The sequence below is a fragment of the Anaerosporobacter sp. genome (assembly GCF_031551385.1).
Lineage (GTDB): Bacteria > Bacillota > Clostridia > Lachnospirales > Lachnospiraceae > Anaerosporobacter.
Genome location: NZ_JAVBNS010000009.1, coordinates 115,038 through 169,050, shown reverse-complemented (window position 1 = coordinate 169,050; position 54,013 = coordinate 115,038). Strand labels below are relative to the sequence as shown.

Annotated in this window: 61 protein-coding genes (1 of these 61 running past the window's edge); 8 read left to right on the top strand and 53 right to left on the bottom strand. The window is 35.5% G+C overall.

The window, feature by feature from the left end; genetic code table 11:
- Together RMR19_RS01980 and RMR19_RS01975 are read right to left on the bottom strand one after the other, a co-directional pair.
- A partial coding sequence (locus tag RMR19_RS01980) for a hypothetical protein (RefSeq protein WP_310601818.1) occupies positions 1-87 on the bottom strand: 87 nt, incomplete at its 3' end.
- Between the two features lie 297 nt (positions 88-384).
- Positions 385-645 (bottom strand): hypothetical protein, encoded by a 261-nt coding sequence (locus tag RMR19_RS01975; RefSeq protein ID WP_310601814.1) that lies wholly within the window; start codon positions 643-645, stop codon positions 385-387.
- Positions 646-942: 297 nt separating this feature from the next.
- On the opposite strand from RMR19_RS01975, the gene RMR19_RS01970 reads away from it, so the two are divergent.
- On the top strand, positions 943-2,184 hold the full coding sequence (locus RMR19_RS01970) for a 6-phosphofructokinase (RefSeq protein WP_310601813.1): 1,242 nt from the start codon (positions 943-945) through the stop codon (positions 2,182-2,184).
- A 127-nt stretch (positions 2,185-2,311) separates the two neighbouring features.
- Here RMR19_RS01970 and dusB read toward each other — a convergent pair whose 3' ends face one another.
- The 12 genes from dusB to RMR19_RS01910 all read right to left on the bottom strand — a co-directional run bounded on the left by dusB (position 2,312) and on the right by RMR19_RS01910 (position 13,209).
- Positions 2,312-3,283 carry a tRNA dihydrouridine synthase DusB gene (gene dusB / locus RMR19_RS01965; RefSeq protein ID WP_310601812.1) on the bottom strand — a complete coding sequence of 324 codons (972 nt, stop codon included), beginning with the start codon at positions 3,281-3,283 and terminating at the stop codon, positions 2,312-2,314.
- A 28-nt stretch (positions 3,284-3,311) separates the two neighbouring features.
- Positions 3,312-4,091 (bottom strand): type III pantothenate kinase, encoded by a 780-nt coding sequence (locus RMR19_RS01960; protein ID WP_310601811.1) that lies wholly within the window; start codon positions 4,089-4,091, stop codon positions 3,312-3,314.
- 14 nt (positions 4,092-4,105) lie between these two features.
- On the bottom strand, positions 4,106-4,411 hold the full coding sequence (locus tag RMR19_RS01955; RefSeq protein WP_310601810.1) for a Dabb family protein: 306 nt from the start codon (positions 4,409-4,411) through the stop codon (positions 4,106-4,108).
- Positions 4,412-4,426: 15 nt separating this feature from the next.
- On the bottom strand, positions 4,427-4,780 hold the full coding sequence (locus RMR19_RS01950) for a DUF6145 family protein (protein WP_310601809.1): 354 nt from the start codon (positions 4,778-4,780) through the stop codon (positions 4,427-4,429).
- Between the two features lie 50 nt (positions 4,781-4,830).
- A complete protein-coding gene (locus RMR19_RS01945; protein ID WP_310601808.1) occupies positions 4,831-5,685 on the bottom strand; it encodes a LiaF transmembrane domain-containing protein in 855 nt (284 codons plus the stop codon).
- 397 nt (positions 5,686-6,082) lie between these two features.
- Entirely contained in the window at positions 6,083-7,063 is a 981-nt protein-coding gene (locus tag RMR19_RS01940) for a biotin--[acetyl-CoA-carboxylase] ligase (protein ID WP_310601807.1), read from the bottom strand.
- Between the two features lie 39 nt (positions 7,064-7,102).
- A complete protein-coding gene (locus RMR19_RS01935) occupies positions 7,103-7,384 on the bottom strand; it encodes a hypothetical protein (RefSeq protein ID WP_310601806.1) in 282 nt (93 codons plus the stop codon).
- 117 nt (positions 7,385-7,501) lie between these two features.
- Positions 7,502-8,893, bottom strand: a complete 1,392-nt coding sequence (locus RMR19_RS01930) for a citrate/2-methylcitrate synthase (RefSeq protein WP_310601805.1) — start codon at positions 8,891-8,893, stop codon at positions 7,502-7,504.
- A 280-nt stretch (positions 8,894-9,173) separates the two neighbouring features.
- Positions 9,174-10,109, bottom strand: a complete 936-nt coding sequence (gene argF / locus RMR19_RS01925) for an ornithine carbamoyltransferase (RefSeq protein ID WP_310601804.1) — start codon at positions 10,107-10,109, stop codon at positions 9,174-9,176.
- A 145-nt stretch (positions 10,110-10,254) separates the two neighbouring features.
- Positions 10,255-11,205 (bottom strand): DUF4097 family beta strand repeat-containing protein, encoded by a 951-nt coding sequence (locus RMR19_RS01920; protein ID WP_310601803.1) that lies wholly within the window; start codon positions 11,203-11,205, stop codon positions 10,255-10,257.
- A 211-nt stretch (positions 11,206-11,416) separates the two neighbouring features.
- Positions 11,417-12,298: a radical SAM protein gene (locus RMR19_RS01915; protein WP_310601802.1), complete on the bottom strand. Its 882-nt coding sequence runs from the start codon at positions 12,296-12,298 to the stop codon at positions 11,417-11,419.
- A gap of 11 nt (positions 12,299-12,309) precedes the next feature.
- Positions 12,310-13,209: a radical SAM protein gene (locus RMR19_RS01910; RefSeq protein ID WP_310601801.1), complete on the bottom strand. Its 900-nt coding sequence runs from the start codon at positions 13,207-13,209 to the stop codon at positions 12,310-12,312.
- A 304-nt stretch (positions 13,210-13,513) separates the two neighbouring features.
- Here RMR19_RS01910 and RMR19_RS01905 point away from each other — a divergent pair, with 304 nt between their 5' ends.
- The gene (locus tag RMR19_RS01905) at positions 13,514-13,825 is read left to right on the top strand and encodes a winged helix-turn-helix transcriptional regulator (protein ID WP_331654603.1); all 312 of its coding nucleotides are present in this window, start codon (positions 13,514-13,516) and stop codon (positions 13,823-13,825) included.
- Positions 13,826-14,067: 242 nt separating this feature from the next.
- On the opposite strand, the gene RMR19_RS01900 is transcribed toward RMR19_RS01905, so the two are convergent.
- Positions 14,068-15,129 (bottom strand): hypothetical protein, encoded by a 1,062-nt coding sequence (locus RMR19_RS01900; protein WP_310601799.1) that lies wholly within the window; start codon positions 15,127-15,129, stop codon positions 14,068-14,070.
- Complete coding sequence (locus RMR19_RS01895) at positions 15,130-15,576, bottom strand: hypothetical protein (protein WP_310601798.1); 447 nt, start codon at positions 15,574-15,576, stop codon at positions 15,130-15,132.
- Positions 15,577-16,156: 580 nt separating this feature from the next.
- On the opposite strand from RMR19_RS01895, the gene RMR19_RS01890 reads away from it, so the two are divergent.
- Positions 16,157-18,331: a sensor domain-containing diguanylate cyclase gene (locus RMR19_RS01890; RefSeq protein WP_310601797.1), complete on the top strand. Its 2,175-nt coding sequence runs from the start codon at positions 16,157-16,159 to the stop codon at positions 18,329-18,331.
- A gap of 101 nt (positions 18,332-18,432) precedes the next feature.
- Here the strand turns inward: RMR19_RS01890 and RMR19_RS01885 are convergent, their stop codons facing one another.
- The 7 genes from RMR19_RS01885 to slmA (RMR19_RS01855) form a co-directional block, all read right to left on the bottom strand.
- On the bottom strand, positions 18,433-18,921 hold the full coding sequence (locus tag RMR19_RS01885) for a hypothetical protein (protein WP_310601796.1): 489 nt from the start codon (positions 18,919-18,921) through the stop codon (positions 18,433-18,435).
- A 77-nt stretch (positions 18,922-18,998) separates the two neighbouring features.
- Positions 18,999-22,109, bottom strand: coding sequence for a type 2 lanthipeptide synthetase LanM (gene lanM, locus RMR19_RS01880; RefSeq protein WP_310601795.1), 3,111 nt, complete (start codon positions 22,107-22,109; stop codon positions 18,999-19,001).
- A 33-nt stretch (positions 22,110-22,142) separates the two neighbouring features.
- Positions 22,143-24,167 (bottom strand): ABC transporter permease, encoded by a 2,025-nt coding sequence (locus RMR19_RS01875; protein WP_310601794.1) that lies wholly within the window; start codon positions 24,165-24,167, stop codon positions 22,143-22,145.
- Positions 24,157-24,924: an ABC transporter ATP-binding protein gene (locus RMR19_RS01870; protein WP_310601793.1), complete on the bottom strand. Its 768-nt coding sequence runs from the start codon at positions 24,922-24,924 to the stop codon at positions 24,157-24,159. Before RMR19_RS01870 ends, RMR19_RS01875 begins: the two co-directional genes overlap by 11 nt.
- A gap of 216 nt (positions 24,925-25,140) precedes the next feature.
- Positions 25,141-25,344: a salivaricin M family lantibiotic gene (slmA, locus tag RMR19_RS01865; protein WP_310601792.1), complete on the bottom strand. Its 204-nt coding sequence runs from the start codon at positions 25,342-25,344 to the stop codon at positions 25,141-25,143.
- A 78-nt stretch (positions 25,345-25,422) separates the two neighbouring features.
- Positions 25,423-25,626 (bottom strand): salivaricin M family lantibiotic, encoded by a 204-nt coding sequence (gene slmA, locus RMR19_RS01860; RefSeq protein ID WP_310601791.1) that lies wholly within the window; start codon positions 25,624-25,626, stop codon positions 25,423-25,425.
- Between the two features lie 72 nt (positions 25,627-25,698).
- On the bottom strand, positions 25,699-25,899 hold the full coding sequence (slmA, locus tag RMR19_RS01855) for a salivaricin M family lantibiotic (protein WP_310601790.1): 201 nt from the start codon (positions 25,897-25,899) through the stop codon (positions 25,699-25,701).
- 375 nt (positions 25,900-26,274) lie between these two features.
- On the opposite strand from slmA (RMR19_RS01855), the gene RMR19_RS01850 reads away from it, so the two are divergent.
- The gene (locus RMR19_RS01850; RefSeq protein WP_310601817.1) at positions 26,275-26,838 is read left to right on the top strand and encodes an accessory gene regulator B family protein; all 564 of its coding nucleotides are present in this window, start codon (positions 26,275-26,277) and stop codon (positions 26,836-26,838) included.
- Positions 26,839-26,849: 11 nt separating this feature from the next.
- Here RMR19_RS01850 and RMR19_RS01845 read toward each other — a convergent pair whose 3' ends face one another.
- Positions 26,850-27,002 carry a hypothetical protein gene (locus RMR19_RS01845; protein WP_310601789.1) on the bottom strand — a complete coding sequence of 51 codons (153 nt, stop codon included), beginning with the start codon at positions 27,000-27,002 and terminating at the stop codon, positions 26,850-26,852.
- Positions 27,003-27,429: 427 nt separating this feature from the next.
- On the opposite strand from RMR19_RS01845, the gene RMR19_RS01840 reads away from it, so the two are divergent.
- Both RMR19_RS01840 and RMR19_RS01835 read left to right on the top strand, forming a co-directional pair.
- Positions 27,430-28,377 (top strand): GHKL domain-containing protein, encoded by a 948-nt coding sequence (locus RMR19_RS01840; RefSeq protein WP_310601788.1) that lies wholly within the window; start codon positions 27,430-27,432, stop codon positions 28,375-28,377.
- A gap of 303 nt (positions 28,378-28,680) precedes the next feature.
- Positions 28,681-29,805 carry a sensor histidine kinase gene (locus tag RMR19_RS01835; RefSeq protein WP_310601787.1) on the top strand — a complete coding sequence of 375 codons (1,125 nt, stop codon included), beginning with the start codon at positions 28,681-28,683 and terminating at the stop codon, positions 29,803-29,805.
- 83 nt (positions 29,806-29,888) lie between these two features.
- On the opposite strand, the gene RMR19_RS01830 is transcribed toward RMR19_RS01835, so the two are convergent.
- From RMR19_RS01830 to dinB, 25 genes are all read right to left on the bottom strand, one after another.
- The gene (locus RMR19_RS01830) at positions 29,889-30,638 is read right to left on the bottom strand and encodes a LytR/AlgR family response regulator transcription factor (protein ID WP_310601786.1); all 750 of its coding nucleotides are present in this window, start codon (positions 30,636-30,638) and stop codon (positions 29,889-29,891) included.
- Positions 30,639-30,732: 94 nt separating this feature from the next.
- On the bottom strand, positions 30,733-32,883 hold the full coding sequence (locus tag RMR19_RS01825; protein ID WP_310601785.1) for a peptidase domain-containing ABC transporter: 2,151 nt from the start codon (positions 32,881-32,883) through the stop codon (positions 30,733-30,735).
- A 12-nt stretch (positions 32,884-32,895) separates the two neighbouring features.
- Positions 32,896-33,072: a hypothetical protein gene (locus RMR19_RS01820; RefSeq protein WP_310601784.1), complete on the bottom strand. Its 177-nt coding sequence runs from the start codon at positions 33,070-33,072 to the stop codon at positions 32,896-32,898.
- A 24-nt stretch (positions 33,073-33,096) separates the two neighbouring features.
- Entirely contained in the window at positions 33,097-35,241 is a 2,145-nt protein-coding gene (locus tag RMR19_RS01815) for a peptidase domain-containing ABC transporter (protein WP_310601783.1), read from the bottom strand.
- A gap of 11 nt (positions 35,242-35,252) precedes the next feature.
- Positions 35,253-35,465 (bottom strand): hypothetical protein, encoded by a 213-nt coding sequence (locus RMR19_RS01810; RefSeq protein WP_310601782.1) that lies wholly within the window; start codon positions 35,463-35,465, stop codon positions 35,253-35,255.
- A 69-nt stretch (positions 35,466-35,534) separates the two neighbouring features.
- Positions 35,535-36,302, bottom strand: a complete 768-nt coding sequence (locus RMR19_RS01805; RefSeq protein WP_310601781.1) for a LytR/AlgR family response regulator transcription factor — start codon at positions 36,300-36,302, stop codon at positions 35,535-35,537.
- A 14-nt stretch (positions 36,303-36,316) separates the two neighbouring features.
- Positions 36,317-36,958, bottom strand: a complete 642-nt coding sequence (locus RMR19_RS01800; RefSeq protein WP_310601780.1) for a DUF4135 domain-containing protein — start codon at positions 36,956-36,958, stop codon at positions 36,317-36,319.
- Positions 36,959-37,101: 143 nt separating this feature from the next.
- Positions 37,102-38,109, bottom strand: a complete 1,008-nt coding sequence (locus RMR19_RS01795) for a DUF1266 domain-containing protein (RefSeq protein ID WP_310601779.1) — start codon at positions 38,107-38,109, stop codon at positions 37,102-37,104.
- Positions 38,110-38,322: 213 nt separating this feature from the next.
- Positions 38,323-38,988 carry a hypothetical protein gene (locus RMR19_RS01790; RefSeq protein ID WP_310601778.1) on the bottom strand — a complete coding sequence of 222 codons (666 nt, stop codon included), beginning with the start codon at positions 38,986-38,988 and terminating at the stop codon, positions 38,323-38,325.
- 46 nt (positions 38,989-39,034) lie between these two features.
- A complete protein-coding gene (locus RMR19_RS01785; RefSeq protein WP_310601777.1) occupies positions 39,035-40,066 on the bottom strand; it encodes a lysozyme inhibitor LprI family protein in 1,032 nt (343 codons plus the stop codon).
- A gap of 165 nt (positions 40,067-40,231) precedes the next feature.
- Entirely contained in the window at positions 40,232-40,936 is a 705-nt protein-coding gene (locus RMR19_RS01780; RefSeq protein WP_310601776.1) for a LytR/AlgR family response regulator transcription factor, read from the bottom strand.
- A complete protein-coding gene (locus RMR19_RS01775; protein WP_310601775.1) occupies positions 40,933-41,997 on the bottom strand; it encodes a sensor histidine kinase in 1,065 nt (354 codons plus the stop codon). The genes RMR19_RS01780 and RMR19_RS01775 overlap by 4 nt, the downstream gene beginning before the upstream one ends.
- Before the next feature lie 764 nt (positions 41,998-42,761).
- Complete coding sequence (locus RMR19_RS01770; RefSeq protein WP_310601774.1) at positions 42,762-43,997, bottom strand: tyrosine-type recombinase/integrase; 1,236 nt, start codon at positions 43,995-43,997, stop codon at positions 42,762-42,764.
- Positions 43,998-44,028: 31 nt separating this feature from the next.
- The gene (locus RMR19_RS01765; protein WP_310601773.1) at positions 44,029-44,205 is read right to left on the bottom strand and encodes a DUF6290 family protein; all 177 of its coding nucleotides are present in this window, start codon (positions 44,203-44,205) and stop codon (positions 44,029-44,031) included.
- A 156-nt stretch (positions 44,206-44,361) separates the two neighbouring features.
- Positions 44,362-44,565 carry a DUF6462 family protein gene (locus RMR19_RS01760; protein WP_073285119.1) on the bottom strand — a complete coding sequence of 68 codons (204 nt, stop codon included), beginning with the start codon at positions 44,563-44,565 and terminating at the stop codon, positions 44,362-44,364.
- Positions 44,543-44,983, bottom strand: a complete 441-nt coding sequence (locus tag RMR19_RS01755; protein ID WP_310601772.1) for a type II toxin-antitoxin system PemK/MazF family toxin — start codon at positions 44,981-44,983, stop codon at positions 44,543-44,545. The genes RMR19_RS01760 and RMR19_RS01755 overlap by 23 nt, the downstream gene beginning before the upstream one ends.
- On the bottom strand, positions 44,955-45,374 hold the full coding sequence (locus tag RMR19_RS01750) for a resolvase (protein ID WP_310601771.1): 420 nt from the start codon (positions 45,372-45,374) through the stop codon (positions 44,955-44,957). The genes RMR19_RS01755 and RMR19_RS01750 overlap by 29 nt, the downstream gene beginning before the upstream one ends.
- Before the next feature lie 11 nt (positions 45,375-45,385).
- A complete protein-coding gene (locus RMR19_RS01745; protein WP_310601770.1) occupies positions 45,386-45,727 on the bottom strand; it encodes a helix-turn-helix domain-containing protein in 342 nt (113 codons plus the stop codon).
- A complete protein-coding gene (locus RMR19_RS01740) occupies positions 45,717-45,923 on the bottom strand; it encodes a hypothetical protein (protein WP_310601769.1) in 207 nt (68 codons plus the stop codon). Before RMR19_RS01740 ends, RMR19_RS01745 begins: the two co-directional genes overlap by 11 nt.
- Positions 45,920-46,348 carry a hypothetical protein gene (locus tag RMR19_RS01735; protein WP_310601768.1) on the bottom strand — a complete coding sequence of 143 codons (429 nt, stop codon included), beginning with the start codon at positions 46,346-46,348 and terminating at the stop codon, positions 45,920-45,922. The genes RMR19_RS01740 and RMR19_RS01735 overlap by 4 nt, the downstream gene beginning before the upstream one ends.
- Positions 46,349-46,500: 152 nt before the next feature.
- Positions 46,501-46,812, bottom strand: coding sequence for a helix-turn-helix domain-containing protein (locus tag RMR19_RS01730; protein WP_310601767.1), 312 nt, complete (start codon positions 46,810-46,812; stop codon positions 46,501-46,503).
- Positions 46,813-47,085: 273 nt separating this feature from the next.
- Entirely contained in the window at positions 47,086-47,301 is a 216-nt protein-coding gene (locus RMR19_RS01725) for a hypothetical protein (RefSeq protein WP_310601766.1), read from the bottom strand.
- Positions 47,302-47,474: 173 nt separating this feature from the next.
- Positions 47,475-47,726, bottom strand: a complete 252-nt coding sequence (locus RMR19_RS01720) for a hypothetical protein (protein ID WP_091236999.1) — start codon at positions 47,724-47,726, stop codon at positions 47,475-47,477.
- A gap of 15 nt (positions 47,727-47,741) precedes the next feature.
- Positions 47,742-47,963, bottom strand: a complete 222-nt coding sequence (locus RMR19_RS01715; protein ID WP_242875675.1) for a LexA family protein — start codon at positions 47,961-47,963, stop codon at positions 47,742-47,744.
- A 16-nt stretch (positions 47,964-47,979) separates the two neighbouring features.
- Positions 47,980-49,227: a DNA polymerase IV gene (gene dinB / locus RMR19_RS01710; RefSeq protein ID WP_091236998.1), complete on the bottom strand. Its 1,248-nt coding sequence runs from the start codon at positions 49,225-49,227 to the stop codon at positions 47,980-47,982.
- Between the two features lie 195 nt (positions 49,228-49,422).
- Between dinB and RMR19_RS01705 the strand changes: the two genes are divergently transcribed.
- Complete coding sequence (locus RMR19_RS01705; RefSeq protein WP_091236997.1) at positions 49,423-49,878, top strand: helix-turn-helix domain-containing protein; 456 nt, start codon at positions 49,423-49,425, stop codon at positions 49,876-49,878.
- Positions 49,879-49,946: 68 nt separating this feature from the next.
- Complete coding sequence (locus RMR19_RS01700) at positions 49,947-50,501, top strand: ImmA/IrrE family metallo-endopeptidase (RefSeq protein WP_295679462.1); 555 nt, start codon at positions 49,947-49,949, stop codon at positions 50,499-50,501.
- A gap of 103 nt (positions 50,502-50,604) precedes the next feature.
- Here the strand turns inward: RMR19_RS01700 and RMR19_RS01695 are convergent, their stop codons facing one another.
- The 4 genes from RMR19_RS01695 to pglX form a co-directional block, all read right to left on the bottom strand.
- Entirely contained in the window at positions 50,605-52,176 is a 1,572-nt protein-coding gene (locus RMR19_RS01695; protein WP_073285172.1) for an IS1096 element passenger TnpR family protein, read from the bottom strand.
- 212 nt (positions 52,177-52,388) lie between these two features.
- Positions 52,389-53,177, bottom strand: coding sequence for a DUF2326 domain-containing protein (locus RMR19_RS01690; protein WP_073285177.1), 789 nt, complete (start codon positions 53,175-53,177; stop codon positions 52,389-52,391).
- A 148-nt stretch (positions 53,178-53,325) separates the two neighbouring features.
- Entirely contained in the window at positions 53,326-53,574 is a 249-nt protein-coding gene (locus RMR19_RS01685) for a hypothetical protein (protein ID WP_139133526.1), read from the bottom strand.
- Positions 53,571-54,013 carry the 3' portion of a BREX-1 system adenine-specific DNA-methyltransferase PglX gene (pglX, locus tag RMR19_RS01680; protein ID WP_242875498.1) on the bottom strand. 919 nt of this gene lie beyond the right edge of the window, so only the last 443 of its 1,362 coding nucleotides appear in the window; its start codon lies off the right edge, out of view; it ends in the stop codon at positions 53,571-53,573. The genes RMR19_RS01685 and pglX overlap by 4 nt, the downstream gene beginning before the upstream one ends.

The following is a 54,013-nucleotide window of genomic DNA, read 5'->3' as shown; positions in this document are numbered from 1 at the left end:
CCAAGGGTGATTTTCTAATAAAGAGATAAAACGTTGACCTACCATACCTGTTGCTCCAAGAATACCTACTCTTAATTTATTACTCATTTTATGAACCCTCCATCTTACTGTACTGACATATTCAATCATAACCCGACATCTCTGTCTTTCTGTTACGTACATTTGTCTTTTCTAATAAGTATAGTACACTGTTTTGAATAAAAATGCAACCGTTTTTTATATTCTACTTTTTTTTCGTTACTTTGTTGAATTGTCTATTTAGTTTTTAATTTTATTTGGTGATAATTTTTTGCTTTTCAAACTTTTCTATAATAAAGGCAAAAAGAAGGCTACACACCAGCGGATCAAACCAACTAGTACATAGCCTACTTATATCATACATATTTAATCTGCAACTTGCAGACGATCTTCTTTTAAAAACTGCATAATTACTTTTACACTAATCCCCGTTACATTCGCAACTTCGAAAGCACTAGTATTTGCATGAGATTGCACATATTCTTTTACAATGCGATAGTCATCTTTATCCTTATCTTCGCATTCCGTACATACATTTGAAATTCCTCGACACAAAGTCAGTAGTTTACGGCATCTTCTACAAGTTCTTATCTCTGGAAAATTATTATTTGATGATGGAAAACTCATCAAAGCCACCCCTTTCCTTACATATCTACTATAATATTTATATTTTCAACTCTTCGCTCTATAAGATGTCACCTTCCTTGGTCTATATGTTAATATTATGCAACGATTTTTAAAGTTTTTCAATTCAACAAATTTCCTATTTCGTACACTTTTTTAATATTTTTATATTCGCATAGGCAGTAAATAACGCATAATTATTAATTTAGTTACTAAATTAATGCATTTATATTGAAAAGGCAGTTTCTTTCTGCTATTATAGGTCTGCTCATAGAATATGATAGGAGGTTTTCGAACACTATGTCGTCAAAGATAAATTGTCTCATCGCTCAATCTGGAGGACCAACTACGGCCATTAATTCCAGTCTTGCAGGTGTGATTCACGAAGCTATACAATCAACAACAATTAATAAGATATATGGTTCTTTAAATGGTATACAAGGAGTTTTAAAAGACGACCTTTTTGACTTAACAGAAACTTTTCATATAGATTCTAATAATCTATCAACTCTCGTTCATACGCCATCTATGTTTCTTGGCTCTTGTAGATATAAATTGTCTGATCCACTTGTTAATGATTCCGATTATCATACTATCTTTCAACAATTTACCAATTATAATATAAAATATTTCTTCTATATCGGTGGAAATGACTCCATGGATACTGTTAATAAACTTTCTGCCTTTGCCGTAGAACATCATATTGATGTTCATGTTATTGGAATTCCAAAAACAATTGATAATGACCTTGCTTGTATTGACCATACACCAGGCTTTGGCTCTGCTGCCAAATATATTGCATCTTCCATTCTTGAAATTGCACATGATGCCTATATATACGATACGAAAAGCGTGTCTATCGTAGAAATCATGGGAAGAAATGCTGGTTGGCTAACGGCTGCTTCTGCACTTGCAAGAACTACATATAATGAAGCTCCACACTTAATTTATCTACCAGAAGCTCCATTCTCTACTGCTTCATTTGTAAGTGATGTCCGTACACAATTAGAGAAACGTAATCATGTAATTATTGCCGTATCAGAGGGAATCAAAGATCCTGCTGGCATGTATATATCCGCTAATTCAACTGGTACAGATCAATTTGGACACGTTATGCTAAGCGGAACTGGAAAGTACCTCGAAAACCTTATTAAGAATACAATCGGCTGTAAAGTCCGTTCTATTGAATTAAATGTACTTCAACGTTGTGCTTCCCATATTTCCTCACAAACAGACCTTGATGAAGCATATGAACTCGGTAAAAATGCTTTCCGCCTTGCGACTCAGGGAGAAACAGCAAAAATGGTTACATTAACTCGTACAAGCAATGCTCCATACACAGTTACTTATGATAGTACAGATGTATCGAATGTAGCTAACGTAGAAAAATGCATTCCTCGTGAATGGATTAATGAAGCTGGAAATGACATTACACAGGAATTAATCGATTATATCTATCCGTTAATTCAAGGTGAAGTTCCAATCACTTATCAAAATGGAATTCCAAGTTATCTTTCTGTAGAACATCTATTCCGCAGATAACTATAAGAATGGCTATAGAAAAAACAGACACCATTAACCGTTTTTTCTATAGCCATTCTCTTTTTTAACTATTCAAGACTACATCCTTCAAGCTACTTTTATTAAGTTTTCACATCTATAAAAACGACTATTCAATCATTCCTTTATATCGAATCATTAATGCTTCTAAATCCTCTAAACTTGCTATTTCATTCACTGTATTACGTAACTTCGCTGATTTCGGATACCCTGTTGTATACCATGCAACATGTTTGCGCATCTCACGAATGCCTACATATTCCCCTTTAAATTGAATCTGTAGCTTTGCATGTCTCATTATCATCTCTATTACTTCATTTACATGTGGTTTTTCCGGAATAATTCCAGTCGCAAAATATTCTTTGATTTGGGAGAATAGCCAAGGATTCCCTTGAATCCCTCTTCCTATCATAATTCCATCACAACCTGTTTCCTCTGTGATGCGTTTCGCATCTTCTACCGTCACTACATCGCCATTTCCAATAACAGGTATCGAAACAGCCTCTTTTACTTGTCTGATTACATCCCAGTTCGCCTTACCGCTGTAGTACTGTGCTCTTGTACGTCCATGAACAGCAATAGCTGCTGCACCATTTTGTTCAATAATCTTAGCAATCTCAACTGCATTGATACATGTTTCATCGAATCCTATTCTGATTTTTGCTGTTAAGGGTTTCTGAATTGCACGTGATACTTTATATACAATCTCACCAACTAATTTAGGATCTTTTAATAAAGCAGACCCTTCTCCATTGTTTACAACTTTCGGTACAGGACAGCCCATATTAATATCCAAGATATCAAAATTACGATGCTCAATTCGTTTTGCCATCTCACTTAATATATCTGCATCTGCTCCAAACAGTTGAAGTGCTACTGGACGTTCCTTTTCTTCTATTTCAAGAAGTACCTCTGTATTCTTATTGTTATACATAATTCCCTTGGCGCTTACCATCTCTGTATAGATTAAGTCTGCCCCTTGTTCCTTACACAACAGACGAAATGGCAGGTCTGTTACCCCTGCCATTGGCCCTACTATTAAATTTCCACCTATATTAACACTTCCGATTTGTAAATTCATAACACGTTCTATGCCTTTCTAAATAGCCCTAGTTTCTCTTACCTTTACATTTCTCATAAATCAATCGAAGCCCATTCATTGTAAGAGCGGAGTCATATATCTGAATTTCATCCGTTGCATCAGCAATAATCTTGCCTAATCCACCAGTTGCAACTACTTTAATATCTGGAATTCCTATCTCTTCTTTCATCTTCTTAATGATATATTCCGTCTGTCCGATATAGCCATATACAAGGCCTGCTTGCATACTTGTTATCGTATCTTTTGCCAAGATAGAATCTGGCTTTTTAATTTCAACTTCAGGAAGAGCTGCTGTATCTGACCATAATGCATTCGCACAGATGCGAATTCCCGGACATGTTAGACCTGCTACAAAAGAACCATCTTCTAAGATTAAATCATATGTAGTAGCTGTACCAAAATCAATTACAATTAATGGTCCACCATATGTTTCATATGCTGCCACTAAATCTACAATTCGATCCGAACCTACTTCTCTTGGATTTGCTATAGCAATCTTAATTCCTGTCTTTGTACCTGCTCCAACAATAATCGGAGTTACATCTAGATATTTAATAATACCATTCTTAAATGAATGCATAAGATTAGGCACAACAGAAGATACAATAACAGCCTCAATATCCTCTGGTTTAAGTCCTCTCGTAAGCAGTAAGTCTCGTATAAATATTCCGTATTCATCAGAAGTTCGAGCAATCTTTGTCGTCATTCGAAACGTTCCAAGCAATTCCTTCTCTTCAAATATACCCAGTGTTATATTCGTATTTCCTATATCTACTACAAGTAACATATCTTCTATCCTTCCTATAGCTCGTAATCAACACAAGCACGACTTATTCTTACATCTCCAATAAATTCTCCAACTCTTAAATGTTCTGGATGCACCGCATAGCGATTTAAGTCCTCAATGGAATCAAAATCACAAGTAAGACATAACGTATAATTTGTATCTGCTGCTTCCGAAGCATTAATTCCAACTTCCATACGTCGAATGAAATCCAATTTTTGTGTTAATTCTAATAACAAATCTTTTGCAATAACTGCATTTTCAATAGCCGTCTTGCCTTTTGCCTCTTTTGCAAATTCAAACATTACAATATGTCTAATCATGTTTATTCTTCCTTTCTAACCCTCATTATCTAGTAATTCCGAAACATCTTCATTCAAGAAAAATACTTTATAGTAAAGCTCTAGTGATTCTAGCAATTCTTCTTTTGTTCTTTGTAATTCTTTGATTTTAAGCACACTACCAATTTCATCAAATAGTAAATCGCCTTCGTCTGATTCAACATGGAAGACTAGTGTTCCATCTTCTTCAAATTGAAGTGTTAGAATACCGCCTATATCCTCTGTGTATAATACACACATAATTTGAAGCTCTTCCTTTATTCCGTCTGGTAAAGCTTTAAAATCTTCATTTAAATAATATTTTTGCTCATATGCACTTGATGCACATAAGATAACGTTATCTTGATACATAATTTCTCCCATTGGATATCTGTTTTTATCGCAACTACTTCGTTGCGAAACTATTTTATATCAACTCCGCCAAAAATACAAGCTCCATTTACATAAATTGTTGGCACATTCGCAGTATTCATAAAAGCGTTATCCTTTTTGTTATCCACACCGCCAAAAATTGCTGTACAATTTGTCACTACTCTTACATTTGATGGCACGAAGATGTCGATTCCTCCAAAGATTGCTGTTACATCAATAATTACGTCTTTATCAATAACTGCATTTCTAAGATTAATCTCAATTCCTCCAAATACTGCTGTAACTGCAACGCCTCCAAAGTATAAACCATTATAATTTAGATTTTTTGCCGAAAAAATTGCATTCACATTAGTATCATGAATTGTATTATAAGATTGGCTGCCACTATTTGTATTGCCATTATTGTTTGTATTTCCATTATTGTTTGTATTAAAATTTGTATTATAGTTTGAGTTATTGCTGTCTGAATACGAATTCGTATTCATATTGCTTGTATTATTCGAGTCATATGTGTATGTGTAAGAACTCTCTGGATTACTATTATTCTGAAAATCCTCTATATGCTTGCCTCTTCTACTTTCATCAAAAACTAGTTTTAAACCAATAATAACAAAGACACATGCAACAATTAGTTTTCCAATCATATTCCAAGCAATACGGTTCTGTGCTCCTAACAATAACATAACACCGATTGCAAGACCAATCGCACTTCCTGTTCTATTGCCTTTTTCGCAAATACCAACTGCACATGGAATAATAATAAATAATGTCCACCATCCATCAAAGAAAATGTCAAAATTCAGTCCAAACGCCTTCGCACCGATTAGCACACCTAGTGCTATAATAATTAAACCCCATATAAATCCTGTCGCATTACGCTTCATACTTTGCCTCCTATTCTCACATCCCTACGTTCGGAATGTCCATTGCTCTTTAAGGTTAATCGCTAATTTCTTGTAAGTGTGCACCTTACCTCTTACCCTTAATATACTTCATTCCTCTTCATTGTGCAATGGATATAGCGTAAGAAAACAAAGTCGTGACAATTGTCATGTGATGTTACTGTTCACTCCCAAGCCTTGCACCACGCTGCAAGGCTATGGGCTAATAACTTAAAATAGCCAAGAATCCAGCCCCTTCGCCGAAGGCGAACTTTAAATGGGCTGGATTCCGTTACTGTGAACGTTTTGTGTGAACAGTAACCATGTGACAATTGTTATATGGTTTTAAGCCTAGAATGACGCTAGTAATTTGGAGTTCCAATTGGCATTGCCATCCTACCTACGTATAGGAATATAATCCCCTAACAGATACCTCACCTGCATACACTTCCACAAGTTCAGCATTATCTTTTTCAACAAGTAGATGCCCTTTATCTGTAATTCCTCTCGCAATACCTGTATAGGAGTTTTCCTCCGCCAAAATCCTTACCTCACGGTCTTTATTAATTAAAGCATTCGAATACATCTCATTTAATTCGCTTAAATCATGTGTTTTTAGAAATTGCTCGTAATATCGCTCCAGATGTTCCATTGTCTTAGCAATCAGTTGTGCACGACTAATTGACTTTCCTGATTCTAATAACAACGATGTTGCTTTATCACTTATCTCCTCAGGAAAATCCTTTGCACTTACATTAATACCAATTCCTACAACAATATAATTGATGTAATCCACCTCTGCGCTTAATTCCGTTAAAATGCCACATACTTTCTTTTTATTAACAACAATATCATTCGGCCATTTTATTTTTGATTCTAAACCCGTCAACTCCACAATTGCATCATTTACTGCTAATGCTGCTACTAATGTTAACATAGAGGCATATATTGGCTTCATCTGTGGCTTTAAGATCACTGTCATAAACACCCCTGTTCCACTTGGCGATTCCCAACCACGTCCTCTCCTGCCTTTGCCTTGATTCTGCTTATCTGAAACAACCAACGTTCCTTCTTCTTTTCCTTCATCCGCTAATTGCTTCGCTACCGTATTCGTAGAAGTTACTTCATCATAGCAATAAACCTGTCTTCCTATATAACGTGTCTGCAACTTACTAAGAATCGCTTCGTTTGTCACTGCGTCTGGCTGACTGAGCAATCGATATCCTTTGTTCGATACGGAATCAATTTGATATCCTTCGTCTTTTAAACGATTCACCACTTTCCATACCGCGGTTCTGGAAACATTAAGCTGCTCGCATAATTGCTGACCTGATACATAAGTATCACTACTACTTAATATTGTTAATATCTTTGTCTTCATACCCGCTCTCTTCTTTCTAATATTCGTATATTTCTCAACTTATGCCAATGCCAAACGTAGATAGTATATGCCAAATATAAATATAGCAAACCCTACCATTCCAAAGAAAATCCCCATTGCTTTTTGACCATTTACTTTATATTTTCGATAGCCATTACTTAGGTTCATAATGCCTGCTACAACCATTAATGCTGACATTAATCCATAACTTGATGGTTCCAACATAACTAATATAAATAATACGATAACTGCAACACCTAAAATCATATTAATTAAATCTGGCAGAAGTTTGTTGTCCGTAATAATCTTATTCCACTTCATTGTACCCTCCATAGTTTTAAAGTGTTACTGTTTACACAGTAACTTTAAAGCTGCTACACTACGCTTTCAAAAAATATCTTTGAAAAACCAGTATAACAGCTTTACTATTTTATATTCTTATGCTTCTTTTTCCTCTTCAGCGATACGATCTTCCATTGTCTTATATGGTTTGTGCTTTGCAACACTCTTATATCCCGGACGGATAATCTTACCATCATTGATAATTTCTTCAAGACGATGCGCAGACCAACCTGCTATACGTGCTATTGCAAAAATAGGTGTATATAATTCCATTGGTAAATCAAGCATTCTATATACAAATCCACTATAGAAGTCTACGTTAGCACTAACTCCCTTGTAGATTCTTCTTTCCTTCGCAATAACTTCTGGTGCTAATCTCTCTACCATACTATATAAAGCGTATTCTTTTTGTAGACCTTTCTCATCTGAAAGATTCTTAACAAATCCCCTCAAGATATCTGCACGAGGATCCGAGATGGAATATACTGCATGACCCATTCCATAGATTAATCCTGCATTATCAAATGCTTTCTTGTTCAATAAATCAACTAAGTACTGGCGTACTGCCTCTTCATCTTCCCAATCTTTGATTGTCTCTTTCATGTCTTCAAACATCTTAATTACTTTGATGTTCGCTCCACCATGTCTAGGACCTTTTAATGAACCAAGGGAAGCTGCAATCGCAGAATACGTATCTGTTCCTGATGAAGTAACAACATGATCTGTAAATGTTGAATTATTACCGCCACCATGCTCAGCATGTAATACTAACGCAATATCAAGTATTTTTGCTTCTAGTTCAGAAAACTTACTGTCTGGACGTAAGATATATAATATGTTCTCCGCAGTCGATAACTCTTGCTGCGGTGAGTGAATAAACAAACTATTTCCATCATGATAATGACTATATGCTTGATATCCATATACAGATAGCATTGGGAATAACGCTATCAATTGAAGACATTGTCTTAATACATTCTCAACAGATGTATCATCTGCCATTTCATCATAAGAATATAGAGTTAATACACTTCTTGCTAAAGTATTCATCATATCCTTACTTGGAGCTTTCATAATAATGTCTCTAACAAAGTTTGTTGGTAACTCTTCTCTATATTTTGCTAATAAAGCATTCAGATTATTCAGTTGTTCCTTACTTGGCAACGCACCAAATAGTAACAGATATATTGTTTCTTCAAATCCAAATCGCTTCTCTGTAATAAACCCATTAACAAGGTCTTGCACATTAACACCTTGGTAATACAGTTTACCTTCACAAGGGACCAAATCACTATCCACAATAGTATAGGATACGATTTCTGAAATCTCTGTCAATCCTGTTAGCACACCCTTACCGCTAACATCACGAAGACCTCTTTTTACTTCATATTTTCCATATAATTCTGGATCTATTTTGCTGTTTTTTTTGCATAATTCGGCTAATTCCTTTACCTCTTTTGCAATTTCAGCGTACTCAAATTGTTTCATAGTTCCTTCTCCTTTCAAAATGGGTGACGGTTTTACCGAAATTAATTTCACGAATTTTAAATGCGAAGTCATTCCTATAAAGCTCGATTGTTACTAGTATAGCATAAATATCTCTATTTGTATGTCATTTTCATGACATTTTTATGAAAACTTAATAATTATTTATTCAATAATAAAAGACTCTTATCACGAAATCAATATGATTTCTCCGTAAGAGTCTTATATAAACTGATACACGGATTGCTACGCATTTTATACTCTCGCAATCCTTGTATCATAATTATTCACCTAATGTAGCTACCATAACTGCTTTAATCGTATGCATACGATTCTCTGCTTCGTCAAATATTACTTCAGCAAATTCTTCAAATAATTCTTCTGTTACTTCTTTGCCTTTTACTGCTGGTAGGCAGTGTAAGAAGACTGTCGAATCTTTCTTTGTCTTCGCAAGTAAGTTATGATTTACTTGGTATGGTGAAAGCATTGCGATACGTTCTGCCGCTTTGTCTTCTTCACCCATAGAGCACCATACATCTGTATAGATTGCATCTGCACCTTCTACTGCATTCAAATCATCTGTAACTTCGATTACAGAACCAGCTTCTTTTGCATATTCGTTACAAGTGTTCACCAATGTATCTTCTGGCCATAATTCTTTCGGTGCAAGAATTACGAAATTAATTCCTAATTTAGAAGAACCAATCATTAAACTGTTTGCCATATTGTTTCTTCCATCACCTACATATACTAATTTTAATCCTTTTAAATGTCCAAATTGCTCTTTTAATGTTAGGAAATCTGCTAAGATTTGTGTTGGATGATATTCATCTGTAAGGCCATTCCATACAGGTACACCACTATACTTTGCTAATTTCTCTACGGTATCTTGTTTGAATCCACGGAATTCAATACCATCAAACATTCTACCAAGTACACGAGCTGTATCTTCTACACTTTCTTTATGTCCAAGTTGAATGTCATCTTTTCCAAGATATTCTGGGTGTCCACCTTCATCAACACAGCCAATTGTAAATGAACATCTTGTTCTCGTGGAAGGTTTCTCAAATATTAATGCAATATTCTTACCCTTTAAGCTATTACCTGTAATACCATTCTTTTTCTTTGCTTTTAAATCTGCTGCTAAATCAATAAAATATGTAATCTCTTCTGGTGTAAAATCTTTCAATGTTAAAAAACTACGTCCTTTTAAATTCATCTCTGTTCACGTTCCCCTTTCAATGGTTGTTTATAATTATTCATTTCAGATATATTTTCGTTGCATATATACAATCGCATTGCATATTTATTCATACTTCAATAGTATACCTTAATCGCTTCTCTGTCAATAGATTTCTAATTACTTATCGAATTGTTACATCAATACGGCCTGAACCAGCCTTTAATTGCAATTGTCTATCCATTTCTATCTCGCTCTTATAATTTTTACTATATTCCTTGCCATTTATAGAGACATCTTCACCATCTATTTTAAATGAATAATCTTCCATATCTCCTTCTATATTCAATTCAATCTTTCCACTACCACAAGTAAATTTAGATGTACCTGTTAATTCTCCCTTTAGATAAATCTTCCCTGAACCAGTCTGTCCTGCTATATTCATTAATTTAACATTCTTAGCTTCTAAACGTCCTGAGCCAATCTCTACTGTAGCATTTCTAGCCTCCAAGCTCTTACAGTTCACATCTCCTGATCCAATTTCCATACTTAACTTGTCGCATTCCGTATAACCAAATTGTATGTCTCCTGATCCTACTGATGTTTCCATGGTATTTGCTGATAATTCCTTTATATTAATGTCTCCTGATCCCACTTGAATCGTAAATGAGTCTACTTGTATCTTGTCCATCGATATTGTTCCTGAACCCGTTACTATCTTACATTCTTTTGCTGACAATACAGAAACCATCTGAACTTCCTTGCTTCCATTTTTAATGGAAATTTTATCAAACTCTATATTACTTGGAATTGTTATCGTTATTAGTGGTGGAAAATCAAAATTATCAAAGTCATATACACTAAATTTGCCTTTTATAGATTTTACAAATAGTGTCTCCCCTTTTTGTTCGAACGTATACGTGTCTTTTTTTAGACTCTCTCCTTCTACACAAAAAGCCTCACCTTCCACTATCTTCACTTCCACATTATCACTTTCAATATATAAACTCGTTATGTCTCCTGTTGGTTCAAATGTATAATCATATCTCTCATCTTCATCTGCCATTAAAATAAGTATTCCTATAATAACAATACATATCATAAGTATTTTTCGCGTACGTGGACTAATCTCCATATTGCCTTCTTCCTCCCCTAGAATAGTGATAGGTTCATTATACAAGACTTCTACTTGATTTTCCAGTAATTATATATTTATTTCATTCGGGGTGTATTATGTGGGGATTAAATGTTTGTAAAACATAACAAAGCACCTACAGAATTTTCTTCCATTGGTGCTTTGCTATATTTCTTACTTGTCATTGTAATGATAACGACATGCCTTCCCTCTACCCCAATGACTTCAAACCATCTCTATAGCTCAGCATCTCTTCCTCTGTAAATGTCTCCATAATCTGCTCAATCTCACTAATTACATATTCTCGTTCTTTCGGTAGATACGCAGCAATCGGATAAAAATTTGAATTAGAATTAGCAAATAAATGCATCCTTATCTTTAGGTTCTGAATAAAAACCTGCAATTCTTTCAGACGCTCGTGTTCTCCTGCTGGAATAAATATCCCCTCTTGCGCCATAGTATATAGCTTTGTATCTGAAAATAATGTCAGTGCATCAATAGAGATAAAGTAGGGATTAAGTTGACTGAAAAGTCTAGCGCTATTTATTGCATTACGATATCCATTGTTTTTTCCAGCCAATCCTGTCATATATACAAAGTAATATTCAATATTCGCTTCCTCTAACTTCCTACACTGTTCTAAAATGTCATAAGATGTATAACCTTTTCCTGCTAACGCAAGAGTAGTATCATCTCCACTTTCAACTCCGATACTAAGTCCATTCACTCCCATCGCTCGTAACTTCTTTAACTGCCATACATCTTTATTCTTAATGTCCCGAATGCTTGCAAACATCGCAATATGCTGGCATTTGATTAAATAGTCTCTCACTGTCAAAACATAAGGTTTTAACGTTTCATAACTTAGAGCAAACGGATTCGCTCCTGTCAAAAACAACCTCCTTGCATTTGGTTGAAGAGATTTTATTTCTTGTAAATCCACTTCGAATTTTTCAAGTGTTGTCAAACCAAATGCTTCCTGCTTATACAGACTGCAGAAATTACACTTATTCCATGTGCAGCCACTTGTCAATTCAATAATACATGAATCCGCTTCATAAGGAGGTCTCCATGTTCTTCCTGTGAAATGCATAATAATCCCCCTTATAAATGCGGAAGGTTCTTACGATAATTTCGAAGCTCCCTCTCACTCATACCTGCTATTATCTCATCTAATATTGACAGCAATTTCTCTTTGTCCCTTGGTAAATAACCTTGAAGCTGTATCGCATTTGATGCCCCTAATGCTGCAAATTCCGTCTCATTTTGCAAACTCTCAACAAGCATTCTAAGCTCTTGATATTTCTCAAGCTCCCCTGCTTCTTTCCATGTTCCTTTCTTAATCTCTTGCAAAAGTTCAGAATCAGGATAAATTGTCAGCATATTCGCTCCTACCATCTTAGGTTGCAACTGATTACAGATTTCTGCTGTTCTCTTAGCTCCCTGCTCTCCCTTTCCCGCTCCTGAAATACTTGTCAAATAGAACAATTTATATTGTATATTAGCCTGCTCCAATCGCTTACACTGTTCAAGAATATCCTCAGACTGATAACCTTTATTCATAAAACTAAGTGCTTCATCATCACAAGTCTCCATTCCAATCGTCAATCCATCGTATCCTATCGCTTGCAAAGACTTCAACTCTTCATCTGTCTTCAATGTAATATCCGTAATTCTTGCAAAGCACCCTATTGTCTGATTCTCTGGAAAATACCGTTTTATCAGTTTTCCAATAGACAGTAACCTCTCATATTGCAACACAAAAGGATTCGCTCCCGTTAAAAAAGTTCGTTTTACTTTATAATTTTCCCACAATTCATATTGCCCTTTTGCTTCCTGCAAATCTTGTTCAATATCCTCTAATGGTGACATACGAAATCGAAATGGTAAGTCATTATATAGTGTGCAAAACTTACATTTATGATGTGTACACCCTGCTGTTACTTCCAAAAGTAATGAAGATGCCTCATAAGGTGGCCTCCAAATCGTACCTGTATAATGCATATCTTAATTCTCCTTTCGTAGGAGGTAGAACTGATTTCATTCTTGCCTTTGACATCACTCTTTTATGAATACACATGCAACTTTCAATCCGTCCACCGCTCCAAATTTATAAAATTAAGATACTTTATATAGTTTCACTTCTCAAGTACTGTCTTTTTTTAGTAATAGTATCATTTTTGATACTAAGTACGAATAATAACCGTATCTTGTTTTTTTATTTCATGCACGATATACTTACACTGAGGTGATACAAATGGCTAATAATAAATTTAACGATGAAACCTTTGTCGCACGCTGCGTGCCTATGAATAAGTTACAATCTGTCATCGGTGGCAAATGGAAAATATTAATTCTATGGTATATAACTTTTTATAAAGTACAACGTTTCGGAGAACTTATGCGCCGACTTGACGGTATTACACAATCTACATTAACGAAACAGCTAAGAGAATTAGAATCTGATGGTTTTATACATAGAGAAATCTATAAGGAAATCCCTCCGAAAGTAGAGTATTCCCTTACCGAGTTCGGGGAGAGTTTTATTCCTGTTTTACAGACTATGATGACTTGGAGCGAGACCTATCTTTGCCCTGATTATCAGAATCCCTATAGATAGAAAACACCTTGAGACAATAGCTTCTAAGGCATTATCTCAAGGTGCTTACTATTTTACTTTATTCAATACCATATATGTATTCCTATAAAACGGCATCTTCAGCATACTAGTATTCCATAATTTTTTAAACTCTGAATTTTCTACTCTTCTATTGTAATATTTTTCATCGCAATCAACAAACTCTTCCAATGGCTTCCCTGTATTTGTATCCCAATATTAACATTTATTATATCTATGATTGTTTATTTTTTAATTTCTTTAGAAACCTCATTTTTGATTTTTTTACCAGTTTCATCTCTTATCTCGACATGGCAATCTGTATGCGATATTCCCTCGTACTCTCCTTCAATTTTACCAATCCATTTATCCAAAAGCAAATTCCCTTTTTTATCCTTAAACGTATAGGTACAGTCTTCGATAGTATAGGGCACAGTTACTTTACATTTTTTTGATATAAAGTGAACTGTACATTTTGAATATGGCTTAACTACCGGAGCAACATCTACAGAAAATGAACGTTTATTTTCACTTGAGGATGTCGTTCCGTTCAACTCTGTATTAGTTTTTACATGTTCATACTCGTAGCCGCCACTGACTTCTCCACTAAAAAAAGAGTCTTTTCCACCCATCTTTACTTTAAAACCAATTTTAGCCGTATGTTTATTACTACTAGATTTAGTAGTAGAATGTGTCCACGAATTTGTCTCACTTAATTCAACTGTCTGCTGTACCCTCATAGTTGCTTCTACATCCCTATCATTATCACAAATAGTCGAATAACTTTCTTGAGTACCCATTTCTACCACATCTATTTTACTTTCATCATATTGAACTAACGTTCCATCAGAATTTTTCACATCTATTGCTAAGCTGTTTTTTGATGTCCATATGACATTTCCTCGTTTTTTATCATTATCGTAAAGCTCCACCTCACCTTCATCATTGATACCAAGGGAGAATGGTGGCTTTAGCTTCTCTAAAAAACCCGCCTTAGCAGGCATTGATTTCATTATGTCATCCTTCGACCATATCCTTATTGTCCTGTTATCAGGTTTGCCAGGGTTGGTAGATTTATAGGCAGATATAACAGCGTAATCCTCTAATTTTACTATGATATCTTCTGCTGTCTTATCACCTATTGCCCATAAGGTTAATAAATAATTTTTACCTTGTGGCGAGGTCGCTGAACTTGCAATCAGCGTGCCTTCAGGTCCAATACTAAGTGTCCAGTAACGATTAGGAGACCATATTTTTTCTCCCTTTTTGATTATTTCATTATTTGATAACCACTCTTTATCCCCCATCTATTTCCCTCCTTGTCCAATTACATAACCACAAACCTTTTCAAATATGTAATCACTCCCATTAGGTATCTCATTAGCATCAGTTGTATAGAAATGATCGGATGTTTTAGGATTGTAGTAACGGTATAGCTTGCTCGTCATATCTTTGAATGGTGTTAGTGACACATAACATAAAATACCCTCATCTCGATAACCGTTTTTAGTAATTTCATTTTTATCTGTCGTATAGAAATGATCATTACGCTCTGAATTGTATCCTCTATATAGCGGAATAACACTTCCAACTTGATACCGCATAGCCAAAAACTCTATTTTTTCATAATGCATATCTCCATTCCCATGTCCTATTTCACCCCAGTTATTCGTATAAAAATGCTTATACATAGTTTTTTCCGAACTACAATACCTATAAATTGGTAAAACAGAGTACAATTCATTATCAGCCATTCTTGCATCCTCCCTTTCATTTCACTCAATGCACAAAATATTGTGGAAATTGTTGGCATTAAATACTTTTCCATTATTATACTGAAAAACTATACAAAATGCAACACATTTCAATTTATTAACTCTGTTTTTTACAATTTTCATTTCCAAAACGCCAATCGCATATACAACTTCTATATTCTTTTAGTTTTTTTACGCTTTTTCTAATGTTTTTACGCAATTATCAAACATCGCATCTTGGCTACCCTAAATTACACTCTCAAACAATGTAATAAAGACATATTTCTATCCATTTCGAGACATACTAACTTTGAAGTGACGATTATCCTATGTAGCTCCAGAAATTCAAGCGCAACTCAAAACACCCTGCAATTGTTGTTTTTTCTTTATGTGAGTGGTATAGTATTTCTATATATTATTTTACAAACAAAGATGGCAACATCCGATTTACAATATAACTATTTGTAATGTAACTATTCTGAACAGTTAGCACATTATAGAAAGGCACTATATGACCAATCAAAATCCAAATTACCTTGAGTTACAAAAAAAATTAGAAGAAACTACTACTCTATGAAGTATGCGTGAACAAGAATTACACTCACTGCTCAATCATCTCCCTGGAGGTATATTTACTTGTTCCAATGATGAACGGCTTTCCATTCAAGATTGTAATCACAATTTTCTTCAATTATTTGGTTATGACAGCATCGAACAGTTACGAGAAGAAACTGGTGGTAGCTTTCTACAACTTCTTTACGAAGCCGATCGTGAAGAAGCACTAGCAAAAGCTCTTCAACGTAGAGATCTCATTACTAATGATAATATCTTTTACAGAGGAGTACGTAAAGATGGCAGTTTGGTGTGGATACACGACCAAGGACATTTATACATAGATAATGACCATGAATATTTCTACTGTGTATTGCAGGACAACAGCTACGCCATGCGTGCCACAGAGGACTTACGTCTCAGTCTAGAACGACATCAAATCATCCTCAACCAAACAAACGATGTTCTCTTTGAATGGGATTTAGTAACAGATAGCTTATTTGTTTCCTCCAATTGGGAGAAAAAATTTGGATATTCACCCAATACTATAAAAGATGGGTTGCTCTCTCGTTTCCGTTCACATATCCATCCTGATGATCAAGCAAGTCAGCAAGCTTTAGTTGATAACCTTCGTGCTGGTACTCCCATGGTAGAAGCCACGATTCGCATTGCAACAGTCACGGGTGAATGGCTTTGGTGCAGGGAGCGTGGAACTGCACAATTCGACGATCACGGAAAGGTGATACGTGCAGTAGGTTGTATTGTAGACATTGATCGTGACAAACGCTATTTAGATGAAATGCGTAACCGTGCCGAACATGATTCTCTTACTAATCTATGTAATAAAATTACCACCCAAAGTCAAATCACAGCCATATTGTCTGTTCCACATAAAAAACATATTTATGCCTTAGTGCTTTTAGATGTAGATAATTTTAAAATGGTAAATAATGTGCAAGGTCACCTTGCTGGTGATGTATTGTTAATCGACCTTGCCAAAAAAATCAAGAAAAATGCCCATACTCGCGACATTTGTGGTCGTGTGGGTGGTGATGAGTTTGCCATGTTGCTGTGTGGTAATCACAGTCGTGAAGAAGTCGCATGCCAAGTTCAGAAAATATTAGATGATATTGCAACTCTTCAGCCTAACTTTGATGTTCCATTCTCCTGTAGTGCAGGTATTGCATTATTTCCAGAGAATGGTACAAACTATACCACGCTATTTACACATGCTGACACTGCACTCTACCAATCTAAACATAATGGCAAATCAGGATATACTTTCTATTCGCCCGAACTAGAGCAAAACACAAACACTTATACTGGTACAACCTTTGATAACCATGATGCCTCTGCTTTTACCAGCCAACTTAGCATGTACTTTTTTCATCAGCTTTACTTAACAGATGATATTGAAACTGCAATTCCTAAAGTTCTAGAAATTGCAGGTAAGTTAGTAGATGTAAGTCGTGTGTATATTTCTGAAGAAAACGAGGATAATACCGCTATTATTTCTGCTTATGAATGGTGCAATGAGGGTGTTGCCTCTATGGAAGATATGCTGATTAATATGACACCAATAGATATGGCAGTATATAAAGAACGATTGAGTATCGATGGTTTTATAAGTTGCACCGATGTAACTAAGCTAACCACTAGACATCAAGAGCTTCTTGCTCCAAAAGGCGTTTCCGCTATATTACATTGTGGATTGTATCAAAACGGTCAGTATCGTGGTTTTGTTGGCTTTGATAAATGTGAAGCTATCCAAGCTTGGACCCAAGAGCAACTAGATGTACTTAAGCAACTATCTGAAATTCTAGGGATGTTTCTCTCTAGACAACATGAACAGTTAAAGAGTGCACACACCTTAAATCTATTAGAAATGGTATTAGATAGTATGGACCACCATGTTTATGTGGTCGATGCAGAGGATTTCCATCTAGTATATGCTAATAAACTTACTAGATCTCTTCTTCCCGAAGATGCAATTGGTCATCTTTGTCACCGTGATTTATGTGGTTTAAACGAACCTTGTGAGTTATGCCCTATTAAGAGCATACAGGGTTCTGATAAAACAGAATACCAATGTACTATGTTTAACCCTCTAACACAACGCAGAGTATCTGTTAAAGCAGTGAAGCTTATTTGGGCAGGCGGTCAAGCCGTGTATTTGGTAACACCTGTAAACTTGGATATTTAATAGTATGACTTTTGACGTAACTAATAAGGCAAGAAAATCAATAGAATTCTCAACGAATCTATTAGTTTTCTTGCCTATTCTTAGATTATCATATTAATACTTTATTTGATATCAACAATCCATTCACTTCCTGTATAATCAACCAGCTTAAATGTATCTTCAGACAGCCAAATAATTTCATGAGTTATCGTTTCATTATATCCTGCACCAAAATCAAAGGTTATCGGTGTCATAAATAAAAAGTTTACCTTGCGATAGATCGATGGTCTACTCGCATAGTCGTATTCAATGAGTATTGTGTTACTACCATTTGGAGAGATATGTTCCGCTCGTCTTTCCCGTGGGTCAGAGATTGTACTTATAAAATAGATACAAGTAGCAATTAAAATTATGATTAGTAAGGGCTTAACATTTTTCTTAACATCAAGCAACATTCCTGCTAATAATGCAATTAGCAATAATAAAAATGTATATCTACGCGATGAGGGTATTGCCAATACGTTAAACAAAGACAGCATAAAACTTAACAGTGCAAGTATACTTATGCAAATATATACTATGTAATACGGTTGTTTCCTTCGATTTTTCATGATTAAGATTTTTCTCCTGTTTTATTAAAAATGCCATGTCCTTTAAAATACTTATCTATCGCATTCTTTAGTTTCCATTACATCAAACATAACACCGATGCCAAATAAGAATCTTCTGATGCCTGCTCCAATACACCAAGCCCTAAACCTGCAACGCCCGTCATAAGTCCCCAGTCTTCTAAGACAAATCGTTGGCTATTATGTAGTTCATCTTTGACAAATAATTGCGTTGTCTCAGATACCTTCTTCTCTAATGCTGTATCACCAAGAAATTCTGCTACATATTTCAAGATACACAGCGTTCCCATATCTCCATGGCATAAGCATACATCATAGCCAAATCCTGTCTCTTTCAACTGTTCGCACATCATGTGAATCTCACGCTGAAGCTCTGATGACTCCATTCCTGATTGGCAAAGTATTATCTTTGCTAACATTATACCACTAATTCCATTGCACCAGGAAAAATAATGTGCGTTTTCTCGTAAATTCCAAACACCACGTTTTTCATCATATCGAGAACGCTCATAATTCAATCCCATTCGGATGCATTCTGTAATACGTTCGTCTTGTAAAATGGTATTTGCTCTTGCAAGATGTGCCATAATACCTGCATTTCCATGCACATATCCAATATCTCCATTATCAAACCATGTTATGTGATTTTGCTCCACTAAACTTGCTCTCTGCAACAGTAACTCTGCAATTTTTCCAATGACAGCTTTTACTTTTCCCGCCAAATCACCAGTGCACTGTTCATATAACGTTGTCAACACACCCAATGTACCTGCTACTCCACCTAATACATCATCTTTTTCTTCCTCGTGAATGTGTTCCCTTATTTTTTGTAATACACTTTCTATTTGCTCCCACTTCTCTTCTTCTTTGCAAACACCCATCTGCATCATTTTACTACAAACATACAAGTATCCTGCAATACCTGTAAATGCGCCAGCACCCATCATTTTATAATCCTCATCATTTAAATGAATTAGGATTTGTTCTACCGAATTCAAGGTATCCTTTCCGAATTCCAAAAATTCTTTTTCTCCTGTCATTTGTGCCAATTTCAAGAAGTAAAGTGCCACACCGCAATTCCCCTTATAAATGTCCCAACCAGCAGGTACAATGTTACATGCTTCTTCACCCTTACCTTGATAAGAAAGCCAGCTAATACATCGTTTCCCATTAATGGACTCACAGACTGCCCTTTCTTGTATCTCTCTGGCAATCCTGCGAGATTCCTCTGCTAAATTATACGGATACTGCGCTTCCCCATCTTCTACAAGCTTCATTTTTGTTCCTTCCAAAAGATCCGTCTCCATACTACAGCCCATATAGCTAAAATAAATTAACGATACTTGACGTTTTAAATCGACTGCTGACATACCTTGAATTTTTCTCTCTATTTTTTGTAATGGGCTTTCCTTTGATTGCATTTCAATCTTTTTGGTTCCATTATAAATCTGCGTATCATTTGCTGACATATGATATGATGGCACATCTTCCTGCATCATAGAGCTGATTTCATCTTGAAACAATGCTTGATTTGATTCACCTTCTTCATATAAAATTCCTAAACGATGAAAGTATATTTCTCGATCCATTTTATTGTGTAATAAATCTGGGTGATAACTGGTATGCAATAACTGCGTATAATTGTTTGTTGTTTTACAAAGCACACGGCATTCTACGTTTTCAAATAATTCATATAATTTGGCAATATACACGTCCTTATGAATCAAAACCCACTGATACGTTTCTATGAATGCATCTCGCACTTCTTTGAAATACTTTGTTCCACCAATCTTCTCCTCTTTATAAATAGGAAGATTGTTATTCAATGGAATTTCTTTTTGCTCTGATTCAATTGTAACTTCATCACTCTCTCTATTTCTCAATACTCTAGCTTTAAATGGTGATTTTCGCTTCCTTCCAGAAGAAATTGCACCTACTTCCATCGTATCATTCGTATGATAATTCTGCAATAATGTTGGTAAAAGAGCCGTTGTGTGCACGCCTTGCGCTAAAACATCACATATTACTTCCTCTATGCTTCCTGCCACCTTTTCCTCAACAATATCCGAATGAAGCAATGTTTCCACATCAATCAACATAGGATATGCTCCTTGTGCTATGACATTTTCACAGTGAAAATCCTTTGCATTTAACGTATATAATATACAAAGCACTTCTCCCATTCGTGCATAAAACTGCTGCACCTCTTTTTCTGTTTTACAAGGAAGATTCTCAATAAATTCTACCCAGCCTGCCCCATCAATCGAATGGATCTTACAAGCACGTAATGGAAGAAAATTAGGAATCGCAGAATTCACCCACTCTACCAGTTTCTGATAGCTATGCTCCATCTCAAACGAACGTGGCTTATACATGATCCTTACTCCATCTTCAAAATGCAATTGCGCTACCGTACGTCCATGGTCATGTGTATCTCCACTTCCCAAACATATCTTTTCTAATTTCCCTAGTTTCTTTATATCAAGTTTCTTCTTTATGTTTTGATACTCTTTTTCTGTATTTTGAATAATTTCTAATACATACTGAATATTATAGGATACCATACGATCCATCACCTTATATAGTTCTGGATAACTCAGATATAACTCCTCAAGATAGTCCATATCCCTTAATAGCTGACTACTGAAGTATTCACCTCTTTCTTTTGGTGTTTTTCCTTTTAATTGTTTTGCATCCGCTGCTACATGTAGCTCTCCTGCCAACATACGATAACTTGCGTCACTCAGCTTATCGGCAATGTCACGTAATGTTGCTTCGACTACCACATCACAATCGGCAATAATTTCGGCATGCTCAATTCCAACATATACTTTTTCTATATGCTTATATAACATTGGTACATAAAAGTAGGACCACTTATCTTCCACTCTTATTTTTTCACAGAATGCATTCACACGTTCCATATATTTATTTTCTTTATACATGTTTTCTTTTAAATTCGTATAGAGCTCTTTTATCTCAACTAATACATGATTTTCATGTTCATATGCCTCCCAATAATCCTCTAAGCTTCTTTTGGAAATGCAGTTGATAATCTGTTCTACTTCCTCTTTATTTTTACACTCTGGATATAAGCGCACCCAATAATTCATTACTTGTTCTTTATTTAATTTCTTTTTATCTACCTTATATTCCTCTAAATCATTCATGTATCTATCCTCCAAATCCAAAAGATTTCCTTATTATTTTTTCTTTTTTACCAACAGCATTTTCCCACAAACCAAACAGGTAACCCCATAATAACCACCATAAATCACAAGCATCACAAGCAAAGTCGCAATCATATTCGTGCCTACTTCCATATTCAAAAAGTCACTGACACGTTTTGTAATGAACGGCATCGCTGCCATTGTATAGACTCCAGCCAAAACCAAAGGCACTCCAAAGTGCACCCCTACCTGCTTGTATATCGTTCCCTTCATCATAGTTTCCGGTACGCCCTGTTTTTTTAATACAAGATAACGTTTCTGATTATCCTCAGCCTCTGTAAGCTGCTCAACCGAAATAAGCGCAACACAAATCAATAGAAAAACAAATCCAATATACATACATAAAAATACGGGAAGCCCTTGTGCTGCATACTGCATTGTTTTCATACGCGCCGCGGAAGTCCAATCAAATGGAGACGTTTTCAGTGTATCGATATTCAGCTTTGACAATGCTTCATTGCCCTGCTCACCAGTAACTCCTTTTTTCCAGTTTCCTTGAAGAACATAGTACTCTCCCTCTGCCCTCATTGCTACTGCATCTGGCACAATCAACGTACCTCTGTCATTATCTCCAATTGCAGTCTCCAGATAGACATAGTCTAGTCGCTTTTTGTCAGCAAGCTTTAACTCTGTACCATAAACGACGAGACTGTCTTTTTCTTTTATAAATGCATCAATATACTTCATTGTTCCCTTATAGTTACAATTTAGATAAAATCCATCCTTTGGAAGTTCCAGTTCTTCTTTGTTTTGTAGACGCAACAATGCATTAAAATCACTGATTCCTATCATCCACACATCTTTATCCAACAATCCCATTTTTTCATCATGAATATATAGTTGTACGTCCTGACCTTCAAACAGCTGCTTATATGTGATATCTGCAGATTTTCCTTGAAATTGATAACTTGATGCCATCATCGGCGCTAAATCAACGGGATCCTCATAATGTTTTGCTCTTTCCAAAACATCTACTTTTTCCTGCGTAGTCTCCTCGCTATCCTCATAAAGTAATACAAAATCATATGGTGCAAAATCTTCTGACATCTGATCCATCGTAAGTGCAATGCTAGTACCTGTGGTAATCGCAACCAGCGTTGCTGTAAGCAGCAGACAAATCATTGCCATCGAGATGAAATTACTTTGCATCTTACTTCCAATTTGACGAATTAAAAAACTATTAATATTTTTGTAATACAGCTTTCTATTCTTTTTTAATAGTCCCATAGCAACTGTCGCAACCGCATAGAAAATACAAATTGTTGCAACAACCATAAAGAGAATTCCCCTAACTCCAGCCTTGGGTGTTGGAAGCAAATCCTCTGTCTTAAACTGAAGCATCGCTAGAATGACACACACTATTCCAATCAAAAGTACAGATAGATTAATCCACGTCTTCTGTTTTTTCAATTCCTCATTCTTACGATCCGCTATCAGTAGATCAATCAATCTTACTTTGGATACCGTACTTACATTAAATATTGCTGCTATTACATAAATAATTGCAAAACACAGCAGTGTCACACCAAATGCATGACTAGAAAAAGTCAAATGAAATGCACTAACATTCCCGCCAAACATTTGTATTGCAAACAGAACCAATATCTGCCCTATTAACACTCCAAACAACGTACCTGCCGCCAACGAAGCAATTCCGATTACCAACGTCTCTCCCACAAAAATCCCAGAAATCTTTCTTTTCTTCATTCCAAGAAGCATATAGATTCCCAATTCCTTTTTTCTTCGTTTTAATAAGAAACGATTAACGTATAAAATCAAAAATCCAAGCATAATTGCAATTACTACAGAGGAAGCTTCTATGATATCCTGTAAAATATCCATAAACTTGCTGACTTCTCCTAAATGTTGTAGCGCTTCCGCTTCGGACACGGCATTAAACGCATAGAATATACCAATTGACATCATCATAGTCAAAAAATAAATTCCATAATCTTTCATGTTTCTTCGTAGATTTTGAAATATAAGTTTAAGCCTCATTGTCATCCTCTCCTCCCAGTTTTGCCACAACACTTAGAATTTTCTGATAAAATTCATTTCGTGTATTTGTTTCTTTTCTAAGTTCATGAAAGATACGGCCATCTTTAATGAATAAGATTCGTTTACAATAAGACGCAGAAAACGAATCATGCGTTACCATCATAATCGTAGCATTCTGATTATCGTTTAACTCCGTTAATTGATTCAATAACATTTTAGCAGATTTTGAATCTAATGCTCCTGTTGGCTCATCTGCTAATATCAATGCAGGATTGGTAATGATTGCACGAGCTGCTGCAACACGTTGTTGCTGTCCTCCTGACATTTCATACGGATATTTTTCCAACACTTCCTTGATATTCAAAAGCTCCGCCACTTGACGGATACGAGCATCTATTTCCTTTACAGAGACTTTTAAAATAGATAATGCCAATGCGATGTTGTCATATGCCGTCAGTGTATCAAGTAAATTAAACTGTTGAAAGATAAATCCGAGCTTTTCTCTTCGAAAATCGGATAACTTGTTTCCTTTCAGCTTCGTTATATCAGAACCATCAATTTCAATCAAACCTGAAGTTACCGTATCAATTGTAGATATACAGTTCAAAAGTGTCGTCTTTCCAGAACCAGACACACCCATAATTCCAATAAATTCCCCCTCCTCCACATCAAATGAAATGTCGTCAAGTGCTTTTGTCTGATTTTCCTTAGATCCATAAATTTTTTTTACATGTTCTACTGTTAAAATCGTATTCATATTTTTGTTCCTCCTATATTTGTTTATATGGTTTTATTTTCCATTCTGCAATAAAGCTTAGATTCTCAAAATATCGGACAACTTTTATTCTTACTTATTCGTTATCTTTGATTTCTTTATCCTGCATTTTGAAAATCCAAGATATACATCTCTATTATCTTGGGGATGTGACCAAACACATCCCCATATTTAATTATTTACTTATTTTTATATAGCTTAAGCACATGCTTTATGTGGTGTTGTGCATTCATATGATATTGTGAAAAAATTTCCGCATTTATTAGCCATCGTTAATTGGACTGCTGTACGCGCTCCTCCACCTGCTACTTGACCTTCAAAGTCTTGCTCTTTGATTTCCTCTACTACATTTGTTGTTACTGCTTTTTCTTGGTATTGATTTCTCATTTCTGTTTTACTCATTGTTTTTCTTTCCTCTCTGTTTTGTTTTTTCTTTTTTATTTTTCTTTTCTTAATCTATATTAAGACTTCATACTATTCTTAGCCACATTTAACATTGTTGCTTGTGCACTCATATGACACAGTAAACGCTTTTCCGCATTTTCCTGCTAATGTTAATTGGATTGCTGTGCTCCAACCTCCACCTGCTACTTGACCTTCTAAGTCTTGCTCTTTAATTTCCTCTGTTACATTTGTTGTTGCTACTTTTTCTTCGTATTGATTTCTCATTTCTGTTTTACTCATTGTTTTTCTTTCCTCTCTATTTTGTTTTTTCTTTTTTAATTATGTAACACTTTATAAGATTCTTAGTGCTATTTAGCATTTTACATTGTTGCTTGTGCATTCATATGATACGGTAAATGCTTTTCCGCATTTTCCTGCTAATGTCAATTGGATTGCTGTGCTCCAACCGCCTCCGGCTACTTGACCTTCTAAGTCTTGTTCTTTGATTTCCTCTGTTACATTTGTTGTTGCTACTTTTTCTTCGTATTGATTTCTCATTTCTGTTTTACTCATTGTTTTTCTTTCCTCTCTTTTCTTTACTTTTATTTTTTTATACTTTATTGTACAGAATTTCTATGTACTGCAAAGATGTATACCTCTCTGCTTTTGTTTTTCTCTGTACTCTGTTGTATAGGTGTATTATACATAGGCATTTATGCTTTGTAGCAAAATTGCATAAAGAGCCTTTTTTGCTATCTTTCTGTATTTTTGAAACACTTTTTTTAACGTTTATCCCTGATTTTTTTATGTTCGTTCCTTTTTCCCTTCTTCTTAGGTTGTAAACAATACACACAAAAGGATTGATTTTACATCTAAATTCCATTATAATATGGAGCGTTATGATTACTTTACACATTTTATTGATAAAATAGGAAGGGAGCAGTTAAAATAGACTTACAACATAAACTTTCCATAGTCATTGCCAACATACTTGATAAAGATACACCCAAGCAGGATACAGAGCATATTCTACTTATATATGGTATAGAGGTATTTCTAAACGAATTCTTAAAGCTAACCATCAATCTTCTAATTGCATGGCCAATGGGACTTCTTCCACAAGCTGTTTTTGCCTCCATCTATCTGTTATTACTTCGAAGATATTCTGGCGGGCGACATTTTCAAAGTAACCTGGCTTGTGGTATTTTTAGCTTTACTGTGATTGTACTTTTCCCTGGAATCGGAATGTTTCTTTCACTTCCCCTTATCGTGCGATGTGCACTTATCGTTGGAACAACTGGATTACTCGCTTATTCCGTACCTTTTTTAAAAGAAGATGACGAGCTGGAATATAATATGATTTTAAAACGCAAATGCATTACTTTATTCATCTATCTTGCTGGATTGGGAATTGGATTTTATCTTGGTGGTGTTCACCTAGTACAAGGAGCTATCTTTATCGGTGCTACCGTTGCGATATCTGCTATACCTAGGCACAAAAAAACTGCATAGCTCGTAATAAGCTACGCAGTTTTTTTTGTGATTTCTTGTTTTAATTTAAGTAACTCGGTTGGTGTAGGAACTTCACAGTAACAGAAAGCACTTGCTTTTTTCCAAAGAGTTATCTCCCCTGTTTTTAATGCACATTCTTTTAAAATACTTTTTAAATTTGTCATATTTATTCTCCATTTTTTTCGTTTTCTATGTTATATCACAATTATAATCTTTCTTTCACTTCTATAAAAAAATTTGAATAAAACATCAAAAAGAATTACTTTTCGTAAATCATTCTTATTTCTTTTACGAAAAATCAAAAAAATCTTATTCTAAACAATTTAACAAGCAAACAAATACCATAACTTTACACATTTCATTTCACACTATGATAGACTATTGACATTTATTTTCTGGAGGTTTTATATGATAACTATTATTGCAAATATCTTTTCTGCTATATGGCTCCCAATTGTGTTAACAATTTGGATACAAACTGGAGTTTCTAGACAAAAGCATTTATTACATATTCTATCTTTATTTTTTATTTTTTTAATATGTTCTATATTACCAACACATGAATATGTATGGCTGATTATGTTTCCTCTTATGGCATTCGCAACTTACATGATACTAAAATGTTCTTTGATACAACTGATTTACATACCACTTGCATACCTACTCATTGCTTTTTGTAATAATACGGTTGAAGCAGCAGCTATGGCACTACTCAAAATTACATCAGAAACATTGTACCAAACACTACTTCCATGCCTCTGCGTATTACTAATCACAACAATACTTGCCATCAGCCTTGCTTATCTTTCAAAGCAATTTTTGAAAAAAGCAATCCTGCTTCTTCAAAACAAAGACTATCGCGAGATGGCAATCTTAGTTTGTACCAGCATTGTATTCTGCACCATTGTATTTTTGGTAAACCTATACTATATACGTGCTATGAGTTATCCATTAAAGGGAATGATTGCAACCCTCGGTATTTTCGCTCTCTATGTTGTACTTACGCTGGCTCTCACACTAGTTATGTTTCGCCTTTTTCGTGAAAAATCCCGTATGCGATTTGAGCAGGAACATCAGGAAAGCCTCGCAGAATATACTCGCCAGATGGAAGCGATGAATGCAAAACTTCGTTCATTCAAACACGACTATACAAACATTCTCCTCTCCATCTACGGTTACATTGAAGACAGCGACATGGAGGAGATTCGTCCTATTCCCATCCAAACAGTGGACTTTTCACGAATTTTGGGTATCTTTCTTGATAATGCAATGGAAGCTACAGAGCTATGTGACACCAAACGAATCGAACTGAATCTAATTCAAAATCCAGATTCTATGATTTTTACTCTTCGTAATACATTTCAAAACACTGGTGTTTCTCTTGCACAGATGCGTAAAAGAGGATTTTCCACCAAAGGAGATTCACGCGGATTAGGACTGGCAAATGTAAGAGAGCTTTTAGCGCGCTATGAAAATGTGGAAAATATAACGGAGATACAGGGTGATTTTTTTGTGCAACAACTTGTCATACAAGAATAAAGAAAGAAAATTAATTTTACATTTTTCCCAAAAATTTTAATATAAAGTAACAAAACTTGACAATTTCTAATTTGCATTATAATATACTATTGACATTTATTTTCTGGAGGTTTTTTTATGATAAACGTTATTACAAGTATTTTTGCTTGTTTATGGATCCCAATTGTGTTAACGATATGGATACAAACTGGGGTTTCTAAGAAGACACATCTATTACATATTATATCTTTATTATCTATTCATTTGATAATATGTTATTCATTATCAATACGCGAACATATATGGCTACTTCTGTTTCCTCTTATGGCATTCGCAACTTACATGATACTAAAATGTTCTTTGATACAACTGATTTACATACCACTTGCATACCTACTCATTGCTTTTTGTAATAATACGGTTGAAGCAGCAGCTATGGCACTACTCAAAGTTACATCAGAAACATTGTACCAAACACTACTTCCATGCCTCTGCGTATTGCTAATCACAACGATACTTGCTGTACTCCTTGCTTATCTTTCAAAGCATTTTTTGAAAAAAGCAATCCTTCTTCTTCAAAACCAAGACTATCGTGAGATGGCAATCTTAGTTTGTGCCAGCATCGTACTCTGCACCATTGTATTTTTGGTAAACCTATACTATATACGTGCTATGAGTTATCCATTAAAGGGAATGATTGCAACCCTCGGTATTTTCGCGCTCTATGTAGTACTTACACTAGCTCTCACACTGGTTATGTTTCGTCTTTTTCGTGAAAAATCCCGTATGCGATTTGAGCAGGAACATCAGGAAAGCCTCGCCGAATATACTCGCCAGATGGAAGCGATGAATGAAAAACTTCGCTCTTTTAAACATGACTATACAAACATTCTCCTCTCCATCTATGGTTTCATCCAAGATCGAGACATAGACGGGCTCACTGAACATTTTCAAAAAGAAATCTTACCAACTAATGCTGCATTAAACCAAGGAAACTACCGACTTTCTCAGCTTTCCCATATTCAAGATAAGGGTATCAAAGGTGTTCTATCCTCTAAACTCATGCAGGCACACGAACATGGTATTGAAGTATATATCGATATCTTAGATGAGATTCGTCACATTCCCCTCCATACAGTGGACTTTTCACGAATCTTAGGTATCTTTCTTGATAATGCAATGGAAGCTACTGAAACATGTGACACCAAACGAATTGAACTGAATCTAATACAAAATCCAGATTCTATGGTTTTCACTCTTCGTAATACATTTCAAAACACTGGCGTTTCTCTTGCACAGATGCGTAAAAGGGGATTTTCCACCAAAGGAGATTCACGCGGACTAGGACTAGCAAATGTAAGAGAGCTTTTAGCAGACTATGAAAACGTGGAAAATATAACTGAAATACAGGGTGATTTTTTTGTTCAACAACTTGTCATACAAGAATAAATAAAAAAAGAGCAGTTGCAAAATAAAATTTTCTACGATATATCGTGGTCAAACCTTATTTTGCAACTGCCCTTTTTTTATCTTTACTTTTTCTTTTGACGTTCCATGAATGTACGTATTGACTTTCTCGTTGCGAAACACGTATCTCCATTGTCCAAATAGATGATTTGCTCTTTTAGATCAATTTCCTTTACATGACTGCAATTCACAATGAAAGAACGATGGCATCGATAAAACCGATCGCCTAGTTGCTCCTCTACCTCTTTCATTTGTCCCGTAAATTCAAGAATACTAGTCGTTGTATGTACCAACAAATGATGTAGCGTCTCTGCCGTCTCAAAATACAAAATATCATCTAATGCAATACAATACTCTCTATCTGCCGTTTTAACAATATAGGTCGGCTGCGACAGATTATTTGGTGAGGTATAGCGCTTATACGCCTCCAAAATACACGAATGAATTCGTGCCCTTACCTCATCCGATTCTCCCACCTTATCCTTTACGATATAGTCCAATGCCTCTACCCGATAGGTAAATGTCATGGTAGCCATACCTGCAAGTGCAGTAAGGAACACAATAAATCCTCTTTGATCCAGCTTTCGAATCCGCTGTGCTAATTGCAATCCATTTATTTCTGCTTGCAAATCAACATCCAAAAAATAAATTCCTGGATCGCTCTGCTGTTCGGCAACCCGTAACACTTCATACGGATCTGCCGTTTTACAGATAAAGTTCAGATCCAAATCCTCTATCAAAACAATATTTTCTATAAATTTTGTAACCATATCTCGTTGTATTTTGTTGTCTTCACACAGATAAATGTTTAACATATTTCCTCCTCGTTATACTCACCCAAAACATACCTTATTCTTATCTATTATAGTATGTTTAACCGGAAATTGTCAAACTATTCACCTGATATTGTTATCCCATATTCCCCATCTGATATTGATATAACGTCCGATACAGCCCATCCTGCAACAATAGCTCCTGATGTCTTCCCTGTTCCACTACAACTCCATCATCTAATACGATAATCCGATCCGCATCTTCAATTGTAGAAAGACGATGTGCAATTACAATCCTTGTACAACCAACATCAGACAAATACTCTGAAACTTTTTTCTCATTCGTATAATCCAATGCACTGGTTGCTTCATCTAAAATCAAAATCTGTGGCTGGTTGACCAATGCCCGCGCAAGTGCCATTCGCTGTCTCTGACCACCAGATAGATTCATTCCCATATCGGATACCAATGTTTCATATTTCATTGGCATTTCTTCTATTTCCTCAGCCAATTGCGCTACCTGTGCTGCATTTCGTACCATTTCCTCAGATACTCCACTTTGATTCATTGCAATATTCTCATATATTGTCTTGTTAAACAGTGACATCTCCTGCGGTACAATACCAATCTGTCTTCGCAAATCATGCTTATTCAGTTGCTTCAAATTCGTGTTATCATACAAAATTGCACCCTCATTTGCTTCATACAAACCAAGCAGAAGTTTTGACAAAGTACTCTTTCCTGATCCCGATGATCCAACAATAGCTACTTTTTCCCCTTGTTGAATATGAATCGTCACATCCTTTAAAATCTCACCTGAATGTTTATTATAAGAAAAGGATACATTTTTTAACTGAACCTCACCTGCAACTTTTAACTCTATCGGGTCTTCTGGTTCCATCTCTTCCTCTGCTTCCGTAATATCTGCGATACGCTCCAGATAGGAATTCGACATGGTAAAGTCTTTCCATATGTCAAATAGCGATCCTGCTGCTCCAAACAGACTTCCTGTTAAAGAATAGAATGCGACGATTTCTCCCACCGTTACACGCCCCTGCCCTAACAGCCAAATACCTAGCACTAAAACCGTCACTGGCCCCGCCGTCTGCAATGTCTGAATGGTTGTGTCGTATACATTCTGTAGAATCTCCTTTTTCCGCTGCTGTTTACGACTATCCTTATATTTCTCATCCCATTGTTGTATGGTCTCTTCTTCAATTCCAGATAATTTTATTCCATACATAGAATAAATCGCCTCTACTAGAATTCCTTGTAGTGAAGTATCTGCTCGAACAGCATACTGATTTGCTTCGGCTAGTTTTTTCTGCATTTTCACAGTATACAAAACATGCAGGATTAGAAAACCACATGCGATTGCGGTTAATAAGAGTGACTTGTGCAACATATAGCATAGAATACATAGAATCATTCCCGCCTGTACCATTCCTTGCACCACTTGCTCTGAAATCAAATCCCGAATTGTAGTCAAACAATTCAACCGAAACAAGATATCACCATTCGATCTGCTTTCAAAAAAATGATAAGGAAGGTGCAATAATTTTCGAAACACTCCTTTCGTTAAAAACTGATCAATACTCAATTGCAAATGTAACATTTTCTCTCCTCGATACATCGCAAAAATTCCATATGTTATCGCAATACCAAGTATGCCTGCAAAATAAATATTAGATAAATTACCTGTCTGACCTACGGATATTCCATCTAGAATTCGTTCCATAAGCATCGGAATACCCAGCTGCAATAGATACGTTACTACGGATGCCACTACAATTCCCAGTACCACTCTTTTTTCTATGTGCATGTTTTGAAATGTTTCCTTCCACAGATGTTTTTTCTGTGTTTGAGGCTGAAACCTTTCGGTCAATTCTATTGTCATAATAATATTAGAAAAATGTTCCGCAAACTCCTCCTGCTTCATATTACATCTTCCAAATGCAGGATCCACAATCTGTATGCTATTCTTTTCTATTTTTTCAAGAACAACAAAATGCTCTTGGTTCCAAAAGATGATTGCTGGCAACTTAAACTGTGACAACGCCTCCATTGGTGCTTTATATAATTTGGTCTCCATTCCTCTTCTTCGAAGGTAGGAAGACAATACCGATAGTTTTAGGCCATCGCGCCCTACATCTAGTTCTTTTCGTATGCTCCGTATTCCCTCACGGCTCTTATAATATTGCAGGATCATTGCCACACAGCATAAACCACACTCTGTCTGACGCATCTGCTCTATATATGGAACACGTTTGCTATGTATTCGTTCCATACTAGCTTCCTCCTATTTTCCATGCAATTTATTTAATGTCATTTGCATCTGATGATTTTGACCATAATCATAGCACCAGCCTTCTTTTGGCATTGTTCTAGCAGAACCAGAGGCAATAATTGCATCTGCCTCCATTGCACTCAATTCTATAACTCCCTGTAACTTGCTATCTTTCTTTTTTCCAAACATAATTTTCTTCCCGTCCTTTCAACGCTATGCTGTTATTGTTTCCCGACTCCGATACAGAGCTGCATAGACACCATTTTTTCTTATTAACTCCTCATGTGTCCCAGACTCTACGCTTTCGCCCTTTTGTAAAACCATAATTTCATCTGCATCAACAATCGTAGACATTCTATGCGCTATAACAATTTGTGTATTACCTGCTTCTCGCAGATAATCTGATATTTTCTTCTCATTTATATTATCCAAAGAGCTTGTAGCCTCATCTAATACCATTACATTTGGCCTACTCATAATTGCTCTGGCTAAGACAATCCTCTGGCGTTGTCCTCCTGATAGATTCTGTCCCCGATCTGAAAGTATCGTACGATAATTCATAGGCATATTCATGATTTCGTCATGAACCTGCGCTATTTTTGCTGCCTCTATCATACCGTCTTCTTCCTGATTCTCCTGCATCAGTGAAATATTCTCTGCTATGCTGCGATTGAATAACGACATGTCCTGCGGTACAACTCCAATTTGTTTTCGTAATTCTCTTTTATCCAGAGCTTTTAAATTAATTCCCTCATAAAAGATATCGCCTTTTGTTGGCTGATATAATCCTAACATCAACTTTGTAATCGTACTTTTCCCCGAACCAGATGCACCTACTACCGCAAACTTGCTTCCTTTTTTTATCTTGAAACTAACATTGCTTATAACAGGTTCTGCGTTCTTTGTATAGGAAAAGGATACATTTCGAAATTCAATCTCACCATTTACTGCAATCGGTATTGCGTGCTCTGGCTGTTCTTCTGGCTTCTCTTGCGTAATATCCAGTAGACGTTCCAGATACGTTCCTGCCATTGTATAATCATTCCATAGATTAAACAATGACATACTCGTTCCAAGCAACGAAGCCGATAATGAGTAAAATGCGATACATTCACCTAATGTAATCTTATGTGCCAAACTCATCTGAATCGCAAATAATAATACTAAAAATGGTCCCAACATTCGCAATAGAGAAATGACAGTCGTATAGCCGTTTAAAATACGTCCTTTTCTCTTATATGCCTTCTGACTCCGTACATATTTTTCATTCCAACTATTCCAAATATCCTCCTCTATTCCAGACGTCTTAATTCCAAACATGGAATACACGGCTTCTGTCTGAATGGATTGCAGTTTTGTATTCTCAACAATCTGCAACTGATTTGCCTCCATAATCTTTTCCCGCATTACTAAAATGAAAATACCATTAAACAAAAATACAACCATTGTAATTCCTGCCAGAAAAAATGATTTCTGAAGCATATAAATCAAGATTGCAATTGCATATCCAAATTGTATAATTCCAGATATTATATGTTCTGATAATAGCATACGTACAATCTCCAAACTGCTCAAACGAAAGAGTAAATCCCCATTTGATCGGTTTTCAAAATACGAATACGGCAAATGCATCAACTTGTGAAATGTATTCTTTGTAATTGTTTTATCCATCTCCAATCCAAGACCGATAAAACAAAAACGTTGAGAAAAATTAGTTATCCCAAACATTATAATAAAGCCGATAGAAAACATGACGCAGGCTCTTAAATCCACTGATGTCGGATTTTTTATTATCCCGTCTAAAATCACCTGTATTAAAAGAGGTGCTCCCATCTGTATCCCATATGCCACAATTGATACCAACAGGGTTTTTAAAAATATTCCTTTCTTCTGCTTCAATCCTTTTAAAACATACATCCAAGGGTTTACTTTTCTTTTTTCTGGTTTGAATTCTTCTGTTGGAACTGCCGTCATCATTATACCAGAGTATTTTTCTTGAAATTGTTCCACGGTGAAACTTATCCTGCCATATGCAGGATCTATAACTGTCATTATATCTTTTTTAATATGTTCCAAAATTACAAAGTGCTTATTTTCCCAAAACACTACTGCGGGCAATGGAATCTGCTCCATTTGTTCTATATTGATTCGATATATCTTCGTCTCAAAATCTCTTTGTACCAGATAGTTTTGCAAATGAGAAATACGCAGTCCATCACGCCCAGCCTCTAGCACTCCTCTAATATCACTTAGCGTCTCATGACTTCCATAATACCTTAGAAGCATTGCAATGCAGCACAGACCACATTCGGTCTGCTGCATCTGCTCAATATAAGGTACTTTTCTTAAATGCTTCATAAAAGCCCTCCTTAGCTATTGTGCTTTTTAACTTTTTTGTAAATAGAAACCACAACTGCCACTAACACAACTGCTCCAACAACACCAACAAGTGGTAACCATGTATCTGTAAAACTTTGAAAAACAGCATCTAAATTATGCATCTTGCTTCCTCCTTTGATTTTCTTTATACGGATATCATAGCATGGATTCTGTTGTGTTACGGATTCGCTCTTAAAAGCCATATTTTCATTCCTAATCGTATCTATTCAACTATCTTTTTTGCACTTAACTTCTTTTTTGACGTTATCATTCTACAATTGTTCCTTCATAAAAGTATTTCGATCTTCGATCTGTTGCAGTAACTTCTTTTTCAAACGTACAGAGATTGGACATTCTGCTCCACCAGCCATAACAATCATATTATTCTTTTCATCTATAGTTTCAATGTTATCCAGATTAATGAAAAATGATCTATGGCAGCGACAAAATCTCTCATCCATCTCTTCCTCGATTTCCTTCATATTTCCCTTAAATTCAATACATTTATCTTTCGTACTCACATACATCTTTCCTTTTGTCTCCGAGATTTCAAAAAACAATATTTCTTCATAGGAAAGCGGTGTAATCCTCCCACCTGTCTGAACAAAATAATTTTTTTCAGATTCACTCTCTCCTTGTCTTGTTTCGCTTTCCATCACATGATGCAGACATTGTTGTATCCGCACCTTTAGTTCATCTCTGTTGTCTTTAATAATATAATCCAATGCTTCAATCTTATACTTAAAGGTAAGATGGCTCATTTCCGAATGTGTTGTAGCAAATATAATATAACTTCTCGGCTGACACTCCCGAATTTTTTGAGCTAGTTCCATTCCATTCATGTCACATTGTAAGTCAATATCTAAGAAAAAGATTCCTGTATCTGTCTCTCCCTTTATCTTCTCTAATAATTCATGTGGGTTAGCAGTTGCTACCCCATATTCCATCGGAAATTCCTCTACCAGGAGCAATTCCTGCACCGTACGAGACATAAACTCCCTTTGTTGATCGTTGTCTTCACACACATACACTTTTGACATACTATCGTTCCTTCCTATCTTTTTACTGGCTGATATATCTTCAGTAATTCCTTAATATCCGCACCATTTTCTTTCCCAAACAGGTAACTTTTTTGATATCCCTGCTCAATCCATTGAGAAATCTCTTCTCGTTTTTGTGTTTGTTGTTGAAAAAGACTTGTACTTTCCGCTATGTCGGAACAATATCGATACCCTTTTTCATACAATAACGAAACATCTTGTATTATGGGGTGTTCCCCTTTTCTCAAAACATGTTGTTCTGTCAATGCTTTTCCTCCCAGTACCTCCACCAACGCCGCCAAACTTCCCAACCTTTGATAGTAGTTATAATCTGTGGATACTACACGACTTTCTTCTATATATTCTATGAAACTACAATCATGGTAAACCAATATCTTTTTCCTATAGAATGGTAACTCCAATTGTACATTCTGATTAAACCATGCAAGATACTTCTGAAATGTCTGGTCCATATAGAGCAATCGCTCATCATAATTCACGCGCTTATCCTGTGTAAACTGTACACATCCTCGCATTGGATTCAACGGAATAACCGACTGCAATTCTAAATCTTCCAAAACATCGAAAAAAGTATAAAGAATTGCACGTTTATGCTTTTGTGTCTGCCTACATGCTTCTTGTATTATTTTTTCCATGCACAAACCCACTTTCCTTTTTTGCTTTTATTATAGCAAAAAAGAGCCTTTTATTTAATTTCTTGAATAAAAGGCTCTTTTTTATTGCTAAGCGTTAAAAAATCATTTTGACATACTTTAAAAAAACTTTCCAATCCCCTTACTTACTTCAATCCCACAATTCCCCAAGGGCTCGCTTTATCCTTCTTCATTGTTTCAACGGTTCTCATTGTAACATTAAGATTCAAGTTTTTTCCGCCCCATATTGCACGACCGATTACATATGCCTTCCCAAACTCTGCCCAGTCCTCATAGCATAGTGCACTTTCCTTTTCTGCATGGAATATATATTCCCATGCCTGGTTTTCTGTCAGGTATCCACAATCATAGCAATATCTAGCGACATTCACCATTCTTCCCATATCCCACGCTATTACATTCAACTTCGCAAGTTCGGAAATCTCCCCTACAAATCCATAATCACGCAAATCAGGCAATGCTTCTTTAAAATTTTGAATATACTCCACATAATCCCTATATTCTTTTATCAAGAGAGAATAAATTCCTATGCATGTGTTAAATGTTTCGTCATCACTAAATAAACTCTTATTTTGCTCAATTTCTTCAAAAGAAGATGCCTCAAACAGTAAGTCTATATTCTTTTCTAACAATGTAATTGCCGCTTCTGACTCCTCTAACATTTCTTCATCAAGTAAGGAAAAACCTACTTGTTCATAGACTTGTCGCATAGTTTCAAACGAATGCGTTGGCGCAAGCACTTCGGAACTTTTCTTTAATATAAGATTGAAAATCTTGTGATGTCCATTACATTTTAATCTTTCCAGTATATTTATTGCATCTTCTGAAGAGCTTATTCCCCAATCTTCTCTCAATATATTTACAATCGTTCTCTTTGCTCCTGGTTTACTGGTCTGTAAGCTGTTACAAAAGTCACTATTTACCTCCGCTAAAATAGCTCCGACATTAAGTGCCCGCTGTTTTTCATTGGAAAGTGTCTCCCCTTTTGGATATCGTGGGAATTTCTTGAATGGATTAATCCTTTTTTCTGCCCACTTGCTTAAAATGCTTACGCCAACACTCATCACTACTACAGCTACCACACATATAATAATGATAAGTATGAATCCTGCTACCTTTTCAAAAGTACTCATTCTCTTTTCTCCTAAAACACGAATAGTTTTCCCTTTATTTTTCATTCTCCATTATAATCCAATAATGGAGAAATTTCAAACAAAAAAGGACATTTTTCTAAAATTTTCTTTTTAAAAAAATGTCCTTTTTAATAAATTTCTATAAATTGGTTATCAGATTGTTACTGTGTGATTGCAACTTGGGTTTTCGCAAATTCTATCCTATGGTAGACACTAGTTTGTACTTTCTTCAGCCGCAAAAATTTTGCTACAAAATGCTGTATATTCATCATAAGAAATTTCTTCCCCATTCAATAAATACTTCATTCCTGAATCCGGATTTGTTGCATCAACGAGTTCCGCACTAAAACTCATTTCTGCAACTAAGTTATCAGCGCCTTCATATTTTTCCATATGATAGCATTCATACCCTGCATTCATTCCGTTACTGTACATAATCCACATTTCCCCATTGTAATAGGTATAGGAAAGTTTGATAGCATTGCCATCTCCCATTGCAAATTCATATACCTTATTATTGCGTGCATCCAGATATATTCCACCATAAGGACCACGAATAATCTGTTCATTTTCTCCATCATTGTCTAGGTCAACTCTCTCCCCAATAGAATACGAATCCCATTCTTCAGAACCCATGTTGAAATCAGTAATGTTAAACGTTGAAGTTAAATCTTTGGAATCAACTGCATCTATCGAACCATTGATAAATAAATCTAATAGTTCTTCTGATGTCATTTCTGAATCTGTATTTTCAACCATCTGCGTACTGCTTTCCTGCCGCGTTGTAGCAATTTCATCTTCTTTCACTTGTCCACAGGCAATAAAACTAAACACCATAAATAGAGCACTCATCAATATGGTTATTTTTTTCTTATTCATAATCAATACCTCCATCATACTAATCTTTAAATCATCAACTTTCAGATTAAAATGCGACAGGAAACTCAAATTTCTCCCCTACAGAGAATGGAACTGCTCCTATTGTTTCTGTGACTTCGAAAGTTGCTCCATCCCATCCGTTAATTTGAATAGTTCCCTTAATACTGCCGTCATTCGATGTGAAATCAAGGTTTCCATTTCCATTATCACTAAAACTTCCTTCTATCTCACCTTGCCTGTAAACAGAAATAATTGCCTCATCTTCTCCCTCCCAGCTTTGTCGAGTGATTAGTGAACTGTACACAGAACCAGTTCCCTGATTATCTACAAACAAACCGTACTTTGTAGATCCTTTCGGCATGACAAAAGATTCTCCCTTAATCTGTGCCAACTCATTTGCAATAAAATAAGCCCTATTCTTGGTATTTTCTTCCCAAAGGGAATTTACAAGCATAGGATACATACTACCGTTTTCCTCCTGAGAACCAATGCTCATTAAGGTTATTTCCTCTTTCATAGCAATCCAGTTTCTCTGTTCTTCAAGAACCATTTCTTTGGTATTCTTTTCTGCCAAGCTACTGAACCTGCTCCAAAGATTATTCAGCTCCGTATCCCAAATCACATAAAGCCATTGAGATGCCACATTCATCTCTCCTTGAGTCTGCGCTGACTCTGCCAGCAAGGTGTATTTTTGGATAATTGTATCAATATTCTTTAATTCCTCCTGAAGAGAAGATGAATTTGATACCACATAAGCAACATCCGCTTTGATATCTTCTGTGTAATCATAGGTGAAATCTATTTTAATTGTATCCTTTAGCCCTATAACAACTTCTTTACCGTTATTATTGGTAAATTCTTCTGATGTGATTTCTGAATTTTCATTCACTCCTTGGTTCTCTTCCTGTTGCTCTGAGGCATCTTCTGTCACTACTTCATTCTCCAACTTACTCTCCATAGCTTCTTGATTTGTCTGCACATTCTGCGTAACCAACTCTGAGGCATCCTGCTTATTTCCACAAGCTGTCAGCGATACAATAAGCAAGACACTTATTAGACCAATTATATTCTTTTTCAAACTTCACTCCTCCTAAAAAACAAACTTTTTCCAGATAATTTACCCCAAATTATCCGAACGCTTTATTTTATATCACAAAAAGAACATCACGGAAACATCCTGTGTGCAAACGACACAATTTTTGCACAAACTACACATGCCTACCGTAGAAAGTATATCTCATAATCAATTATCAAACACCATTCTCCATTTGAAAAACTCCTTTTTAAACTCATTACTACGAGTTCTTCCAATCGCTATCTCCAATCCATTACACAAAGTAATCTTACGGCTGTCTACTTTTTCAATATATTTCATATTAACGATATATGACCGTTGTATCTGAAAAAATCCGAATTGCTCTAATTTTTTTGACATTTCAGATATACTTCCTTCACAAAAACATTCATTGCCCTCCACCATAAGGTATCTCAATTTTCTTCCACTTGTTTCTATAAGCAGAAGTGTATCCAATTTTATTTTTCTACATATACCGAAAATGTCATTACAGAAAATGTTTCTTTCTTGTATTTTCGTTTTAACAAAAGAGTCAAGTGCTTCTGTCATCTCCTCCAAATGTTTTTTATCAATGTATCTGAACGCATTTACTCTATATCCCCAGCGAGCTAATTCTGTATGAGAAGTTAGAAAACATATCTTACATTGTTTTCCGGTGTCTATCAACTTCTCAGCAATCCCAAAACCATTTTCGCCTTCAGCAAGTTCAATATCCAAAAATACCAAGTCTGCGTCTTTATTTTTCATAAAATCTTTTCCATTACTACACAAATGGATTTGAAATAAAATATTTTTTTCATCACAGTATTTTTCAATAATTTCCCCTATCTTATTTCGCCATACTTCTTCATCTTCTACAACACATATTTTCATTGCCTTATCTCCTTCGGGATAGCAATACTTATTTTAAATATTGGTTCTCCATTTTCCACTAAAGAATCCATATAGTATTCCCCCTGATACTTTTCAATGGTTGCAATAATATTTTTAAAACCAAATCCATGATTCTTTTTATTCCGCTTCGAGGTTTTTAAAACATTATTGTTTGTATCCATCTTTTCAACTACACTATTGCTTACAGCAATAAAAATTTCATTTTTATGTTCTATAAGTTCAACTCTGATTTTAGGGACATTCGTTTTTTTAGATGCTTCTATTGCATTCTGCAACACATTTCCCATCAAAGTCGTAATATCAAACATCTCTATATACGATATGCTTGTTACCTTTCCTGATACAGTGAATTTAATATTCTCCTTCGTCGCTATATATAAATAGTAATTCATGATAACATCCAGGAAACTATCTCCTGTATGAATTTTTAATTCAAACTCATCTTGAATATTCCACATTGTATCTATATATCCTCTGGCTTCTTCCAACTTCTTCTGACTCATTAACGCTCTGAGAACCCCTATATGATTTGTTAAATCATGTTTAAATCGTCGTATCGCCACTGACTGTTGTAACTGGTAGTCATATTGTTCTTTCTGCATATGCATAAAAAATTGGAGTTCTTTATTCTGTCTGTTTGAAAGAACATTTTTTACGGCAAGGCTAAGCGTTAAAAAAATAGCATAGATAGCTCCCACAACACTAACCAAAAACACACCATATGCGTCCCAGCCATACATTTCATGATTCTCATCAAAAGAAGCAAAAACAAAATTATAAAACATTTGAAATATGCTACTTTGCACCAATATGGCAATCTTATATCTGCATTCTATATCATTCAAATAAACTTCATTTTTTTTAAGAATCATTGTATATACCAAGAAATACACCAAAAATGAAATCACATACGCGATTTCCATCCACCATGTTATACCGGCTTCAACGCCTCCTCCTATAAGCAAAATCTGTATGAGCATAACACTGAATGTATCCATAATTCCTGTAAAATACATAATTGCTAAACTTAATATACCCAAACGCAATAAGCCTTCCTCGAAAAAAAAGCATATAGAAAGAAGACTCCAAAACATGTACACAATTGGAGAATTGGTTTCAAAATACATATTAAAAATACCAGCACTCAATACAACCAACGCTGATATGCAACAGAAAATTTTATTTTTTCTAGGCTGTACCTTAAATCCAAAATAAATAATAAATAGATATATTAAATAATTCAAAATGTTGTCTACTATGTAAAGCACTGTTCTGCACCTTTCTCTTCTTTCGATTTATATATATGCACATTATACCAAATAGTACGTGCTTATACGATTACTTTTACTGTTGATTTCTGATATTTCTCATCTGCCACACATAGTGTCATTCTTACCGTATTCTTTAATCTTGACTCATTGCACACAGCAAAAAGGACATCTCTCTAAAATTTTCTTTTAGAAAAATGTCCTTAATAATACAAAATACAAATTCAAACTGACACGACTTTAATCCTATTATACGGGCTAATTTGTCGTACTTCTGTCGTACCATACAACTTTATAGCTCGCAAACCATTGATTTTACTAGCTTTATTTCTCTAAGTTCTTCATCGTCGGGAATTTTTTTGTTCCCAACTGTAAGCCATATAAATTCATTTATATTCCTTTAAACTCTTCCCAAAAGCTCTGTAGATACGTGTTAATAAACAGGTCAAATTGTGGTGCTTTTTGGTCAAGTATTGGTCTTTTGATATTTTTTTGGTCAAAGAATTGTTTAGAATTCTCTAATAGAGGACTCTTTTCTAAAATACATCCATGTTCTTTGATAACTTTTCTAACGAAGCTCTTGTAACATCCTGATTTACTTCTGCGTAAATATTCATCGTAGTTGACACATCAGCATGCCCCATAACTTCCTGTATAACTTTTACATTAGTTTCATTCTCGCAAAATCTTGAAGCAAATGTATGGCGGAATATATGACAAGAAAATCTTGGTATCATAACCGGTTCTCTCTTTTCCTTCTTTGCCTTTACTTCTTCCTCTGCATTATGAGCATCTACAATTCTTTTAATTGCACGATTAACAGCTGCTGGATTGTGTGGTGTTTCAAATCTATTCGAAAATATAAAATTTGTCATACCATCAACATTTGCCACACAAAAGCCTTCCACTTCCTGACGTTCGTATTCATCTTTGAGCACATCATACACTTGTTTCATCATCGGAATAGTCCTTATACCTGCTTCTGTCTTTGGCTGAGAAACACGAAACTCACATTTAAAAGAATCATCTGCTCTCTGATAATAAGTCAGGCTATGATTGATATCAATCAAACGCTTTTCTAAATCAACATCATCCCAGCGAATTCCAATCGCTTCTCCAATTCGACAACCAGTACCAAGCAAGAAAGTAAAAAACGGATACCACTTATAAAAGAATGGATTCTCTGCAACATAATTTATAAATGCTCTCTGCTGCTGTACCGTTAATGCTCTTTTTCTCTTCCTTGAACCTCCATTTCTTTTCTTAACCTCTGCGTATGCTCCATCGATCGGATTCTTTCTAATAATGTCATCTCTTACTGCCAATTGAAATGAGGGTCGTAATACTGTATTGATATTTTCCAATGTGTTTATCTGTAATCCCTGCTTATTAATCAAGTCACTGTAAAAAAACAATACATCTGAATATTTTACATCTTTGACTTTCTTTTTTCCAAAGGTATCACGGATAAAATGATTCCAAGTATACAAATAATTTGAATAAGTTGAACTCCTTAATTCTGACTTTGTTGATATATATCTGTCAAACAGGAAGTTCACGTCAGCGTTACCCGCTACATATACATTTAACCCATCCATCTGATCTTTGATTAGTGACTCCTCTTTTTGTCGAAGAGTTACCAATGATTTTGCATATATCGTGTGCTGCTTTCCTAGTGGATCTGTATAAATGTACGAGTATCTACCATCTGTCTTTCGGTAATGCTCTCCTTTTCTTAAAACTCTTCCTTTTCCATCTTTTCTACAAGCCATTCTTTCTCCTTTCTGGAGAAAAGAGCCTGCACTACTTCGGGGTTGACTTTATAATCTGCATTTCAACACCCATTCGTATTAATTGCGATATGGACATGTTGTGACTTTGAGTATATTCAATCATTAGCTGATATTCTTCTTCTTTAAACTTAACTGTGACGCTCCGATTTATCGGCTTATCTACTTTCGGTCTACCAGTTCTTGACATTTTCTACCTCCTTCACAACTTATCTTGATTATAATATTGGTCTTACCAAAAGTCAACCACTATATTGCAAACTCTTTCCTATTATTTTATATCCTTATTAAATGGACCAGATTAATGCCCGCCTTCTGCATAATCTGGTCCGATACTTGTTTCTTCCTATTTATAGAAGTCAACATCCACTATATGAAACGTCTCTAAGTATTCATCTATAATATCTAAATTTACAAGCACCAGTTGATTCACTTTATAGCAAGCCTGTGCATCCTTTGCCAATTGCTGAAATTTAGACAAACTCATCGAATACATTTCTGCGCCCTCTGCATATCTGACAAATCTTTTATCTTTCATCTTTTTTTGCATGTTCCAATGCCTCCCTTATCATTCTCTGTACGATATCCGCTAACCCAAGCTGCTTAATTAAAGCTCGATCAATTTTATGCATTACTCCTGATGCTACCGTAATATTTCCTATGTTTCCTCTCACGAATGACTTTGGAACAGTCTGAATATCCTCCGGAATAAAGTCTGATATCTTCTGCAAATGTAATCCCCCTACATCTAAAGGATGAATTTGCACATGTACATCAAGATCCTTTAATTTTGAACTCAATGGACATACTGTTATCTGCGGACCATTATTGTGATTACTTTGGTTGGATGATACAATTACTGCCGGACGTATAAAGCACTGCACTCCTTCTGGTTTCCATCCAAAATCTACATAAACAACCTGTCCTCTTTTATATTGCTTATATTTCTTTTTGTAGTTTTTGTTCATCTTTCTTCAGCCTCCTTAATGTTTTAACTCCCATACCTAGATTTCCTTCATCAACAGTCATAATAATGCCACCTGCATCAATAATTTTTCCTACTTTGTAATATGCATCTGGAATGTCTGTTGAAATTGCCATCATATTTACCACTATGACTCCTTCTGCTCTTTTTTGACGGATCAGTTGTGTTATCTTATCAAACTGACGGTTCAAATCTGCCTGCCCCAACCCATTCCTTCGAACAACTCCAACAATTTCTATGTCTTGGTTTTTCACAAAATTTCTAATGTAACGTTCCTGTTTTTCTTCTCTATTCTCTGTTTCTATTAAAGAACCCGTTGTAGACAGAAGAGCTATAAACTCCCTTTTCCTTTTTCTCGGATTTCTTATGCCCATAATTTTACCTCCTACGATGCAAGCATCGCTGCCTGATCTAACATATATATAAATATCTGTTTCAAATATTTCTGCTGTTCCTCTGGAAGCTCTTTTAGACGAGAGTCAATCGAATCCTTATTTGAATCTAAATCTGAATCCCGACTAATACTCAATATCGTATTAGCATCACACCCATAAACATCCATGAGTAAATACAGGCTTTTCATACTTAAATTTCTACCACCTTGTTCTACCTGTGTAATGCTCGATTGACTTAATCCTGTTTTTTCACTTACCTGGTACAGTGACAATTTTTTATCTTTTCTCAGCTGGCGAAGATTCGGTCCAACTGTATATCCATCATATTTCATCTTTAATCAGACCTCCGTTCCTCGCGCGTTCTTTTTCTAACGCACGAATTTCTTCTACTGCTGCTGATTCCGTTTCATACTTTCCAAGGAAATGACCAAACTGGTCATAAACAATGGTTCCATATTCAACGTTAATAAATTGACATCTGTTTACTGCCAGGGGATACCCCCAGCAGTTCACTACCTTTCCACTCAATCTGCATTCTCCTCAACCGTGTCTGGTACAAATGCCACATGCGCTTCCATATCTATTAAAATCATTCCATAGTACTCTGCCCTTGCGAAGAATTTTTCCAAATCATCTTCATCACTTGTGATATCAAAAATTGATTTCAAATAGATGATTCCAACATGACTATTTTCGATCCAGTCCCAAAGTCTATCCACTTCACTACGATCAACATCAAGTCCACTGGACTCATCCACAATGATGTCTACAATATCAACATCTCTTTCTTCTGCATGTGCGCGTATGTTGAAAACCATATTGCGAATCTTATCATCAGACTTACGAGATTTGATGAATATAACACCTTTGCCAGTTGGCTCCTGAAATAACTCTTTTTTTATGTTCTGGTTGAAATTCTGTTTCGTGTTCTGATTAATTAATTTGTTCTTCATGATTTTGTTCTCCTATTCTTTTTAGGAGAGCTTTGCGCGCTACACTCTCATGTGTTAATGCTTTTCATAAGCATGTATAAATAATAACTTGAATCTTATTTTCATGTTCCTCCTCTGAAGCCTATCTTTTGAGATTTGTCATCTTTTAAAGACTACTTTTTATTAAAACTTGCTACTAAAGCTTCTATACACAACTCTTGTTCACTTGAATATGAAGATGAATTCTGCTTCCCGAACAAAATGTATTCCACAGAACAATCCAATAACTGAGCCAAAACATATAATTGCGGTATGGTACAATTCGCTCTTCCAGTTTCAATACGAGACATTTGATTTTTGCCTATTCCTAAAAAGGCAGCAACTTCCACTCCTGCTATTCCTTTTGCAATTCTCGCTTCCTGAATACGTTGTCCAATCTCCCACTGCACATTTATATCAAATTCTCTAATCTCTTCATATTTCATATTAATAATCCTTCCTTTCGTCTGTTTGGCTCGATAAACGTTTAAGGATGGAAAATTACTCCTACTACTATGAAATTTTTTGCAACAAAAAAGGACGCATGAGAAAGTCCAGTCCTTAAACTGGTTTCTTTCCCATGCGTCCACGGTGAGTCCGCCTTAGCAAGCATCAGCCTTGCCGTAATTCAGTACGTCTCCCATATCATGAGGCCTTCATTTAATTGTCTTTGTCACATAGCAATTACTATATCTGATGTTAACTGTAATCTGATTCTTTTAGATATATACTTTCCCGTCATTATCTGCTTGGGCAATCAGCATTCCCTCTGTATACTTTTTCAGAACCATTACTCTAGTACATCTATTTGTATGGCATCTGATAATCATTCCTGGTAAAACAGGTGCATCGTCACTACCCGTAAGTAAATATGCCATTTTCATACTTTTTCTACATTTCTTACAATAAAATTCAATTTGTTTTAATTCTCTCATCGTTCAGTCTGCTCCTTTACAATACAAAATCATCAGTAACATTTTGTACTTGAAAGGAAAAGGGAATCACCTTTGCAAGCTTATCTGGTGGGAGTTCCGTTACATACCTGTCTAATATGCCCCAACCATATGCTGATCTTCGAAGCCAACTGATTACATGTCACCACACATAATCAGGCTCCGGCTTTCCCTTCTACAAACCAGAGATTGTTGTCCTCATAATAAAGATAACTTTCTCTACCATCAACAACACATGTATATCTCATTCCTACACCACCTGCCTTCATGCTGGCAGCTCGACGCATATCTTTTACACGCTGAATCTCATATACTTTGCCATCTTTCCATATAAAACTTTTTGGTGTTAATACTCCTTCTTTTGAAAACTCAGCAGTAACATCCACATATACCTTTACACTCTCCATGCTACAACCACCTCCTCACATTATTTCAATTGCTCTTGGACTTCCTTCTACTCGGCGGATATATCCCTTTTCTTCTAATTGCTTCAAATAATGATGTGCACTAGATGCTGAAGCAAGTCCCGCCATTTCTGCAATTTCTCTTACAGTTGGCGGAAAACCATGCGCCTTAAGAAAATCACATAAAAAGTCATAGATTTTATTCTGTTTATCGTTTAAATCGTATCTCATATAAGCCATACTTAAATACCTCCTTTTAGCCAAAATATCCGATTGGATGAGTCGTATGATCCTCTTTTGCATTCACAGAAGAGAGACTCTTATCACGGTACATAAGACCTCTTTGAACACTATAAAATCCAAATCGTCGTCTTATGGTATCTACTGCATCATCCAATTTCATCTGTTTTTCTCTTTGCTCTACACTAGAAAACAAATCCATCTGTTCCCAGTAATTGTCGTTGACAAGATCTGCCCCTCGAACTCCTACGCTTCTGATTGGCTTTCGCCAGTTGTAATTTTCCTTGAATATTCGATACGCTTCGGTTGCAATCTCCCCAGTAATATTCGTGGCATGATCAATCTTATGCTGTCTGGTAAATGAATAAAGTTCATTATCCCTGACACTGATTTCCACCACCCTGCACTTAAATCCATTATCTCGAAGTCTTGCTGCAACACTCTCTGCAAGAATGTAAAGAATAATTTTTACATCCTCATCATTCTCTAAATCTCTTTGAGTAGTAGTGCTATTTCCAATAGATTTAATTGGTGCATGTGTATGTTCCATTTTTACAGGTGAGTCATCATAGCCATTCGCAAATCCCCAGAGAATACCACCCATCTTGCCAAGATGTGACATTAATAAATGTTCGTCTGTTTGTGCTAAGTCTCCAATAGTCTTGATTCCAAATCGTGCTAACTTCTGATTGGTACTCCGTCCTACATATAAAAGATCAGATACTGGAAGTGCCCATGCTTTGCTTTTGAATTCATCTTCGTACATAGTTGTAATGGCATCTGGTTTCTTATAATCAGAACCAAGTTTAGCAAAAATTTTATTAAAGGATACTCCAATACTAACGGTTATGCCTAATTCTGATTTCATACGATTGCTAATTTCTTTTGCTATCTTGTATCCATCACCTTTTAATGAACCACTGGCGGTCACATCCAACCATGATTCATCCACTCCATACGGTTCTTGTAGATCCGTGTATTCCCCATATATCTCATGAGCCATTCTGGAAAATCGCAAATACAAATCCATTCTTGGTGAAACAATGTTGAGTTCTGGGCAAACCTGCTTCGCCTGCCAAAGTGCCATACCTGTTTTCACACCGTATTTTTTAGCTATATAATCTGCGGTTAAGACTATTCCATGTCTTGCTTCGGGGTCTCCGCCTACAGCCAAAGGTTTTCCATTCAGCTCAGGACGATGCAAATGTTCTATTGCCGCATAACATGCGTTAATATCTGAATGCAATATGACTCGTTTACCCATCTCTCATCACCTCGTTTCTTTTCAGAAGTTACCAATTATATAATCAGAACTTTTTATTGACAATTCGGAAGTTCTGATATATGATTAACCAGAAGTTACTTAACAAACATGATTATATCATCAAAAAGAAGTTTGTCAATAGTTAATCGGAAGTTACAAAAATAAAATTTTTCTTCCTGGAAAGAAGGTAGTAACATGACTTTTGGTGAAAAAGTAAAAGAGGCTCGATTATTAAAAAATCTATCCCAGACCGAGCTTGCGGCAATAACAGGTATTTCAGAGCGTTCACTCTATACCTATGAACAACTAAATACACTCCCAAGAAAAAGTAATATCAGGAAACTGGCAGATGCGCTAAGTGTATCTGTATCTTATCTGGTAGATGATGAAGAAGCTGATAAGCAGAAAAATATTGAGAATGAAGACTTTCTCGATACTGTCAAAGACAAATTCGGTTATAAGGGTGCAAAAGAGGCAAAAGATGTATTAGACCGTGCTGGAGCGCTTTTCGCTGGTGGCGATCTTGATGATGATGCCAAAGAGATATTCATGCAATCATTAATGCAGGTGTATATTTCATCAAAGAAAGAAGCATCTGAAAAATTCTCCAGAAAGAAAAAAACGAAGCCGCCAATTGACGAGTCCGTTTAATAGGACAGTATTTTTGCTACTGTTATAATAGCAAAATGCCAAAATATTTTTGAAGGAAGTGATACCAAATGACAATTGATTACATTGTTAATGTGGTAGATGCTCTGGTCAAGAAAGCAGGTAGCCGAGATCCCTTTGTTATCTGTGAAGTCCTGGACTATAAATTGCACTATATAGATTTACATCAGAGACTGAAAGCCTACTACTTCTATCAATCACGCATTAATAATATCGTAATTGATGAGAATATCATGGAACTATTTCGTCCCATACTGATTGCCCACGAGCTAGGACACGGTATGCTTCACAAAGAGATTGCCATGATGTCCGGCTTTCAGGAATTGGAAGTATTGGAAAAAAGAGCTGATAAGCCTATGGAATACGAAGCAAATCTATTTGCAGCTGAGCTTCTACTCGAAGACAAAAACGTTCTAGAAACATTAAATGAATATACCTTTTTTGAAACAGCAAGCATTTTAAATGTCCCTGCTGCTCTACTTGATTTCAAATTTGCAATCCTAAAAACAAAGGGTTACCGTATTAATGATTTGCAAATAGCCAAGTCTCATTTTTTAAAAGAGGATCTAGGAGCTTATGGGGGTAATAATTCCCATGATTGCTAATGCATTTATAAGAATGACGAAAGCTTGACCAGACGAATCATATTCTCTGGTCAGCTCTGTCTTATAAACTCTATGAGTTGCAGATTTCATGGCTGTTTTTCTTCTATAAAATATTTGGAGGATTTGTCTTTCTTCCAGTCCAACCCATACCTCTAGCCCATTCTTTCATAGATTCTTTTTCTTCTAAATCTTCTCCGTGAAGAACTTCAAGCATATTACAATATCCATAAATTCCACCAATATCATCGCATACTGGCAGTGCATCTGCATCCACGCATACTGGTCGGTGTTCTTCCATTGGTTCTATTGGGTTTCCAGATGCTTTATACTTCTCCTTTGTCTCATAACATGCCGTCGCAGTTATTTTTACATTCCAATCGTCACCATAATCGTACCAGTAACGGATTGCATTTAGAATAGGTGATGTGACTGGAGCAAGACATATCTCTTCCTTTTCTGAATTTTTCAGTATTAGTCTATTAGAAAAATCCCAAGAATCAAAGTTTTGTATCATTCCTGGCATAAGTAAAATGTCATAGATTGGAAGTCTTTCTATTAGTTCATCAAAGCCACCTTCAAAAGTAATGCTGTCTGCAAGCTCTGTAATTGTCACCTCTGTAATTGGCGCAATGCGTTTTATCATATTTGCTTTTGCGTCCTTATCTCCTGTTTTTTCAGTAAGCTCTCTGCATTCATCCATCCATTCTCCGAATGATTTTCTTATTTCTAAGGTAGGCTGCCACTCATATAACTCTTTTACATCCTTCTGACACCTATAGAAATATTCTCTAGTTCCTCCATAATAATATGGTCCGGTATATTTTTTCCTCATCCAGTTTTTCACACTAATCCCAGCTTTATAATCATCATCCCAATAAATATCTTCATAATCTTCACATGGAAAACGGAAATACATGCCTGCAAGTTTAGCCCAATCTGTAAGTTTCCCTGATTTAATCATCATATTATAATCATCTTCATATGGATGAAAACTGTGCAAATGACTATTCTGCCATCCGAAAGCTCTGTTTATTGCATAATGAAGTGCATGTAGAGTAATATCTCCCGGAACAATGATATCTCTTGATATATTGGTCGTCATTTTTCCATATTGTACAAGTATGCCTAATTCATTTGTTCCCAATGCCTTGTCTTCCATGTCCAATTCTAAATGAAGTCTTATGGCATAAGGGATAGGACGATCTTCTGCCAACTGTCTGGTACGTTCCTTTAATATATCTAATTTATCCATTCGATTATTCTCCATTTCTTTATCTGGATTCATATGTTGATTAGTATGTTGATTAGTATTTTGATTAAGCTTCTTTATTTGTGAACTTTCAGCTACATGCATTCGTTCACGATACACTTCACTTCGCACAGCTTCATCACTTCGATTGTCTCCGCCATATTGTCCTCTGCTATATGGAAGATACGATTGAACATTCTTTTCAGATATAAAAAGCTGTTTTGCAATCTCAGCAACAGATAATCCCCTTGCATATAGAGAACCTATCTGAACACTTGTATTGCTGTTCCATAAACCTTCAGTAATAAGGACACGACGTACCTTGATAGGATATGTGCCTAACTTCTTTGCTGTTTCTTTTACAGAAGAAGTTTCTTGATATAATTGAATAATCTTATGATATAGATTGTCATTTATCTCTTCCATGTGCAACGTCCTTTCATTAATATTGAGTAAATTATATATTTTATAACTTTTCGTGTCAACCTTACCTTTTCAAATTAAAAACAGAGGGAACTTTACTTAAGCATTACTATATTAAGAAGTTCCCACTTTTTTACTCTATCTCATAATCTTTGCCATCATCGGCATCTCGTGTTGAATGATTGAGGCACATTTACAACTTTCCATATAAATCATTAATACTTACAGCCAAAGAAACGGTGCTCATCTCCATGCTCTCTATCAAATTCAGCTACAATCATCTTCTTCTTTCGAAAATCTTCTAAATCCGTTTCTTCCACTTCGGACTTATTTATTGTGATAAAATACTGCCCCTTCTCAGCGTCTTTCAAATAGTTATCTACATAATTAACAACTTTAGCCTTTGCCCCTGGATTAGGCTTACAATAAGAACCATCGTGAATTAACAAATCACACCCTGTATTATTATCAATTCGATTAAGAAACAGGGCTAGGTCAAACATGTTTATTTTCATATATAAACGACCATGTGAATTCTCATCAGCAATTTGGCAGCAAATTTTTATACGTCCAGTACTTGATCTCTTCTTTACGTCATTCTCGTAGCTGTAATTTAGAACTCCATCTTCACCATATGCAGCTTGAACAAGGTTTTGGAAATGCGTTTCAATATTTTCAATATTTTCACTATACTGATTATATTCGGCTTCATACTCAATAGTCTTTTCAAGAATTTCTTTACCTTTTTCATTTGATTGTTTGGTCAAATCATTAATTTCATTATATTTTTCAATTTTCATTTTCACATCAGCTAATCTCAAATATTCTATATTAAGTTGTTCGTTAATATTATGTATATCGTCAACAATCTGAGTATTCTGGAAGATCCTTGTACTAAGTGTTATTATTTCTTTAATTTCTTGTTTTTGCATCTGTAAATGCTCTGCTTCTTTCTCTAGTTCTTTGATACGTTCCTTAAAATAATCCCCTCTATTTTCAAGCATAAAGCCAAAAAAGCTTTCCATCTGTTCATAATTTTGCGATAAATCTTCCGGAAAATAATTAAGCAATGCTTTTTTATGATGATAGATTTCGTATCAAGCAATAATGCAATTCTTGATAATACAACTTTCTTTTCCATTTCATCACCCCCTATATCTTCCCAAGAATATCAAGTTTCTTTCCGTCCTGTCCCGTCTGTACTTTCTCATAGTTTACTTTTACACCATCATCTAAATCAATGTCAATCCGGCTAAGTGCGAGATGGGCTATTTTTTCATCATATTCTTTTGTTTCTTTTAATTGCTTAACTAGCTTTTCTTTTCTCTTCTCTGCTTGAGCAACTTCTTTAGAATTAGATGAATTATCAACCATTTCCTGCATTCGTTCTATTTCATTCATATAAATTTTTTGCATTTTATGCAAATAATCAACACAACAATTCCTGTTGTATCCTCAGTATAGCGGTGCATATAAACAAGCGCCTTAAAACCATCATTTTTACCACTATCATAAAGCCAATAAATCGGACGCTTTTGATATGTTTTCAAATGATCCTTGTAGAAGTCCTTCAGAAAGTAATTTCGGATAATTTCTCTTGAGGTATTTCCTTTATTGCCAAGAGCACTTGCAATAAAAGCAAGATTATCTTCCAAGGTTTCTTTTCCATAGACCATCTTTACAAATTCAACAAATAATCCCAGTATGTCATCCTCAAAGTACTCTTCGTCAGAAATAGGAATAACATTATCTTTATCTGGAACAAAATCACCATATTTGCCATCGTCCCATTCACCTCCTGCATATATGAGTCCTTCAACATTAAGTGAATATCGCCCAA

Bases quoted from the DNA above. Each gene is read 5' to 3' on its own strand.
- RMR19_RS01685 (WP_139133526.1), bottom strand. From the start codon at position 53,574: ATGAATGAAATAGAACGAATGCAGGAAATGGTTGATAATTCATCTAAT.
- RMR19_RS01900 (WP_310601799.1), bottom strand. From the start codon at position 15,129: ATGGGGGATAAAGAGTGGTTATCAAATAATGAAATAATCAAAAAGGGA.
- RMR19_RS01745 (WP_310601770.1), bottom strand. From the start codon at position 45,727: ATGAAATATGATGGATATACAGTTGGACCGAATCTTCGCCAGCTGAGA.
- RMR19_RS01800 (WP_310601780.1), bottom strand. From the start codon at position 36,958: ATGGAAAAAATAATACAAGAAGCATGTAGGCAGACACAAAAGCATAAA.
- RMR19_RS01735 (WP_310601768.1), bottom strand. From the start codon at position 46,348: ATGAAGAACAAATTAATTAATCAGAACACGAAACAGAATTTCAACCAG.
- dinB (WP_091236998.1), bottom strand. From the start codon at position 49,227: ATGGGTAAACGAGTCATATTGCATTCAGATATTAACGCATGTTATGCG.
- RMR19_RS01960 (WP_310601811.1), bottom strand. From the start codon at position 4,091: ATGTTACTTGTAGTAGATATAGGAAATACGAATATAACACTGGGTATA.
- RMR19_RS01920 (WP_310601803.1), bottom strand. From the start codon at position 11,205: ATGGAGATTAGTCCACGTACGCGAAAAATACTTATGATATGTATTGTT.
- RMR19_RS01835 (WP_310601787.1), top strand. From the start codon at position 28,681: ATGGCATTCGCAACTTACATGATACTAAAATGTTCTTTGATACAACTG.
- RMR19_RS01910 (WP_310601801.1), bottom strand. From the start codon at position 13,209: ATGCATTATACAGGTACGATTTGGAGGCCACCTTATGAGGCATCTTCA.
- RMR19_RS01725 (WP_310601766.1), bottom strand. From the start codon at position 47,301: ATGAGAGAATTAAAACAAATTGAATTTTATTGTAAGAAATGTAGAAAA.
- RMR19_RS01915 (WP_310601802.1), bottom strand. From the start codon at position 12,298: ATGCATTTCACAGGAAGAACATGGAGACCTCCTTATGAAGCGGATTCA.
- RMR19_RS01690 (WP_073285177.1), bottom strand. From the start codon at position 53,177: ATGCTTGAAAATAGAGGGGATTATTTTAAGGAACGTATCAAAGAACTA.
- dusB (WP_310601812.1), bottom strand. From the start codon at position 3,283: ATGAATTTACAAATCGGAAGTGTTAATATAGGTGGAAATTTAATAGTA.
- RMR19_RS01895 (WP_310601798.1), bottom strand. From the start codon at position 15,576: ATGGCTGATAATGAATTGTACTCTGTTTTACCAATTTATAGGTATTGT.
- argF (WP_310601804.1), bottom strand. From the start codon at position 10,109: ATGAATTTAAAAGGACGTAGTTTTTTAACATTGAAAGATTTTACACCA.
- RMR19_RS01905 (WP_331654603.1), top strand. From the start codon at position 13,514: ATGAATAAGTTACAATCTGTCATCGGTGGCAAATGGAAAATATTAATT.
- RMR19_RS01875 (WP_310601794.1), bottom strand. From the start codon at position 24,167: ATGAGGCTTAAACTTATATTTCAAAATCTACGAAGAAACATGAAAGAT.
- RMR19_RS01935 (WP_310601806.1), bottom strand. From the start codon at position 7,384: ATGAAGTGGAATAAGATTATTACGGACAACAAACTTCTGCCAGATTTA.
- slmA (WP_310601792.1), bottom strand. From the start codon at position 25,344: ATGAGTAAAACAGAAATGAGAAATCAATACCAAGAAAAAGCAGTAACA.
- RMR19_RS01870 (WP_310601793.1), bottom strand. From the start codon at position 24,924: ATGAATACGATTTTAACAGTAGAACATGTAAAAAAAATTTATGGATCT.
- RMR19_RS01970 (WP_310601813.1), top strand. From the start codon at position 943: ATGTCGTCAAAGATAAATTGTCTCATCGCTCAATCTGGAGGACCAACT.
- RMR19_RS01700 (WP_295679462.1), top strand. From the start codon at position 49,947: ATGACAATTGATTACATTGTTAATGTGGTAGATGCTCTGGTCAAGAAA.
- RMR19_RS01760 (WP_073285119.1), bottom strand. From the start codon at position 44,565: ATGCAAAAAAAGATGAAAGATAAAAGATTTGTCAGATATGCAGAGGGC.
- RMR19_RS01730 (WP_310601767.1), bottom strand. From the start codon at position 46,812: ATGAAATATGAAGAGATTAGAGAATTTGATATAAATGTGCAGTGGGAG.
- RMR19_RS01790 (WP_310601778.1), bottom strand. From the start codon at position 38,988: ATGAATAAGAAAAAAATAACCATATTGATGAGTGCTCTATTTATGGTG.
- RMR19_RS01805 (WP_310601781.1), bottom strand. From the start codon at position 36,302: ATGTCAAAAGTGTATGTGTGTGAAGACAACGATCAACAAAGGGAGTTT.
- RMR19_RS01820 (WP_310601784.1), bottom strand. From the start codon at position 33,072: ATGTTTGGAAAAAAGAAAGATAGCAAGTTACAGGGAGTTATAGAATTG.
- RMR19_RS01755 (WP_310601772.1), bottom strand. From the start codon at position 44,983: ATGAACAAAAACTACAAAAAGAAATATAAGCAATATAAAAGAGGACAG.
- RMR19_RS01885 (WP_310601796.1), bottom strand. From the start codon at position 18,921: ATGAAAAATCGAAGGAAACAACCGTATTACATAGTATATATTTGCATA.
- RMR19_RS01750 (WP_310601771.1), bottom strand. From the start codon at position 45,374: ATGGGCATAAGAAATCCGAGAAAAAGGAAAAGGGAGTTTATAGCTCTT.
- slmA (WP_310601790.1), bottom strand. From the start codon at position 25,899: ATGAGTAAAACAGAAATGAGAAATCAATACGAAGAAAAAGTAGCAACA.
- RMR19_RS01815 (WP_310601783.1), bottom strand. From the start codon at position 35,241: ATGAAGCATTTAAGAAAAGTACCTTATATTGAGCAGATGCAGCAGACC.
- RMR19_RS01830 (WP_310601786.1), bottom strand. From the start codon at position 30,638: ATGTTAAACATTTATCTGTGTGAAGACAACAAAATACAACGAGATATG.
- RMR19_RS01795 (WP_310601779.1), bottom strand. From the start codon at position 38,109: ATGAGTACTTTTGAAAAGGTAGCAGGATTCATACTTATCATTATTATA.
- RMR19_RS01705 (WP_091236997.1), top strand. From the start codon at position 49,423: ATGACTTTTGGTGAAAAAGTAAAAGAGGCTCGATTATTAAAAAATCTA.
- RMR19_RS01840 (WP_310601788.1), top strand. From the start codon at position 27,430: ATGGCATTCGCAACTTACATGATACTAAAATGTTCTTTGATACAACTG.
- RMR19_RS01695 (WP_073285172.1), bottom strand. From the start codon at position 52,176: ATGGAAGAGATAAATGACAATCTATATCATAAGATTATTCAATTATAT.
- RMR19_RS01950 (WP_310601809.1), bottom strand. From the start codon at position 4,780: ATGTATCAAGATAACGTTATCTTATGTGCATCAAGTGCATATGAGCAA.
- RMR19_RS01930 (WP_310601805.1), bottom strand. From the start codon at position 8,893: ATGAAACAATTTGAGTACGCTGAAATTGCAAAAGAGGTAAAGGAATTA.
- RMR19_RS01845 (WP_310601789.1), bottom strand. From the start codon at position 27,002: ATGACAAATTTAAAAAGTATTTTAAAAGAATGTGCATTAAAAACAGGG.
- RMR19_RS01945 (WP_310601808.1), bottom strand. From the start codon at position 5,685: ATGAAGCGTAATGCGACAGGATTTATATGGGGTTTAATTATTATAGCA.
- RMR19_RS01940 (WP_310601807.1), bottom strand. From the start codon at position 7,063: ATGAAGACAAAGATATTAACAATATTAAGTAGTAGTGATACTTATGTA.
- lanM (WP_310601795.1), bottom strand. From the start codon at position 22,109: ATGAATGATTTAGAGGAATATAAGGTAGATAAAAAGAAATTAAATAAA.
- RMR19_RS01720 (WP_091236999.1), bottom strand. From the start codon at position 47,726: ATGGAGAGTGTAAAGGTATATGTGGATGTTACTGCTGAGTTTTCAAAA.
- RMR19_RS01715 (WP_242875675.1), bottom strand. From the start codon at position 47,963: ATGGCTTATATGAGATACGATTTAAACGATAAACAGAATAAAATCTAT.
- RMR19_RS01770 (WP_310601774.1), bottom strand. From the start codon at position 43,997: ATGGCTTGTAGAAAAGATGGAAAAGGAAGAGTTTTAAGAAAAGGAGAG.
- RMR19_RS01955 (WP_310601810.1), bottom strand. From the start codon at position 4,411: ATGATTAGACATATTGTAATGTTTGAATTTGCAAAAGAGGCAAAAGGC.
- RMR19_RS01765 (WP_310601773.1), bottom strand. From the start codon at position 44,205: ATGTCAAGAACTGGTAGACCGAAAGTAGATAAGCCGATAAATCGGAGC.
- RMR19_RS01780 (WP_310601776.1), bottom strand. From the start codon at position 40,936: ATGAAAATATGTGTTGTAGAAGATGAAGAAGTATGGCGAAATAAGATA.
- slmA (WP_310601791.1), bottom strand. From the start codon at position 25,626: ATGAGTAAAACAGAAATGAGAAATCAATACGAAGAAAAAGTAGCAACA.
- RMR19_RS01975 (WP_310601814.1), bottom strand. From the start codon at position 645: ATGAGTTTTCCATCATCAAATAATAATTTTCCAGAGATAAGAACTTGT.
- RMR19_RS01825 (WP_310601785.1), bottom strand. From the start codon at position 32,883: ATGGAACGAATACATAGCAAACGTGTTCCATATATAGAGCAGATGCGT.
- RMR19_RS01810 (WP_310601782.1), bottom strand. From the start codon at position 35,465: ATGGCTTTTAAGAGCGAATCCGTAACACAACAGAATCCATGCTATGAT.
- RMR19_RS01890 (WP_310601797.1), top strand. From the start codon at position 16,157: ATGCGTGAACAAGAATTACACTCACTGCTCAATCATCTCCCTGGAGGT.